The sequence below is a fragment of the Actinoplanes sp. NPDC051537 genome, assembly GCF_055586105.1.
Genome location: NZ_JBVJIU010000008.1, coordinates 280,881 through 334,939, shown reverse-complemented (window position 1 = coordinate 334,939; position 54,059 = coordinate 280,881). Strand labels below are relative to the sequence as shown.

General features: G+C 71.5%; 57 protein-coding genes, 1 tRNA gene and 1 pseudogene (1 of these 59 only partly in view). 21 read left to right on the top strand and 38 right to left on the bottom strand.

From position 1 onward, the window contains the following. Nucleotides 1-710 carry the 5' portion of an ATP-binding protein gene (locus tag ACZ6TB_RS21805; RefSeq protein ID WP_465556367.1) on the bottom strand. It extends 2,311 nt beyond the left edge of the window, so only the first 710 of its 3,021 coding nucleotides appear in the window; its start codon is at nt 708-710; its stop codon lies off the left edge, out of view. Nucleotides 711-798: 88 nt separating this feature from the next. On the opposite strand from ACZ6TB_RS21805, the gene ACZ6TB_RS21800 reads away from it, so the two are divergent. Further along, nucleotides 799-1,797 (top strand): glycosyltransferase, encoded by a 999-nt coding sequence (locus ACZ6TB_RS21800; protein WP_465556366.1) that lies wholly within the window; start codon nt 799-801, stop codon nt 1,795-1,797. A 32-nt stretch (nt 1,798-1,829) separates the two neighbouring features. Here the strand turns inward: ACZ6TB_RS21800 and ACZ6TB_RS21795 are convergent, their stop codons facing one another. Continuing rightward, nucleotides 1,830-2,645, bottom strand: coding sequence for an MBL fold metallo-hydrolase (locus ACZ6TB_RS21795; RefSeq protein WP_465556365.1), 816 nt, complete (start codon nt 2,643-2,645; stop codon nt 1,830-1,832). Between the two features lie 252 nt (nt 2,646-2,897). On the opposite strand from ACZ6TB_RS21795, the gene ACZ6TB_RS21790 reads away from it, so the two are divergent. Next, complete coding sequence (locus ACZ6TB_RS21790; RefSeq protein WP_465556364.1) at nt 2,898-3,320, top strand: glycoside hydrolase family 88 protein; 423 nt, start codon at nt 2,898-2,900, stop codon at nt 3,318-3,320. Here the strand turns inward: ACZ6TB_RS21790 and ACZ6TB_RS21785 are convergent. Genes ACZ6TB_RS21785 through ACZ6TB_RS21770 form a run of 4 tightly spaced genes read right to left on the bottom strand, consistent with a single transcriptional unit; the run spans nt 3,241 to nt 5,892 of the window. Next, nucleotides 3,241-4,086, bottom strand: coding sequence for an ABC transporter permease (locus ACZ6TB_RS21785; RefSeq protein WP_465556363.1), 846 nt, complete (start codon nt 4,084-4,086; stop codon nt 3,241-3,243). The two genes, ACZ6TB_RS21790 and ACZ6TB_RS21785, sit on opposite strands and share 80 nt — an antisense overlap. Further along, nucleotides 4,083-5,063 (bottom strand): ATP-binding cassette domain-containing protein, encoded by a 981-nt coding sequence (locus tag ACZ6TB_RS21780; RefSeq protein ID WP_465556362.1) that lies wholly within the window; start codon nt 5,061-5,063, stop codon nt 4,083-4,085. Before ACZ6TB_RS21780 ends, ACZ6TB_RS21785 begins: the two co-directional genes overlap by 4 nt. 30 nt (nt 5,064-5,093) lie before the next feature. Further along, entirely contained in the window at nt 5,094-5,450 is a 357-nt protein-coding gene (locus ACZ6TB_RS21775; protein ID WP_465556361.1) for a hypothetical protein, read from the bottom strand. A 10-nt stretch (nt 5,451-5,460) separates the two neighbouring features. Further along, on the bottom strand, nt 5,461-5,892 hold the full coding sequence (locus ACZ6TB_RS21770) for a TetR/AcrR family transcriptional regulator (protein ID WP_465556360.1): 432 nt from the start codon (nt 5,890-5,892) through the stop codon (nt 5,461-5,463). A 434-nt stretch (nt 5,893-6,326) separates the two neighbouring features. On the opposite strand from ACZ6TB_RS21770, the gene ACZ6TB_RS21765 reads away from it, so the two are divergent. Both ACZ6TB_RS21765 and ACZ6TB_RS21760 read left to right on the top strand, forming a co-directional pair. Next, entirely contained in the window at nt 6,327-6,722 is a 396-nt protein-coding gene (locus tag ACZ6TB_RS21765; protein ID WP_465556359.1) for a helix-turn-helix domain-containing protein, read from the top strand. Nucleotides 6,723-6,796: 74 nt separating this feature from the next. After that, nucleotides 6,797-7,354, top strand: coding sequence for a hypothetical protein (locus ACZ6TB_RS21760; RefSeq protein WP_465556358.1), 558 nt, complete (start codon nt 6,797-6,799; stop codon nt 7,352-7,354). Here the strand turns inward: ACZ6TB_RS21760 and ACZ6TB_RS21755 are convergent. The 4 genes from ACZ6TB_RS21755 to ACZ6TB_RS21740 are packed head-to-tail and all read right to left on the bottom strand — an operon-like array spanning nt 7,351 to nt 11,817. After that, nucleotides 7,351-8,388: an LCP family protein gene (locus ACZ6TB_RS21755; RefSeq protein WP_465556357.1), complete on the bottom strand. Its 1,038-nt coding sequence runs from the start codon at nt 8,386-8,388 to the stop codon at nt 7,351-7,353. The genes ACZ6TB_RS21760 and ACZ6TB_RS21755 overlap by 4 nt on opposite strands. Before the next feature lie 35 nt (nt 8,389-8,423). Then, the gene (locus ACZ6TB_RS21750; protein WP_465556356.1) at nt 8,424-9,605 is read right to left on the bottom strand and encodes a glycosyltransferase 87 family protein; all 1,182 of its coding nucleotides are present in this window, start codon (nt 9,603-9,605) and stop codon (nt 8,424-8,426) included. After that, on the bottom strand, nt 9,602-10,966 hold the full coding sequence (gene mptB, locus ACZ6TB_RS21745; protein ID WP_465556355.1) for a polyprenol phosphomannose-dependent alpha 1,6 mannosyltransferase MptB: 1,365 nt from the start codon (nt 10,964-10,966) through the stop codon (nt 9,602-9,604). The genes ACZ6TB_RS21750 and mptB overlap by 4 nt, the downstream gene beginning before the upstream one ends. Before the next feature lie 59 nt (nt 10,967-11,025). Then, complete coding sequence (locus ACZ6TB_RS21740) at nt 11,026-11,817, bottom strand: S-methyl-5'-thioadenosine phosphorylase (protein WP_465556354.1); 792 nt, start codon at nt 11,815-11,817, stop codon at nt 11,026-11,028. A 125-nt stretch (nt 11,818-11,942) separates the two neighbouring features. On the opposite strand from ACZ6TB_RS21740, the gene ACZ6TB_RS21735 reads away from it, so the two are divergent. Then, nucleotides 11,943-12,500 (top strand): YqgE/AlgH family protein, encoded by a 558-nt coding sequence (locus ACZ6TB_RS21735; RefSeq protein ID WP_465556353.1) that lies wholly within the window; start codon nt 11,943-11,945, stop codon nt 12,498-12,500. 54 nt (nt 12,501-12,554) lie between these two features. Continuing rightward, nucleotides 12,555-12,627: transfer RNA gene (locus ACZ6TB_RS21730), tRNA-Ala, on the top strand. Between the two features lie 224 nt (nt 12,628-12,851). Here the strand turns inward: ACZ6TB_RS21730 and ACZ6TB_RS21725 are convergent. Next, complete coding sequence (locus tag ACZ6TB_RS21725) at nt 12,852-13,391, bottom strand: DUF8189 domain-containing protein (RefSeq protein ID WP_465556352.1); 540 nt, start codon at nt 13,389-13,391, stop codon at nt 12,852-12,854. Nucleotides 13,392-13,572: 181 nt separating this feature from the next. Here ACZ6TB_RS21725 and ACZ6TB_RS21720 point away from each other — a divergent pair, with 181 nt between their 5' ends. Together ACZ6TB_RS21720 and ACZ6TB_RS21715 are read left to right on the top strand one after the other, a co-directional pair. Next, on the top strand, nt 13,573-14,466 hold the full coding sequence (locus ACZ6TB_RS21720; protein WP_465556556.1) for a phosphotransferase family protein: 894 nt from the start codon (nt 13,573-13,575) through the stop codon (nt 14,464-14,466). Between the two features lie 84 nt (nt 14,467-14,550). Next, nucleotides 14,551-15,657: a hypothetical protein gene (locus tag ACZ6TB_RS21715; protein ID WP_465556351.1), complete on the top strand. Its 1,107-nt coding sequence runs from the start codon at nt 14,551-14,553 to the stop codon at nt 15,655-15,657. 13 nt (nt 15,658-15,670) lie between these two features. Here the strand turns inward: ACZ6TB_RS21715 and ACZ6TB_RS21710 are convergent, their stop codons facing one another. The 7 genes and pseudogenes from ACZ6TB_RS21710 to ACZ6TB_RS21680 all read right to left on the bottom strand — a co-directional run bounded on the left by ACZ6TB_RS21710 (nt 15,671) and on the right by ACZ6TB_RS21680 (nt 20,940). Beyond that, entirely contained in the window at nt 15,671-16,036 is a 366-nt protein-coding gene (locus tag ACZ6TB_RS21710) for a YciI family protein (protein WP_465556350.1), read from the bottom strand. Nucleotides 16,037-16,239: 203 nt separating this feature from the next. After that, on the bottom strand, nt 16,240-16,770 hold the full coding sequence (locus ACZ6TB_RS21705; RefSeq protein ID WP_465556349.1) for a GNAT family N-acetyltransferase: 531 nt from the start codon (nt 16,768-16,770) through the stop codon (nt 16,240-16,242). A gap of 2 nt (nt 16,771-16,772) precedes the next feature. Continuing rightward, a complete protein-coding gene (locus ACZ6TB_RS21700; RefSeq protein WP_465556348.1) occupies nt 16,773-17,747 on the bottom strand; it encodes a B12-binding domain-containing radical SAM protein in 975 nt (324 codons plus the stop codon). A 113-nt stretch (nt 17,748-17,860) separates the two neighbouring features. Beyond that, nucleotides 17,861-18,133, bottom strand: a pseudogene (locus tag ACZ6TB_RS21695) (cobalamin-dependent protein); the annotation flags it as partial. Between the two features lie 22 nt (nt 18,134-18,155). Further along, the gene (locus tag ACZ6TB_RS21690; RefSeq protein ID WP_465556347.1) at nt 18,156-20,102 is read right to left on the bottom strand and encodes an ATP-binding protein; all 1,947 of its coding nucleotides are present in this window, start codon (nt 20,100-20,102) and stop codon (nt 18,156-18,158) included. Continuing rightward, nucleotides 20,102-20,539, bottom strand: coding sequence for a response regulator (locus ACZ6TB_RS21685; protein ID WP_465556346.1), 438 nt, complete (start codon nt 20,537-20,539; stop codon nt 20,102-20,104). The genes ACZ6TB_RS21690 and ACZ6TB_RS21685 overlap by 1 nt, the downstream gene beginning before the upstream one ends. Beyond that, complete coding sequence (locus ACZ6TB_RS21680; RefSeq protein ID WP_465556345.1) at nt 20,536-20,940, bottom strand: response regulator transcription factor; 405 nt, start codon at nt 20,938-20,940, stop codon at nt 20,536-20,538. The genes ACZ6TB_RS21685 and ACZ6TB_RS21680 overlap by 4 nt, the downstream gene beginning before the upstream one ends. A gap of 143 nt (nt 20,941-21,083) precedes the next feature. On the opposite strand from ACZ6TB_RS21680, the gene ACZ6TB_RS21675 reads away from it, so the two are divergent. Next, nucleotides 21,084-21,926, top strand: coding sequence for an LLM class flavin-dependent oxidoreductase (locus ACZ6TB_RS21675; RefSeq protein ID WP_465556344.1), 843 nt, complete (start codon nt 21,084-21,086; stop codon nt 21,924-21,926). Here the strand turns inward: ACZ6TB_RS21675 and ACZ6TB_RS21670 are convergent. Next, nucleotides 21,920-22,573, bottom strand: coding sequence for a GntR family transcriptional regulator (locus tag ACZ6TB_RS21670; RefSeq protein ID WP_465556343.1), 654 nt, complete (start codon nt 22,571-22,573; stop codon nt 21,920-21,922). The genes ACZ6TB_RS21675 and ACZ6TB_RS21670 overlap by 7 nt on opposite strands. 62 nt (nt 22,574-22,635) lie before the next feature. On the opposite strand from ACZ6TB_RS21670, the gene ACZ6TB_RS21665 reads away from it, so the two are divergent. After that, complete coding sequence (locus ACZ6TB_RS21665) at nt 22,636-23,889, top strand: outer membrane protein assembly factor BamB family protein (protein ID WP_465556342.1); 1,254 nt, start codon at nt 22,636-22,638, stop codon at nt 23,887-23,889. On the opposite strand, the gene pilO is transcribed toward ACZ6TB_RS21665, so the two are convergent. The 9 genes from pilO to ACZ6TB_RS21620 all read right to left on the bottom strand — a co-directional run bounded on the left by pilO (nt 23,890) and on the right by ACZ6TB_RS21620 (nt 32,943). Next, on the bottom strand, nt 23,890-24,465 hold the full coding sequence (gene pilO / locus ACZ6TB_RS21660) for a type 4a pilus biogenesis protein PilO (RefSeq protein ID WP_465556341.1): 576 nt from the start codon (nt 24,463-24,465) through the stop codon (nt 23,890-23,892). After that, on the bottom strand, nt 24,465-25,211 hold the full coding sequence (locus tag ACZ6TB_RS21655; protein WP_465556340.1) for a hypothetical protein: 747 nt from the start codon (nt 25,209-25,211) through the stop codon (nt 24,465-24,467). Before ACZ6TB_RS21655 ends, pilO begins: the two co-directional genes overlap by 1 nt. Next, nucleotides 25,211-26,236: a type IV pilus assembly protein PilM gene (pilM, locus tag ACZ6TB_RS21650; RefSeq protein ID WP_465556339.1), complete on the bottom strand. Its 1,026-nt coding sequence runs from the start codon at nt 26,234-26,236 to the stop codon at nt 25,211-25,213. The genes ACZ6TB_RS21655 and pilM overlap by 1 nt, the downstream gene beginning before the upstream one ends. Nucleotides 26,237-26,254: 18 nt before the next feature. Then, nucleotides 26,255-27,046 carry a prepilin peptidase gene (locus tag ACZ6TB_RS21645; protein ID WP_465556338.1) on the bottom strand — a complete coding sequence of 264 codons (792 nt, stop codon included), beginning with the start codon at nt 27,044-27,046 and terminating at the stop codon, nt 26,255-26,257. A gap of 67 nt (nt 27,047-27,113) precedes the next feature. Next, nucleotides 27,114-27,584, bottom strand: a complete 471-nt coding sequence (locus ACZ6TB_RS21640) for a prepilin-type N-terminal cleavage/methylation domain-containing protein (RefSeq protein WP_465556337.1) — start codon at nt 27,582-27,584, stop codon at nt 27,114-27,116. Between the two features lie 136 nt (nt 27,585-27,720). Continuing rightward, a complete protein-coding gene (locus ACZ6TB_RS21635; RefSeq protein ID WP_465556336.1) occupies nt 27,721-28,953 on the bottom strand; it encodes a type II secretion system F family protein in 1,233 nt (410 codons plus the stop codon). 4 nt (nt 28,954-28,957) lie between these two features. Next, the gene (locus ACZ6TB_RS21630; protein WP_465556335.1) at nt 28,958-30,094 is read right to left on the bottom strand and encodes a type IV pilus twitching motility protein PilT; all 1,137 of its coding nucleotides are present in this window, start codon (nt 30,092-30,094) and stop codon (nt 28,958-28,960) included. A 124-nt stretch (nt 30,095-30,218) separates the two neighbouring features. After that, the gene (locus ACZ6TB_RS21625; protein ID WP_465556334.1) at nt 30,219-31,883 is read right to left on the bottom strand and encodes a GspE/PulE family protein; all 1,665 of its coding nucleotides are present in this window, start codon (nt 31,881-31,883) and stop codon (nt 30,219-30,221) included. Nucleotides 31,884-31,953: 70 nt separating this feature from the next. Then, nucleotides 31,954-32,943: a GlxA family transcriptional regulator gene (locus tag ACZ6TB_RS21620; protein WP_465556333.1), complete on the bottom strand. Its 990-nt coding sequence runs from the start codon at nt 32,941-32,943 to the stop codon at nt 31,954-31,956. 1 nt (nt 32,944) lies between these two features. Here ACZ6TB_RS21620 and ACZ6TB_RS21615 point away from each other — a divergent pair, with 1 nt between their 5' ends. Further along, a complete protein-coding gene (locus ACZ6TB_RS21615; RefSeq protein ID WP_465556554.1) occupies nt 32,945-34,282 on the top strand; it encodes an MFS transporter in 1,338 nt (445 codons plus the stop codon). On the opposite strand, the gene ACZ6TB_RS21610 is transcribed toward ACZ6TB_RS21615, so the two are convergent. Continuing rightward, complete coding sequence (locus ACZ6TB_RS21610) at nt 34,272-34,589, bottom strand: STAS domain-containing protein (protein ID WP_465556332.1); 318 nt, start codon at nt 34,587-34,589, stop codon at nt 34,272-34,274. The genes ACZ6TB_RS21615 and ACZ6TB_RS21610 overlap by 11 nt on opposite strands. A gap of 51 nt (nt 34,590-34,640) precedes the next feature. Between ACZ6TB_RS21610 and fxsT the strand changes: the two genes are divergently transcribed. Beyond that, nucleotides 34,641-37,070, top strand: coding sequence for an FxSxx-COOH system tetratricopeptide repeat protein (fxsT, locus tag ACZ6TB_RS21605; protein ID WP_465556331.1), 2,430 nt, complete (start codon nt 34,641-34,643; stop codon nt 37,068-37,070). A 688-nt stretch (nt 37,071-37,758) separates the two neighbouring features. Here the strand turns inward: fxsT and ACZ6TB_RS21600 are convergent. From ACZ6TB_RS21600 to fxsA, 3 genes are read right to left on the bottom strand one after another with little or no spacing between them, the layout of a single operon-like run. Beyond that, nucleotides 37,759-39,447 carry a putative bifunctional diguanylate cyclase/phosphodiesterase gene (locus ACZ6TB_RS21600; RefSeq protein ID WP_465556330.1) on the bottom strand — a complete coding sequence of 563 codons (1,689 nt, stop codon included), beginning with the start codon at nt 39,445-39,447 and terminating at the stop codon, nt 37,759-37,761. Between the two features lie 25 nt (nt 39,448-39,472). Continuing rightward, entirely contained in the window at nt 39,473-40,792 is a 1,320-nt protein-coding gene (locus tag ACZ6TB_RS21595; protein ID WP_465556329.1) for an aKG-HExxH-type peptide beta-hydroxylase, read from the bottom strand. Nucleotides 40,793-40,796: 4 nt separating this feature from the next. Then, nucleotides 40,797-40,982, bottom strand: coding sequence for an FxSxx-COOH cyclophane-containing RiPP peptide (gene fxsA, locus ACZ6TB_RS21590; protein WP_465556328.1), 186 nt, complete (start codon nt 40,980-40,982; stop codon nt 40,797-40,799). 170 nt (nt 40,983-41,152) lie between these two features. On the opposite strand from fxsA, the gene ACZ6TB_RS21585 reads away from it, so the two are divergent. Together ACZ6TB_RS21585 and ACZ6TB_RS21580 are read left to right on the top strand one after the other, a co-directional pair. After that, a complete protein-coding gene (locus ACZ6TB_RS21585) occupies nt 41,153-41,566 on the top strand; it encodes a YbaB/EbfC family nucleoid-associated protein (protein WP_465556327.1) in 414 nt (137 codons plus the stop codon). A gap of 46 nt (nt 41,567-41,612) precedes the next feature. Then, nucleotides 41,613-41,945: a hypothetical protein gene (locus ACZ6TB_RS21580; protein WP_465556326.1), complete on the top strand. Its 333-nt coding sequence runs from the start codon at nt 41,613-41,615 to the stop codon at nt 41,943-41,945. Nucleotides 41,946-41,973: 28 nt separating this feature from the next. On the opposite strand, the gene ACZ6TB_RS21575 is transcribed toward ACZ6TB_RS21580, so the two are convergent. Next, nucleotides 41,974-42,258 (bottom strand): DUF427 domain-containing protein, encoded by a 285-nt coding sequence (locus tag ACZ6TB_RS21575; RefSeq protein ID WP_465556325.1) that lies wholly within the window; start codon nt 42,256-42,258, stop codon nt 41,974-41,976. Nucleotides 42,259-42,413: 155 nt separating this feature from the next. On the opposite strand from ACZ6TB_RS21575, the gene ACZ6TB_RS21570 reads away from it, so the two are divergent. Genes ACZ6TB_RS21570 through ACZ6TB_RS21560 form a run of 3 tightly spaced genes read left to right on the top strand, consistent with a single transcriptional unit; the run spans nt 42,414 to nt 45,480 of the window. After that, nucleotides 42,414-42,980 carry a hypothetical protein gene (locus ACZ6TB_RS21570; protein WP_465556324.1) on the top strand — a complete coding sequence of 189 codons (567 nt, stop codon included), beginning with the start codon at nt 42,414-42,416 and terminating at the stop codon, nt 42,978-42,980. Beyond that, a complete protein-coding gene (locus tag ACZ6TB_RS21565; RefSeq protein WP_465556323.1) occupies nt 42,977-44,005 on the top strand; it encodes a hypothetical protein in 1,029 nt (342 codons plus the stop codon). The genes ACZ6TB_RS21570 and ACZ6TB_RS21565 overlap by 4 nt, the downstream gene beginning before the upstream one ends. Beyond that, nucleotides 44,002-45,480, top strand: a complete 1,479-nt coding sequence (locus ACZ6TB_RS21560; RefSeq protein WP_465556322.1) for a hypothetical protein — start codon at nt 44,002-44,004, stop codon at nt 45,478-45,480. The genes ACZ6TB_RS21565 and ACZ6TB_RS21560 overlap by 4 nt, the downstream gene beginning before the upstream one ends. Here the strand turns inward: ACZ6TB_RS21560 and ACZ6TB_RS21555 are convergent. From ACZ6TB_RS21555 to ACZ6TB_RS21535, 5 genes are all read right to left on the bottom strand, one after another. Further along, the gene (locus ACZ6TB_RS21555) at nt 45,391-47,196 is read right to left on the bottom strand and encodes a GAF domain-containing SpoIIE family protein phosphatase (protein WP_465556321.1); all 1,806 of its coding nucleotides are present in this window, start codon (nt 47,194-47,196) and stop codon (nt 45,391-45,393) included. The two genes, ACZ6TB_RS21560 and ACZ6TB_RS21555, sit on opposite strands and share 90 nt — an antisense overlap. Nucleotides 47,197-47,260: 64 nt before the next feature. Further along, complete coding sequence (locus ACZ6TB_RS21550; RefSeq protein WP_465556320.1) at nt 47,261-47,728, bottom strand: hypothetical protein; 468 nt, start codon at nt 47,726-47,728, stop codon at nt 47,261-47,263. Further along, on the bottom strand, nt 47,715-49,013 hold the full coding sequence (locus ACZ6TB_RS21545) for a WXG100 family type VII secretion target (RefSeq protein WP_465556319.1): 1,299 nt from the start codon (nt 49,011-49,013) through the stop codon (nt 47,715-47,717). Before ACZ6TB_RS21545 ends, ACZ6TB_RS21550 begins: the two co-directional genes overlap by 14 nt. Then, nucleotides 49,010-49,321: a type VII secretion target gene (locus ACZ6TB_RS21540; protein ID WP_465556318.1), complete on the bottom strand. Its 312-nt coding sequence runs from the start codon at nt 49,319-49,321 to the stop codon at nt 49,010-49,012. The genes ACZ6TB_RS21545 and ACZ6TB_RS21540 overlap by 4 nt, the downstream gene beginning before the upstream one ends. Then, a complete protein-coding gene (locus tag ACZ6TB_RS21535; RefSeq protein ID WP_465556317.1) occupies nt 49,314-49,697 on the bottom strand; it encodes a YbaB/EbfC family nucleoid-associated protein in 384 nt (127 codons plus the stop codon). The genes ACZ6TB_RS21540 and ACZ6TB_RS21535 overlap by 8 nt, the downstream gene beginning before the upstream one ends. A gap of 251 nt (nt 49,698-49,948) precedes the next feature. On the opposite strand from ACZ6TB_RS21535, the gene ACZ6TB_RS21530 reads away from it, so the two are divergent. Genes ACZ6TB_RS21530 through ACZ6TB_RS21515 form a run of 4 tightly spaced genes read left to right on the top strand, consistent with a single transcriptional unit; the run spans nt 49,949 to nt 53,905 of the window. Next, entirely contained in the window at nt 49,949-51,250 is a 1,302-nt protein-coding gene (locus ACZ6TB_RS21530; RefSeq protein WP_465556316.1) for an AAA family ATPase, read from the top strand. 37 nt (nt 51,251-51,287) lie between these two features. After that, a complete protein-coding gene (locus tag ACZ6TB_RS21525) occupies nt 51,288-52,325 on the top strand; it encodes a beta family protein (RefSeq protein ID WP_465556315.1) in 1,038 nt (345 codons plus the stop codon). Between the two features lie 20 nt (nt 52,326-52,345). Next, entirely contained in the window at nt 52,346-53,203 is an 858-nt protein-coding gene (locus ACZ6TB_RS21520) for a bifunctional DNA primase/polymerase (RefSeq protein WP_465556314.1), read from the top strand. A gap of 27 nt (nt 53,204-53,230) precedes the next feature. Next, nucleotides 53,231-53,905: an activator of HSP90 ATPase gene (locus ACZ6TB_RS21515; protein ID WP_465556313.1), complete on the top strand. Its 675-nt coding sequence runs from the start codon at nt 53,231-53,233 to the stop codon at nt 53,903-53,905. Nucleotides 53,906-54,059: the final 154 nt, after the last annotated feature.

The window sequence follows — 54,059 nt, the reverse complement described above, 5'->3', positions numbered from 1 at the left end:
GAATCGCTCAGCAGAAGGTCGCGATGCAGCCGTTGCAGCTCCGGCCCCGGATCGCGTCCGAGATCCTCGCGCAAGGCGCGCCGGTAGGTCTCGTATCGGCCCAGCGCCGCCGTCGGCGTCTCGATGCGCAACAGGGCGAGCAGCAGTTCCTCGTCGTGCGGCGCCGCCTCGACCAGCGGGAGCAGCGCCCCGGCCGCCTCGGCCGGCCGTCCCAGCCGGGCGAGGGCCAGCGCCCGCACCCGTTCCAGCCGCCGGCGGACGGGCTCGCGCGCTCGCCGCAGCGCAGCGACCGGGTCGTCGTCGCTTTCGTCTCCCGTCGCTCCCGCCTCTTTCGGCGCGAAGAGCGCCAGTCCCGCGTCGGCGTGGGCAAGCGCCTTCCCAGGCTCCGGCGACCGCTCGGCCGCGGTGGCCGCCAGCAGCACCGCGGAGGCGTCCACCTCGGACTCGGCGAGGGCCAGCCGATATCCCGCCGGCGTGCTCACGATGACGTCGGCGCCCAGCCTGGCGCGCGCCCGCGAGACAACGGTCTGCAGCGCCTTGGCCGGATGTTCGGGCAGCTCATCGGGCCACAGCGACTCGACTAGGCGCGTTGTGCCGCAACCGGTGCGGAGATCGTCGGCGAGCAGCGCCAGCAGCCCGCGCAGCCGGGATCCACCGATCTCGACACCGCCATAGGCGACGGGCCCGAGCAGCGTCAGCCGAATCTCCACGGTGCCACGCTATCGACTTTCGGCGAGCGCTTCGGGCCCGCTCCGCGCGGCAGCTCAGCGCGGCGGGATATATGCCGAACTGACCGTTGTGAGCACATATCTGGCCGCCGCGTTGATCGTCCGAGACGAGGCCGCGGCGCTGCCCGGCTGCCTGGCGTCGCTGGCGGGCGTAGTCGACGAGATTCACGTCCATGACACGGGCTCGACCGATGGCACCCCGTCGCTGGCCGCCCAGCTCGGCGCCCGGGTCACCGAGGGCGCCTGGCCGGAGGATTTCGCCGCCGCGCGGAACGCAGCGCAGGCCGGCTGGACCGCCGACTGGGTGCTGGCCATCGACGCAGACCAGCTTTTCACCGGCGACCCCACCCGCTTGCGCGACTTCCTGGCCGCTCGGGATGCCGACGTGGTCCGGGTGGAGATCGACAACGCTCACGACGAGACGCCGTACACCCACGGCGAGTTCCGCCTGTACCGCCCGGACCGGACACGCTGGCGGGGCCGGGTCCACGAGCAGCCCGTCACGCGAGAAGGCAACCCGCCGGTGTGGGCCGCGGCGCCACGCGACGCGATCACGTTGCGGCACGACGGCTACGCCGACCCCGTGACCCGCGCCGCCAAGGCCCGCCGCAACGTAACCCTGTGCCAGCGCGACCTCGACGACCTGGCCGCAGCGCCGTCCCCCGACCCCGCCGCGGTCGCCCGGACCCTGCTCGACCTGGGCCGCAGTTTCGCCGCCGCCAACCGCCGCCAGAACGCCGTCGACACGTTCGAGACACTGCGCGACCTGTTCCCCGGCACCCCGCAGTGGCTGCAGGCGACCGACTTCCTGACCCGCCAGCTGCTGGCCGCCGGCCTGGACGAGGTGGCCCTGCATTTGACGACCCAGCTGCGCGAGGCCGGCGCGCCGCCCAGCTATTGCGACTACCTGGCCGCCCAGGCCGTGGCCCAGCTCGGCGACTTCGCCCGGGCCGCCGCCCTGCTGGCCGGCGTCACCGAGGTGGTCGACACGGCCGGCCGCCGCTACGACCCGTCCCGCCTGACCGAGCTGCGCGCCCTCGTCGCCCGCCTGCCCAGCCACGCCCGCTAGCGACACGCATTCGGTGGCGTACTGAGAACACCTCAGCCCGGCGTCTGAGCTCGTTGGGCGAGACCCTGGAGCTGCCGTTCGTGGACGCCCGGCGACCAGTCGTTGCCGTTCGGGCCGAGCCGCGGATCGCTGAAAGGACCGCCGTCGCGCAGCGCGTGGACATATGCCCGATCGCGTTCGAGCCGCGCCTTCAGCTGATCGGCTCCGCCGACCGAGCCGTGGCCGGGAACGAGGACCTCGACGTCGCCCGCGGCGCTTTCGAGCAGCTCCAGCGCGGCGAGGTAGTCGGCGACCGGATCGCCGGCGGTGCTCGGGTCGAGCATCGGAACCAAGAGGTCGGACAGCATGTCGCCGGCGACGAGAACCCCGCGTTCCTCGATCACCAGCGCCGCGTGGCCCGCGGCATGGGCCCGGTGCTCGACGATTCGAACCTCGGGACCGTCCCAGGGAATCAGCGTCGTCCCGGCGGGCAGGCCGGTGATGAGCCCGAGCAGATCGAGCGGCACCTGCTCGACGATGTCGGCCGGGATCATCGGGCGAACGCGCGCCCTCGCCGCCGCGTCCGGCAGCCGTTCGCGGACGGTCGCCGCGCATCGGTCCGTCCCGTACCGGGGCGCCGCCCCGAGGTCGGCGTGCCAGAGCAGATGATCCCAGTGCGGGTGGGTGGAGAAGCCGGCCACCACCGTCGCGCCCATGCCGGCCAGGTCGCGGCCGAGGCACGCCATTTCCTCGCCGAGCACCCCGGGGTCGATGACCAGCACCCCGGCCCGTCCCTGCACGACAACGGCGTTGCTCTGGCAGAACACGCTCTCGTGAACCAGCACACCTTCCGCGACCTGCTTGAGCACGGCGCCCCCTTCTGCTTGCGGTTTGCAACCACTTGCCGAGACGGTAACGCCTAGCGGTTGCAAATCGCAAGCACTACACGGCCGCCGTCAGCTGCCGGCCGGCGTTGCCGGTGCGACGATCCTGCCCGCGCGGGGTGCGCTCGCCGCCGCCGCGCCGGCCTCGGTCCTGCCGTCCCGGGCCGACGTGATCGCGGTCGCGCGGAGGGTCAACGACCAGTCGATCGGCGCGCACGGCGACCCGGGGAACAACCAGTGGGCGCGGGCGACCTACTTCATGGCCCTCCACCGGACCACCGGCGTGGCGCGACCAGGCCGCCAAGGCCGCCCGGTCGCCTCGCCCTCGACCCGGGCCTCGGCACGCGGTGGCCCGAGTTCCGCTACAACATCCAGGGGCTGGCCCGCTCGCTCACCAAGGCCCCGCGCGCGGACGGCCTCTTCAACGTGAACCTGGTCGACCCGGCCCACTTCGGCGGGCCGGAGACGAGCGGGACCGCGTTCTTCGCGTTCGGGCTCGCCAGCGGCATCCGCGCCGGGATCACGGCGGCTTCCGGCTGGCCGCCGCCGAGATCGCCCGGCTCGCCACCTGACGCGTTGCCTACCGTCGGTTGTAGAGGCGCATGGTCAGGGTGCCGAAGACGAGCACGAAGCCGGCGCTCGCCACCAGGGTCCAGGTGAGGGACGGCATGTGGACCGCGCCCGCCATCAGGTGGCGGATCGCCGTGACCAGGTGCGTGATCGGGTTGACGTTCACGAACGCCTGCAGCCAGCCGGGCATCGTGCTGGGAGCCACGAAGACGTTGCTCAGGAAGGTCAGCGGGAACAGGACCAGCATGCTGACCCCCATCACCGATTTCTCGGAGCGCAGCAGCAGGCCGAACATGGTCCAGACCCAGGAGAAGGCGAACGAGAAGACGACCAGCAGGGCCATGCCGGCCAGCACGCCGGGCACGCCGCCGGCGGGCCGGAAGCCGAGGATCAGGCCGACCACCATGATCGTCGTGGCGGCCAGGATGTAGCGCAGGACGTCGCCGAAGATCATGCCGACCAGGGCGGCGGGGCGCCACACCGGCAGGGTGCGGAAGCGGTCGAAGACGCCCTTCTCGATGTCGGTGTTGAGGCCGACGCCGGTGTACATCGTGATCATGACGACGCTGGTCACCATGATGCCGGGCAGGAAGAACTGAAGGTACTCACGGGTCGAGCCGGCCAGGGCGCCGCCGAACAGGTACGTGAACATCAGCGTCATGATGATCGGGAACGCGGTCACGTCGAACAGCTGCTCGGGGACGTGCTTGATCTTCAGGGCGGCGCGCCAGCCGAACGACAGCGACGCCGACCACGCGCTCGGGCGGCGCGGCTGGTCGCCGCGGGCGAGGACGGCGCCGAGCGTCTCGGACGACGGCGTGTAGGCGGCGATTTCCGGGGTCTGCGTGGTGCTCATGCCGCGGCCTCCTCGTCGGCGAGCGGACGGTCGGTGAGGGCCAGGAACACCTCGTCGAGGCTGGGCTGGCCGAGTGCGAAGTCGTCGACGACGATGCTGGCCTCGGCCAGCCGGGCCAGCGCGCGGGCCGCCTGCTCGGCGGCGCCGCGGTCGGAGCCGGACGCGTCGGCCCGGGCGGTCAGCGCCACCGGGTCGGACTCGAGCTGGACCGTGGTGCCCAGTTCCTCGGCCAGCACCCGCTCGGCCTCGGGCCGCTGCCCGGCGTCGCGCAGCCGGACGTGCACGGTGCCGGCCCCGATCGACGACTTGAGCTCGCCGGATGTGCCCTCGGCGATCACCCGGCCGCGGTCGATCACCGCGATGCGGTCGGCGAGCTGGTCGGCCTCGTCGAGGTATTGCGTGGTCAGCAGGACCGTCGTGCCGTTGGCGACCACCACCCGCACGATGTCCCACACCTGGTTGCGGCTGCGCGGGTCGAGCCCGGTCGTCGGCTCGTCGAGGAAGAGCAGGTCGGGTGTGTTGAGGATGCTGGCGCCGATGTCGATGCGCCGGCGCATGCCGCCCGAGTACTTCTTCACCTGGCGGTCGGCCGCCTCAGTGAGGCCGAACGCCGCCAGCAGCCGGGCCGCCCGCTCGCGGGCCTTCGGTTTCGGGTAGCCGAGCAGGCGGGCCAGCAGGATCAGGTTTTCCGCGCCGGTCAGGTCTTCGTCGACCGACGCGTACTGCCCGGTGAGGCTGACCCGGCCGCGAACCGCGTCGGCCTCGCGGACCAGGTCGTGCCCGAAGACCCGGGCCGCCCCGCCGTCGGGTCGCAGGAGGGTGGCCAGCATGCGGACCACTGTGGTCTTGCCCGCGCCGTTGGGGCCGAGCAAGCCGTAAACCGTGCCCGCCGGCACGGAGAGGTCGACGCCGTCGACCGCGCGATGGTCGCCGAATGTCTTGACTAATCCGGATGTCTCGATGGCCGGTGTGGTCATCGCCACATGGTTCCGGACGGGTATGACAATTTACTGAGTGCGAAGGGCCTGCTCGATGCGGCCGACGACCTCGTGCGGGTCGTCCACTTCGATGATCAGCCGCGAGTAGCGCTCGTCGGCCAGCTCGATGACCACGGCCTTGGCCGGGTTGTGCACGTCCCAGAAGACTTGCTCGCCGTCGACGCGGAAGCTGCCGGCGGTGACGACGCCGGGGAAGTGGGTGCCGGCCGTGCGGATGCCCTTGGGTTCGCGGCCGACGCCCGGGTCGCCGGTGGCGCCCCGGACGTTCGCCAGCGGGATCTCCAGGCGGCTGCGCAGCGACCAGAGCTTGTCGAGGCCCTGCATCTCCACGATCAACCGGTCGTCGTCGATGCTCACTTGTGCCATGGCGGAACTCCTAACTGATGCGGGCGCGGAGGTGCCGGCCCAGGATGGTGGCGGTGGCGATGCCGTGCGGCTCGAGCGCCGCGTCGAGGCCGGCCAGGATCGAGGTGACCTCGGCCGCCACCTCGGGGTCGGTCGGGGCGCGCTCGACCGTGGCCAGCAGGAACAGGCGCAGGTCGGCGGTGAGGGCGCGGTGCAGGGCCTGGTCCGGATCGCCGGCCGCGGCGATCTCGGCCAGCAGCGGCCGTACCTCGTCCCGGTGACGGCGCAGGGCGGCCAGGTAGAGGCCGCGCTTGCTGCCGAAGGTCTTGTAGAGGCTGTTGCGGTGCACGCCCAGGTGGGTCACCAGGTCGTCGACGGACACACCGTCGAACGCCCGGCCGGCGAACAGGTCGACCGCCTGCCGGACCACCTCGGCCTCGTCGAACGCTCTCGGTCGTCCCATGGGTACGACCGTAGAGGGTTTAGGAACGGTCAGTCAAGAACGAGCGTTCCTAAATGCGCGAGGTGTGGCGCGGCTCATTGGTGCCGGTGCCGGCGAAGTGGCCGAAGCGGCGATTGTCGTGGTGGGGGCGCCGGGGCGGGGCGGGCGCCGCACCGGGTGCTCCCGCCGCCACAGGAGCACCCGGAGTCATCGGCGCCGGCTCGGGAGCGGGCGCGGCCGCGGGGCGAACCGGCCGTCGCCGGCGCGGTCCGAGAAGCGCGACAAGACGGCGAAGCAGGTTCCTCACGGTGCACCACCTCTCGGCGAGCCAGCCGTTGGTTATCGAGACAATGACGGTAGCAGCGCGGGACGCCGTAGCCAATCGGTCACCGGTCCGAGCGGGGCTGTCCTTACCGCGTACGGGCAAATGGCCGTGCTCGTCCTATGCTTTGCGGATGGCTGGGACCGGGTTCGGGGTCTACCTCAAGGAGGCGATCCTGGCTGCCCGTTTCCCGACGCCGACGCACTTCGCGAGGGCTGTCGGCACCGATCCCTCGGTGGTGCTGCGGTGGCTCAGCGAGGAGCAGCGTCCCACGATCAAATCGATCGAACGGATTGCCCCGGTCCTGGGCAAAAGCATCAACGAGTTGGTCCTGGCGGCCTACCCGGATCGGTTGAACGGCCCGCCACCGGCCGCCGTCCCCGCCGCCCACCCGCTGGTGCACGAGCTGGCCCGCATGCTCGCCGACGACTCGCCGATCCCGCGCGCCGACCGCGAGGCGCTGGAAACGGTGCTCGATCGTATGCTCGAGCCGTACCGGCGGGTGCTCCGCCGTCGCAAATCCGGGTGACAGATTGCCGTCTCAAGCGGACGTTGCCGCTGGTCGATGTCGCGCGAAACGTCCCGGCGCACTAGCCTCGGACCGTGACCGAGCAGAGGGCCGAGCAGGGGGCTGACCAACACTCCGGAGGGTGGCACCTCCAGACCAGCAAGCTGCTCGTGATCCTGTTCATCGTGGCGGTGGCCGCGACCGGCGCCCTGATCGTCACCGTGCTGACCCAGATGCCGTCTGGGACGACGCCACCGCCGGGTCCCGGCGGCATGCCTCCGCCGCCGCCCAACATGCGCCCGCTGGCCGTCTTCTCGATCGTGACCGGCTTCTTCGTGCTGTCCTGGCTCGCGGTGCTGGTGGTCTTCGCCCGCGACCAGATCCTGCGGCAGCTGCGCCGGTCGGGCCCGGGTCCGGCGCCGGGGATCTCGGCCGACGAGCTGGCGGCCCGGCTCGACGATCTCCGGGCGGAGCTCGCCGACGATCGCGAGGACGAACTGCGCGTGCTCAGCGAGCGGATGGCCGAGCTGACCACCGAGTACGGCGAGCGCCGCGAGACGGACGGCTACCTGAGCGGCATGCGCACCGCCACGACGAACGAGCCGCCGCAGGCCAACGTGCGCGCCATCCGGCGTACGCCGCCACAGCGCTAGGCGCCGGTCATCGCCTGGTAGCCGCGGTGGGTGCGGAAGTAGTCCGTCATCCGGTCGGTGCTCAGCGCCAGGAACAGCGCCCGGCAGCCCGCCGTGTCCAGGCGGTTCGCGGTTCCGGCGGCCGAGCGGACGAAGCCGGTCGACGGGATCGTGGTGAACGACAGGTCCTCGCTGCGCAGGCCGGAGAGCTCGCGGGCGGTCGCGGTCAGGTCCAGGTTCGCGTCCACGACCAGGGACTTCGCCACCTCGGAGAGAAGTGAGCTCATCCGCATCGGGTTGGTCAGCACGCCCATCGACAGCACCTTGTCGCTGAGCGCGTGCAGGTACTGCTGCTGGCGCTTGACCCGGTCGAAGTCGCCCTGGGCCAGGCCGTAGCGCTGGCGGACGTAGATCTCGGCGCGCTTGCCGTCGAGGTGGTTGACCCCGGCGTGGAAGCGGTAGCCGGTGCGGCCGTCGGTGACCGCCTTGTTGACCTTCACGTCGACGCCGCCGACGGTGTCGGTGATCTTCCGGATGGCGGCGAAGTCGACCCGCATCACGTGATCGATCGACAGGCCGGTGAGATGGCTGATCACCTGCACCACCAGGGGGGCGCCGCCCCACGCGTACGCCGCGTTGATTTTTGTCTTGCCCCCGGCCCAGCGCCCGGCCACCGGGGGGATGTAGACGAAGGAGTCACGCGGGAACGAGACCACACTGGCATGCCGCCGATCGGCGTCGACGTGCACCAGCATGATGGTGTCGCTGCGGGACTGGTTCTGCGTCCAGTTGGCCCGGGTGTCGACGCCGAGGATAAGGACGTTCTCGCCGGTGGTGCCCGGTGTCGGCGTCGGCCGCCCGCCGGTGACCACGACGTACTCGGGCGCCTCGGTGATCTTCGGGAGGGCCGAGGCCTGGCCGAGCACGTCCTCCCGGCCCACCTCGCCCTCGTAGTGGCGCGCGAACAGAACGGCCGCGCCGAAGCCCGCGCCGGCCAGGCCGGCCAGGACCGAGAGGGTCACCACGACGAACTTCGCCCAGCGAGGCAACCGCACATCCTTCGTCCCGTGGGCCCGCCGGCTGCGGACGCCTACGAGGGACTTATCGGTCCCCGTCGCGATCCCGTGAGCCGGACTTCGCGCACGGGGGCGGCCGGCGCCCACACCGGACGCGTGAGCACCAGCAGCAACGCGAGGCTGAGCCACACGTACGCGTTGCTCCCGGGAAACGCCGCCCAGCCGATCGGATGCGCCCACCAGATCCAGACGATGCTGCTGCTCATGACGGCGAAGCCGGCGAAGAGCACGGCCAGGCGGCGTCGCCGCGTCTCCCTGACCGGCGTGCTCAGCACCCGGTCGAGCAGCAGGAACACGCCCGGGATCAGCCACACCAGGTGATGCACCCAGGTGATCGGGCTGATCAGGCAGGCGACCACGCCGGTCACCGCGAAACCGGTCACCTGGTCGGGCCGGCGGACCCGGACCCACCAGCACCAATAGGCCACCACCAGCGCGACGCCGGCCAGCCACCACGTCGCCGGCGCGTCCAGCCGGGCCACGACGCCGCGCAGCGACTGGTTGGAGACGTGGTACATCTCGCCGATGCGCCCGGTGTCCCAGAACGCGTCGGTCCAGAACTCGCGGGACGCGTCCGGGGCGGCCAGCAGCGCCAGCAGCGTCGCGACGGCCGCGGTCACCGAGGCCGTGATCGCCTGCCGGTACCGCCGGGTGAGCAGCAGGTAGCCGATGAAGATCACCGGCGTCAGCTTGATCGCCGCGGCCAGGCCGATGCCGATCCCGCCGAAGCGCTTGTTGCGCAGGTCGCCGCAGACCAGCACGAGCAGCAGCAGGTTGACCTGCCCGTAGCTGAACGTGTCGCGGGACGGCTCGAAGATCAGGAAGCCCAGGAACATCAGCGCGCACGGCGTCCACACCGGCCACCCGCGCCGCCGCAGGATCGGCACGAAGTACCAGCGGAGGAGCAGCGCCACCGCGCCCGCGTTGATCACCACCGAGGCCGCGACCGCGACCGGCCAGGAGGTGATCGCGAGCGGGCTTAGGACCAGCGCCGCGAACGGGGGATAGGTGAAGCCGTACTGCGTGTCCTGGTAGCGGAACTCGTAGAGCTCGCCCCCGTCGACCAGCCAGTACCGGACCGCGCCGCGGTAGACGCCGAGATCGAAGAAGTGCCGGAAGGTCGGGATGGTGGTCAGGAAGACCGCAACGATCGCGGCGGCGCCGATGACCAGCGCGACCTGTTTCGCTCGTGTCATCGGGCGATTCGCAGGGCAACCGGGGCCGCGACGGCCACGCGCACGACCAGGAACGCGGCGATGCCGATCAGGACGCCCAGCACGGCGAGGAGCACGCGCTCGGCGTCGGCGGCGAAGCCGTCGGGCAGCACCACGAGCACCAGCGCCGCGCAGAAGCCGGCCAGCAGGGCGCGGACCCGCGGGTGCCCGGCCACGGCGGCGAGCGGAGCCAGGCCCCAGACGACGTACCAGGGCCGGATCGCCGGGCCGAAGACGACCAGGGCGACCAGGACGATCCCGAGGGCGTAGACCGGGCCGATCCGATGCCGGTACGTCCAGACGACGCCGGCCACGACCACGACGGCCAGCGTGCCGGCCCACCGCCAGACGTCGGCGGCGGCCGCGGTGCCGAAAAAGCCGGCGGTCCAGCGGCCCAGCAGCCCGGTGATCGACCAGTTCTGGGCCGAGATGGGGGTGCTCAGCGCGCCGATCCAGCCGTACCCGGTGCCGGCCACCGCGGTGATCACGACGGTGGCCGAGACGGCGGTGGCGGTCACCCCGGCGGCGGCGCGCGCCCACGGGCGGCGGCCGGGCAGCTGCGTGGCCCAGATCGCGGCGACGGCGATCAGGCCGAGCGCGGCCGGCACCTTGACCAGGGCGGCCGTGACGACCAGCAGCGTGGCGACGATCGGGCGATGGCGTACGGCGGCGGCCAGGCCCGCCGCCAGCAGGCCGACCATCAGGGCGTCGTTGTGCGCGCCCCCGATCAGGTGAATCAGCACCAGCGGGTTGAGCACGGCCAGCCAGGTCGCCGCCGACGGGTTGATGCCGGCGCTGTCGGCCAGCACCCGGACGGCGCCCGCCAGCAGCACCAGGCCGGCCAGCGCCACCAGGCGCATCGCGACGATCCCGAGCAGGAGGTGCGGGCCGGCGATCAGCTTGGCAACGATCAAGAAGACTGGCCCGTACGGGCTGGGAGTGTGCTGCCAGATGGCCGGAACCTGGTCGGCGACCATCCCGCCGAGCAGGGCCGGCCCGTGGCGGTAGACGTCCAGCCCCTGGTCGATCATCAGGCCCTGGGCGAGGTAGCTGTAGACGTCGCGGCTGAACATCGGCGGGGCGAGCAGCAGGGGCGACACCCAGAGGGCGAGCGTGACCCAGTCGCTGTCCCGGTGGTGCCGCGGCGTCCGGCCGTACCACCACCAGGCGAGCAGGAGCAGGGCCAGTCCGCAGTAGACGCAGACCAGGCCGAGCCGGGCATGATGGCCGCCGGCGAAGAACGGGACACCTACCGGTAACGCGCCGGCGCCCAGCCCGCCCACGGCGACGAGCGCTGATCCGGCAAAGCCGACGGCGCGCGACAAGGCGTGATCTTTCCGCACGGCAGCACGATTTCAATGAACGGTGACGTGCCGACGACCTCTTGCTTAAGCTCGCCCCACTAAGGGAGGTCGATGGGAAGCTTGATCCCGTCGAGAGCGGTTGCGCACGGACAGTCACGCTCGGCGGGGAGCCTGGTGACGGCCTGCAGCAGTACGCCGCGGAGCCGTTCCGTGTTCTCCCCGAACACCCGGAAGACCTCCTCCTGGGTGACGCCGTGGTCGCCCTCGACGCCGGCGTCGAGATCGGTGACGAGCGCGATCGTCGTGTAGCAGAGCGCGAGCTCGCGGGCGAGGACCGCCTCCGGATGGCCGGTCATGTTCACGACAGAGCCGCCGATCGCGGTGAACCAGCGGGACTCGGCCCGGGTCGAGAAGCGCGGCCCCTCGACGACCACCATCGCGCCGCCGTCGACCGGGTGGACGTCGCTCTCGAGCAGGACGCGCCGGCCGTTCGGGCAGTAGGGGTCGGCGAACGACACGTGCACGGCGCCCTCGTCGTAGAAGGTCTGCACCCGCCCGCTCGTCCGGTCGATCAGCTGGTCGGGAACCACGAACGTGCCCGGGCCGAGCTCCGGACGCAGGCCACCGACGGCGCAGGGGGCGAGAATCTGCCGTACGCCCAACGACCGCAGCGCCCACAGGTTGGCCCGATATGGGATCTTGTGCGGCGGGAACCGATGATCGCGACCGTGCCGCGGAAGGAACGCGACACGCCGATCTCTCACCCGCGCCACCGTGATCGGGTCGGACGGCGAACCGTAGGGGGTGGACACCTCGATTTCCTCGGCATCCTCGAGGAGCGCGTACAGCCCCGACCCGCCGATGACGCCGATCTCCGCCGTTGGGTTCATGCGCAGACCTTATCCGGCCCCGGAATCACGGGCTAATGTGCTGAGCATGGCGTTGGTGGAACACGACCTGCGAGCGCTGTGGGCAGCCCGTGCATAGCGAGGGACAGCGGATCGGAGGCCGGTCGATGGAGTCGATGACCGGCCGATTGCTGGTGGCCACACCGACTCTCAAAGATCCGAACTTCGACCGTACGGTCGTGCTGCTCGTGGCGCACGAGGCGGGCGGGGCGCTCGGCGTGGTGCTCAATCGCGCCACCGAGGTCCCGGTGGCCGACGTCCTCGGCGGCTGGGGCGAGCTGGCCGGCGAGCCCGCGGTGCTCTTCGAGGGCGGCCCCGTGCAGCCCGAGTCGGCGATATGCCTGGCGCGCACCCGCCCCGAGGTGAAAAAGCGGGTGACCGGCTTCCACCAGGTGGCGGGTTCGCTCGGCACGGTCGACCTGTCGGCCGATCCGGAGCGCATCCGCGACAGCGTGGCGGGCATCCGGGTCTTCGCGGGCTATTCCGGGTGGTCCTCGGGCCAGCTGGAGGAGGAAATAGCCTCCGGCTCGTGGTTCCTGCTGGACGCCCTCCCCGGCGACCCGTTCATCAACCGCCCCGACGACCTGTGGGCCATGGTGCTGCGCAGGCAGGGCGACATCCTGGCGGCGGTGGCCCACTTCCCACCGGACCCCCTCCTGAACTGACCCCGGTGGGTTGTGTAGTATTTCTTCCGTGCCCGGGGTGACCGGGGACGGCAAGGGGCTGTGGCGCAGCTGGTAGCGCACCACACTGGCAGTGTGGGGGTCAGGGGTTCGAGTCCCCTCAGCTCCACGAGACGGCAGGCGGTCTATGCTCGCGGGAAGCGCGAGCCTAGGCCGTCTCGTCATGTCTGCTCAGGGGGCCGAGCCCCCTGAAACCCCGCGGTGCTGTGGTTGCGCTGGGTGCTGTGGTTGCGCTGGGTGCGGTTGGTGCGGTGGGTGGCGGCGGTCGCTTCGCTCCGCCTGGCGGGGCGCTTCGCGATCGAGCGGCGGTCGTACGGCTTGGTCTGCGATTGGCTACTCCCAGACGGTGTTCCAGCAGCAGTCGTGTGCGAGCTGGCGTAACACGTGGGTGTAGCCGTCTACGCCCTGTACCTGTACGTGGATGGTTCGGGTGGAACCGTCCAGCCATGCCTCGAGGGGGGTCCACGGGCTGATGCGGCCGCTGATCGGCTGCCAGTTGCTCCAGCTACCGCCCGGCGTCAGCTGGTACGTGTGCCAGAGCTTCTCGTCGTAGCCGCGGGCGAAGACCTCCAGGCGGCCGTCGTTGTTGCTGGTGGCGCCCAGCCCGCTGCTGGGGAGGAAGGCTTGGTTGGCGCTGCCCACCAGTCGGTACTCCCCGCTGGACGGAATCCCGCCTCGGATAGGTGCCCATTTGTGGTACACGTAGCCGCTGTCATTGCCGTTGCCCCAGAACCACTCCTCGCGGCCGTCGAGGTTGTAGGCCGCGACGAGCTGGTTGAAGAAGCCGGCCTGGGCCGGGGCGGTCGGCGCCACCGCGAAGGCGGCCGCGGCGATCGCCAGGATGGGCACGATTCTGCGGATCAGTCTGCTCATTCCCTTGTCCCCCGTATCGTGTCGACGTCTGTCCACGCGCGACAGTCTCGGTGCGAGCGTCGGCGATTGACAAGGATCACTCGACGGGTTGCGGACTTCCGCAAAGCGGATGCATCGATGAACTGCCGCCTCTAAATTGCGTGGGGTGGATCTCTCGCATCTCGGCGCGCCGGTTCGGCCGATGGTTCGTGTGCACGGCGGGTTCGCCAATCGGATGTATCGGCTCGACACCGAGCAAGGGTCGTTCGCGGTCAAGGAGCTGAATCTCCTCGATCGCCGGGCGGTCTACCGCGCCGAGGACGTGTTTCGATTTGAGCGGGCGGCCTTTGCCGCCGGTGTTCCGATGCCGGAGCCGATCTCGGTGGGGCGCGACATGCTTGTCCACCGGTGGGTCGAAGGCGAGAAAGTGCCCGAAGAACCAGTGTCGCCGGCGTTTGCGTTCGAGGTCGGGGAGATTCTCGCGCGCATTCACGCGCTCGACGTCGCATGGACGTACGGCGAGAGCGAGGAGCCGGTGTCACGGGACTGGGCCGAACTCGCCGAGCGGGCGACGGCCACCGGGCAGCCGTGGGCGGGCGAGCTCACCGCCCAGGTCGGGATGTTCCTCGAAATTTCCGACTTTGTCGATACTTGCGAGCGACCCGGGCCCGTCGTGCTGACCCACCGGGACATCCAACCGTGGAACCTGCTCGCCCGAGAGGGGCGGCCGGTGGTGCTCGACTGGGAGCTCTCGGGGATGCTCGACCTCTCCGGCGAACTCGGCTCGACGGCGCTGAGCCTCGCGAAAGGGCCCGGCTTCGACGACATCGAGCCCGCCGTCTTCCGTTCGGTGCTCGACGGCTACCGCGCCGGCAACGGGGGCGGAGCGCTGCCGAAGTGGGGCCCGAGCTGGTTCGTCTTCCTGATCGGCGGCTGGCTGGGGCACACCAGGTGGAACATCATGCGCTGCGTGGCCGGTGTCGAGGCCGGCACCGGCCCCGAACTCGCGCTGTCGCAAGAATCCGCGGGCAACGGGGTGCGCGGCCTCCCGGACCTGTTCCGCCGGCTTCCCGACCTCGAGGCGCTGCTCGGCTGACAGGTTTTCAGCGGCGTTTCAGGGCCGCGTCAGGACCGCTCGGCAGGCTGACAGCAAGAGACTGCCGGTGGGAGGAACACGACCATGGCCCGAGCGATCAAACGGAGCGGTCTGGTGCTGTCCGCGGTGGGCGCCACCCTGGTTCTGGCCGCCGGCAACGCCCTCGCCGCGGCGGGGGCCTGGAGCTCGGTGCCGGTGCCCAACGCCGACGTTCAGTTCACCAGCCTTCAGGCGGTCGACGGGCGCACCGACGCCGACGCGTGGGCCGTCGGCTACGTGCAGCCGCCCACCGCCACGCCCACCTATCCGATCTCGCTGCACTGGAACGGCACGGCCTGGACCGACGTGCCGGTGCCGCTGCAGGGCATCGGCACCACCCTGTGGGGGGTCAGCGGCAGCGCCGCCGGTGACGCGTGGGCGGTCGGCTCGGTGAGCACCCACCCGCCGGGCTACCACATCGTCGTGTCGCCGATCGCCATGCACTGGAACGGCAGCGCCTGGGCCCCGGTGCCGGTGCCGGGCGGGGGCACGCTCAAGGGCGTCGCCGATCTCGGGCCGGCCGACGCCTGGGCGGTGGGGGACACCGTCAAGCACTGGGACGGCACGGCCTGGAGCAGCGTGACCACGCCGTCGCCGAGCGCGAGCTCGTTCACGGCCATCGCGGCCCGGTCGGCGAACGACGTCTGGGCGGTCGGCAGCTTCTCCCCGCGCCGGCATGTCACCGCGGCCTTCTCGGTGCACTTCGACGGCGCCGCGTGGTCGCTCGTGCCGATGCCGGCCGGGCTGCGGGTGTGGTCGGTGACCTCGGTCAGCGCCACCGACGCGTGGGCCGTGGGGCAGCTCGACCCGGCCACCGTCCAGGACACGATCCAACCGGCCCTGGTGCACTGGAACGGCACCGCCTGGTCGGTCGTGCCCGGTCCGGCGATCCCGGGCAACGGCGGGTACCTGCGGAGCGTGAGCGCCCGCGCGGCCGGCGACGTCTGGGCGGTCGGCCCGCAACTGCTGGCAGACACGCCGTACGTCGCCCCGCTGACCGAGCACTGGGACGGTACGCAGTGGACCCGGGTGGCCGCGCCGAGCACCGGTGCGCCGGACCTCTGGGCGGTCTCGGCCCGGGCCGGCACCACGCACGCCTGGGCGGCCGGCAACCAAGCCTCCGGCGCACCGCTGATCCTCGAGCGGCACTGATCCCGGAAGGCGCTCAGCCGGCCGCGCGGAGCATCGCGTCGTACTCGGGGTCGTCCATGATCTCCCGGACCTCCTGCGCGCAGCGGCACCCGGAGGCGAACTTGGCCGCCCACACCAGGGCCTCCTCGCGGGTGGCCACGTCGACGACGACGAATCCGCCGATGACCTCCTTCGTCTCCGGGTACGGCCCGTCGGTGACCAGCCCGTCGGTGGCCACGATGCTCGCCCGCTGCCGTCGCAGTCCGCCGCCGAACACCCACACGCCGGCGTCGATGGCCTCCTGGACCACCGCGTGCGCGGCCTTGCCCACGTCGGCGAAGTCCTCGTCGGGGATGTGGTCCATGGCGCCGTCGTTGAACGAGATCAAGTACCGCGTCATTCGTGACTCCCTCGTCGCGGCGACCTCCGGCGGCCGCCTCTCACCTGTTCTACGAACGGCCGGCCCCGGATCCGACGCCAAGCCGGAACAATTTTCCCCGGGACCTCATGGTCGGCGAGGCGGGTGATCGGGGTGGACCTGACCGCCGGCGCCGACGGGGACGAGGTCGACGAGCTGCTACCGGCCGCGGCGAGTCGCCGCGCTCAAAGATGGTCGCGGATGACCTCGACGCCGGTCTCGCCCGGCGCCTCGGGAGTCACCTCGGCCCGGGCCACCTCGGCGAAGCCGGCCTTGGCCGCCACCGCGGCCGAGGCCCCGTTGGCGGCGTCGTGGCGGATGACGACCCGGTCGACGCCGGGCAGGGCCCGGGCAACCTCGGTGACGGCGATCACGGCGGCGGTCATGTGCCCCCGGCCGGCGTGCGACGTGCGCAGCCAGTAGCCGATCTCGAGAACGCCGGGACCAAGCCGCGTCATCAGACCGATGCTGCCGATCAGGACGCCGGGACGAGTGAAGATGGCGTAGTTGAACTCGGAGCCCTTGGCCCAGTTCGCCGTCGCTCGCTCGATGTAACTCTCGGCATCGGCCGCGTCGTACTCGTCGCTCGCCCACGGGAGGAACGGCTTCAGCTGCGGGAGCGACTCCCTGACCGCGTCGGTGGCGGCCGCGGCCCACTCCGGCTGCCAGCGTCGCAGCACCAGGTCGCCGGCCTCGATCGTCTCGGGTGGTTCCATGGTCACGAGCCTTCCGGGTCCGGCACGGCCCGGCAACCCGCCAGCGTCCGTTCCAACAGCGGGAGCGCGCGCAGCACCTGGTGCGAACGGATCAGGGCGTTCCAGACCGGTTCGAACTTCTTCCACCCGCCCGCGTACGCCAAATGCCGCACCCGCGCGGGGAGCGGTTTCGGCGCGGCGCCCCGCCAGATGGCCGGCCAGCGGTAGAAACGCCGATAGGCGCGCCAATAGCCCCGTTCCAGCTCGGCCGGCGTCATGAGCGCGGGGCGGTAGACAACGTGGCGGGTGTCGTACCGATCCCAGTCCCGATGTGTCATGCGGCCGGCGGCTTCCATGCGGCGGAAGAGGGCCGTCCCCGGATACGGCGTCATGATGTGGAAGGTCGCCGTCTCCAGGCCGGTGGCGACGGCCCAGTCGACGGTGCGGTCGAAGACGTCGGGGGTGTCGTCGTCCATCCCGAAGACGAAGCTGGCGTTGACCATCGCGCCGGCGGCGTGCACCCGGCGGGCCACCTGCGCATAGTCGCGGCCCACGTTCTGCCGTTTGCGCTGGGTCGGCAGATTGGTGGCGTTGATGGTCTCGAAGCCCACGAACACGCTGCGCATCCCGGCGCCGACCGCCTTTTCCAGCAGGCCGGGCGCCAGCAGCGCGTCGACCGTGCTGGCCGCCTGCCAGACCCGGTTCATCCCGGCCATGCCGGCGAACAGCGCCTCGGCGAAGCGGCGGTTGCCCAGCAGGTGGTCGTCCAGGAAATAGACGTGCCGGCCGGGGAGACGGTCGATCTCGGCGAGGGCGTCGTCCACCAGCTGCATGTAGAAGCTCTTGCCACCCTCGAAGAAGGCGTCCTTGTAGCAGAAGTCGCAATGGTGCGGGCAACCCCGGGAAACCACGATCGAATTGGGTACGAGATAACGCTCGCGCCGGATGAGGTCCCGTCGCACCGGCGGCAGCCCGTGCAGCGTGCGCGTCGTCGACACGTACCGCGACGCCGGCGCGCCCCGGCGGAAGTCCGCGAGGAAGCGTGGCCAGGTGTCCTCGCCGGGCCCAGGAAGATGGCGTCGGCATGGGCCGCGGCCTCGTCGGGCAGGGACGTGACGTGCAGGCCGCCCATCGCCACGAAGACGCCGCGCTCGCGGTAGCTGTCGGCCAGCGCGTAGGCGCGCCGCGCCGACGTGATGTAGACCTGGATCACCACGAGGTCGGGGCGATCGTCGGCGACCGGGATCTTCTCGACGTGCTCGTCGAGGATCCGCACCTCGTCGTCGTCGCGCAGGTAGGCCGCGAGGGTGGCGAGGCCCAGCGGTGGGAAGAGCGAGTACTTGATCGGCCGGGTCCGGGCTTCGGTCAACGCCGGGAGGATCATCGTGACGCGCATGCGCCGAACGCTAGGTACCCGATGTGGAGAAGTGGTGGGCGCGCCGGGCGGGCAGGGTGAAGGTCATCCGTGAGCCGCCGGCGCCGTTCTCCGCGGCGGTGATGGTGCCGCCGTGGCGTTCGACGATGCGCTTGCAGATGGCCAGGCCCAGGCCCGTTCCGGCGTAGCCGGCGCCGGCGTGGGCGCGGTGGAAGTTCTGGAAGATGGCCTCGTGCTGGCCGGCCGGGATGCCGATGCCGTTGTCGTCGACCGCCACCTGCACGAAGCCGTCCGACGCCCGCGAGCAGGAGACGGCGATCCGCGGCACCACGCCGTCGGCGGTGTACTTGATGGCGTTGCCGATCAGGTTCTCCAGCAGTTGGCGGGCGAGCACCGGGTCGGCGTCGACCACGGGGAGGTCACCCAGGTCGAAGCGCGGCGCCGGGGCCCCGGTGCTGGCGGCGTGGTCGAGCCGGCCGGTGGCGATGTCGCGTACCACCTCGTCGAGATCCACCGCGGTGGGGGAGAGGGACGCGTCGCGGGCCGTGGTGTAGGCCAGCAGGCCGTTGATCAGGCTCCGCATCCGCACCGCGGCGCGCTGGATGCGGGCCACGCTGCCGCCCGCGACCACGTCGTCCTCGAGCTCCGAGGCGAGCGCCTCGGACCAGCCCTCGATGGTGGTCAGCGGGTTGAGCAGGTCGTGCGCCACCACGCCGGCGAACGAGGCGAGCTCGTCGCGGTGCCGGCGGTCGGCCGTCACGTCGTGGAAGACCACCAGTGCCTGCCGCTTGCCGTCCGCCGCGGGCGCCAGCTCGACGCCGCTGACCTGGACGATGCGGCCGTCGGGCGTGGCCGGATTGCGGATCAGCACGTCGAGAGGCTGCTCGTAGCGGCCGGTGAAGAGGCGCCGGTAGACCATGTCCTCCTCGGCCAGCGGCGAGCCGTCCGGGTGGAACAGGCCGTACGAGCGGCTGATCTCGCCGGACGACGAAGGCACGCCGGCCCCGATGAAGCGGGCGGCGGCGGGGTTGCGTACGCGAAAACGCCCGTCCTCGTCGATGACGCAGAGCCCTTCGGACATCGCGTCGACGACGGTGACCGCTTCCTTCTCCGACGCACGCAGCCGGGCCATCAGCGCCTCCCGCTCGTCGCGGCCGAGCGCCAGCGCGAGGCCGACCACCGCGACCGTGCCCACGAAGAGCTGGGCGACCAGGGCGCGCAGCGGGTTCGAGTGGATCGCGGCGAACGGGCCGGTGCCGTGCAGCGTGAACAGGATCGTGACCACGCCGAACACGAGGTCGTGCAGGATCACGGCGGCGGTGGGCAGGCGCAGCGCCGCCCACACCGTCATGGCGATCAGCGCGAAGGCCAGCGGCGCGCCGTTCACGTAACCGAAGACCAGGCCGTAGGCGAACGCCGAGGCGACGAAGACGGCCGCCAGCTCCCCGCCGCGCCAGGACACGGGCGGGCGGCGGCCGGCCAGCACGCCGATCAGCAGGATGCTGACGGTGTTGCGGGCCAGCCAGACCACGGCGGACTCCCCGGCGTAGTGGCCGGTGATCAGCCACATCCCGGCCGAGCCGACACCGGCGCCGCCGACCGTGCTGATCGAGGCGGCGGCGATGAAGCGCCACAGCTCGGCCGGCCGGGTCAGCGGCGATCCACCCCGGGTCCACAGGCCGGGCAGCCACCGCTCGAAGAGGGTGGCGAAGGCGAGGCCCTGCACCAGGTTGGCGAGGACGAAGACGACCGTCTCGCGGGCGGTCGCCCCGGTCGCGAGGTTGACCCCGAGCGTGATCAGTGCGAGCAGGAGGACGTCCACCCCGAACCATCGGGATCGCCGCCGGCTCACGAACCACACGGCCAGGACGCCGGCCGCGGGCCAGACCAGGCTGAGGTTCGTGGAGTCCATGACGGTCTGCCTCCCGGCCGCGGTGGCCAGGAGGTAGAGCAGCGCGAATCCGATGGTCCGGAGCATCAGCGTGCCAGCAGCCCGTTCACCCGGCGCAGCATCTCGCGCTGGCTGAACGGCTTGGTCAGGTAGTCGTCGGCGCCGTTGGCGTAGCCGAGGTCGATGTCGTCCGGCCGGCTGTTCCCGCTGATCATGAGCACCGGGATCCGCGCCGTCGCCGGCAGCGAGTGCAGCTCGGAGCAGACCGTGAGGCCGCTCATCTGGGGCATCGTGACGTCGAGAATGATCATGCGGGGGCGGCGCTCGATCGCCAGGTTCAGCGCCGAGCGGCCGTTGTCGGCGCTGAGCGTGGTGAAGCCGGCCACCTGGAGTTTGAACGCGATGACGTCCCGGATGTCGGCGTCGTCGTCGGCGATGAGGACGGTCGGCGTGGCGGGCGCGGCGATCGGCGCGGAGGTCAGCGCCTTGACGAACTCGTCGGCGCGCGGCTCGGTCAGCATCATCGGATACCCCCGGTAACGACGGACGGGTGACGGTTGGTGATCAGTTCCTGGAGCTCGGAGACGAGCCGGCGCGGCGACAGCGGCTTCTGGAGGTAGCGGTCGGCGCCCGCCTCGAGCCCGGCGTCGACGTCGTAGGCGTGCGCGTTGCCCGAGATCATCAGGATCGCGGTGTCCCGGATGTTCGGGGTGCGGCGCGCGAGCCGGCACAGCTCCATGCCGTTGAGCGCCGGCATCCGGACGTCGGTGATCAGGCCGACCGGCTTGGCGACGGTCAGGATGCGGGCGGCGGTGTTGCCGTCCTTGGCCGCCACGGCGCGGTACCCGGCCGACTCGAGGGCGAAGGTGAGCATGTCGCGGATGTCGGCGTCGTCCTCGGCAATGAGGATCAAGTTCTGGTTCATCGGGTGCTCCCTTTGTGCGGCTGTCCGGCTGATCGACCGCGGCAGGTTCCCCATCAACGAGATCTTGGTTGCATCCGGGGTGCGGCCTCTGCTCTCGGCAGAACGGCTTGGGCCCGCGCGACGGGAGCGGCGAGGATCGGCCGATGGTGACCTTCTCGCTCCAGGCGCAACCGACCGCCGCCGCCGACTGGCTCGATCTCGGCCGCCGGGCCGAGAAGATCGGCTTCGACTCGCTCTACGTCGCCGACCATCCGGGCGCGTGCGCCTCACCCTTCGTGGCGCTGGCGGCGGCGGCCGCGGTGACCAGCAAGATCAAATTAGGCTCGTACGTGTCGAACGCCGGCGTCCGGGAGCCGATCCTGCTCGCCTCCGACGTCGCCACGCTCGACGTCGTCTCCGGCGGCCGGGCGGTGCTCGGCCTCGGCGCCGGGCACACCCCGGCCGAGTGGGCGGCGGTCGGCAAGTCGAGGCCCGACGTGCGCGGCCGGGTCGACCACTGCATCGCGGTCGGGGAGCGGACCCGGGCCCTGCTCGACGGGGAGCTGGAAAAACCGCGCCCGGTGCAGGAGCGCGTCCCCCTGCTGTTCGGCGGCGGCAACGCCCGGCTGCTGCGCTGGGCCGCCGCCAACGCCGACCTCATCGGCCTCTCCGGTCTCGGCCGCACACTCCCCGACGGGCACATGCACGAGACGCGCTGGACCCGCGACCAGGTCGACGCCCAGGTCGAGATCTGCGGGGGCAAGCCGACGGAGGCGCTGGTGCAGCGCTTCGAGGTCACCGACGACGCCGGCGCGACGTACGCGAAATGGGCGAAGGAGTGGGAAGAGGACGAAGCGGATGTCGTCGCCGTGCCCTACGTCTTCGCCGGCACCCTCGACGAGATCGTCGCCAAGCTCGGCGAGGTCGAGCGCCGCTGGGGGATCACCCGGTTCGCGGTGCGCCTGCCCGCCGTCGAAGCGGTCGAGCAGATCAAAAAGACCTACTGATCCTCGAAGAGCTCGCGCTCGACCCGGGACCGGTAGTCGACGTAGATCTGGCGGTACCGGGCCAGCGCGCCCTTGGCGTCGCCCGCCTCGAGCCGCTCGATGATCGCGTCGTGCCCTTCGATCCACACGTCCCACAGGCCGCTCTCGGCGGTCATCGCGAGGATCCGCATGGTCCGCGCGACCACGAGATCCACCATGGACTGCAGCTCGCGATTGCCGCTGGCCAGGATCACGATCGTGCTGAAATCGGCGCCCGCCGCGCTGGCGGCGAGCACGTTGCCGGCCCGCAGCGCCTCGACGAACTCCTTCTGCCGCTGGCGCATCAGGTCGACATGCGTCTCGGTGAGGTTGTCGACGCCCCACTCGAAGCCGGCGCAGGCCAGCACGCTCATCACGTCGATCAGCTCGAGCGCGTTCTTCTGCGTCACGCGGGTGACGTGGCGGGTGCGGTTGGGGGCGATGTCGATCAGGCCCTCGACGGAGAGCTGCGCGATCGCCTCCCGCACCGGGGTGATGCTGACGCCGAGGCGCCCGGCCAGCTCGGCATCCTTGATCAACGTGCCCGGCCGAAGCTCCCCGGTCACTATCTCGTTGCGTAACTGCCGGACAACGGCGGCGGTGCGGGTCGGTGGGACCGCATAAGACATACGGGCAGAGTACTCACCGTGACCAGGTGTCGCTCCCGGCACTCGCCGGGCATGCTGAACCCATGGTCGCCGGGGTTCCCCTGATCGATCTCGACCGGGCGCCGCCCGCGCCGGTCGAGGTCGCGCCGGTGAGCCGCCGTCCGTGGCTGCTGCTGGCGGTGGTGGCCGCCGTGCTGTTCACGCTGAGCGCCGCGGTGCCGGCGCGGCCCGGGCTGACCCCGGTGCTGTCGGTGGCCGACCCGGTCACCTCGGTCCGGCTGGGTGCCGGGTCGTTCTTCCTGTCGACCACCACGGAGGTACGCCGGTACGCCCTGCCCGCCGGGAGCAGGATCTGGGCCCGGCCGTTCGACCGGGACGTGGAGAACCTGTGGGCGGACGACGACGCCGGGACGGTGCTCGTGCTCTCCGGCGGCGCCGACCAGCGGCTGACCGCCCTGGACGCGGCGTCGGGCCGGCCGCTGTGGTCGGCGGAGTCCCAGGACACGGTCGTGATCGCCACCGGGCGTGGCGGGGTGCTGAGCCAGGACGGCGTGGGCGGGCAGTCCCGGCTGCGGCTGGCCGACGCCCGGTCGGGCCGGACCATCTGGACCCGGGCCGTCGACCCCGGCGGCTTCCTCGGGCCGGACGACCTCTTCGCCGGACGCTCGCCCTGGATCGTCGCGGTCGGGTCGACCGGGCAGGTCGTGGTGCTCTCCTACGCCGACGGCTCGGTGCTGGCCGAGGGCGACCTCGGGCTGAGCTTCGAGCCGCAGACCGACCGGCAGGCGCTGACCAACTTCGTGTCGGTGAGCGTGGTCGGCGACCGGCTCTATCTGTCCCGCCGGCTGCGCGGGCAGACGTCGCTGACCGCCTACTCGGTGCGACCGCTGAGCCCGTTGTGGCGGGCCGTCGGCGGCCCGACCGGCACGGTCTCCGACTGCGGGCCGGTGCTCTGCGTGGCCGACACCCGGTGGGTGAGCGCCGTCGACCCGGCCGGCGGGGCGGTGCGGTGGCAGCAGCCGGCCTGGGGGATCGCGTACCGATATGACGCGGGACGGCTCTTCGCATACGACAACCAGGAGGATGCCGAGGCCGCCCTGCTGGACGCCGGCACCGGCCGCGTGGTTCACCCGCTCGGGCACAGCCGGCAGCTCGGCCGGCTGATCCTGCGCACCGAGGGCGCCCGCTCGTGGGTGCTGATCCCCGACCCGGCCACCGGCGACCTGCGTACGCTCGGGTCGATGGAGCAGGTGGCCTGGTTCCGCTGCGAGGCCGCCGGCGACTACCTGGTGTGCCCGTCGATCACCGGCGAGATACGGGTCTGGCGGATCCGCTGATCAGGTTCCGGTGACGCAGGTCTTCGTGGTCTTCGTGCAGTACGCGTTGATGATCGTCGTGGCCGCCATCTCGGTGGCCGAGGTGCCGGTGCCGAGGTTGATCGAGTTGATCAGCACGGCCCGGGTCTGCGTCTGCTGGAGCCGGCGGAAGAACCGGCTGATGTCGTCGGCGCTGCCGGAGGCGGTCAGCGTGATCGGCACCGCGATGACGGTCTCCGAGTCGAGCACCTTCTCGGGCGCGCCGACGCTGATGCCGCTGACCCGCACGTTGACGGCGATGCCGGAGATCTGCACGGCCCGGACGAAGTCGGGCACGCTGTAGCTCTGCGGCAGGTGGCCGCGCACGACGCTCAGGGCCGCCGTGTACTTGGCCCGCTCGTTGTACTTCTTCTCGAGGTCGGCGAGGTCGCGCTTGAGGCTCAGCAGGGTGACCGCCGAGTCCTCGACCATGCCCTGGTACTCGGCCTTCTTGGCGTTCACCGGCTTGATCGCCAGGAGGTACGCGGCCGCCACGATCACGATGATCGCGAACAGGCCGCCGATCAGCCACAGCCGGTCGGTGCGCCGGGCGCCCATCAGTAGCCTCCGTTCTGGCACTGGCCCGTGAACCGGCCGCACTCGGCCTTCGCGGTGATGCTGGCGGTCATCGTGAAGATCCAGGTCTTGGTCGGGTCCTCGGAGCTGTCGCCCTGCTCGGTCGCCGAGGTCAGGTAGGCGTTGGTCACCGCGGGCCCGCCGGGCGCCGTCATCGTGGCGATCGCGTCGACGAAGTCGGCGACGGTCTTCTTGTCCTTGGCCCGGCCGGAGATCTGCAGGGTGCCGATGACGCCGGAGACCGCGCTGCCCGCCGTGCCGCCGGTGGACTTCTCCTGCTGGGCGAGCGTGCCGACGATCGCGCTGATCGTCACGCTCTTCTTGGTGGCGGTGCCGCGGATCTGGTTCAGCAGCGTGTCCCAGGGCAGGTCGCGGGCGAGCGTGGACTTGAGGTCGTCGTTCAGCGTCTTCGCGGTGTCGATGTCCTTCTGCACGTCCGAGTACTTCTTCTGGTTGATCAGGCCCTGGACGTGGTTCACCTGCTTGTCGGTGGACGTCGAGTCGGCAAGGGCGATGTTGCGCTGCTTGACCGCGTAGACGTACCAGCCGCCCATCACGGCGACGGCCAGGACGACCGCGACGATGAGGAAGAACCGGATGCGCCGGGCGTTGCGGCCCGCCGTGATCTCGTCGGGCAGCAGGTTGGTGCGGATGGTCAGGATCCGGGTGGCCTGCTCCGGGGAGACGGCCGGGTCGAGCGGCATCAGGGCCGTGGTGCCGGTGCTCATCAGGCTGCCGCTCCCAGGGTCAGGCCGATCGACACGGCGGCCGACGGGACGAAGCTGTCGAAGCCGCGCTCGCGGCCCCGGCGGGTGTCGCGCAGCCGGCTGGCGCCGTCCGCGTACATGACGGTGATGCCGAGCTGCTGCTGGAGGTGCTCGGCGAGACCGGGCATGAGCGCGCTGCCGCCGCAGAGCGCGAGGCGGGTGACCTGCTTCTGCCGCTCGCCCGACGCGAGGTAGGTGAACGAGCTGCGCAGCTCGCTGGCGAGCGGGCGGACGGCCTCGCCGGCCGCCTCGGCGGTGACCGGGTCGCCGTCGCCGTGCAGGCCGTAGTGGCACTTGATCGCCTCGGCCTCCTGCTCGGGAACGCCGAGCCGGGTGGCGATGGACGCGGTGATCTCGGTGCCGCCGCGCGGGACGGTCCGGACGATGAGCGGCTCGCCGTCGGCGTGCACGACCACGCTGGTCACGTCGGAGCCGATGTCGACGATCGCCTCGACCTGGGTGTCCAGCCGGGAGGCGGCACGCAGCAGGGCGAACGAGGCGAGGTCGACGTTGCCGACGTGCAGGCCGGCCTTCTGCGCGGCGTCGACGGCGGTGAGCACGGCGTCGCGGGGCATGGCGATGAGCAGGCCGCGGACGGTCGGGTTGCTGCCCGGCTCCTCGAGCGGGTGGAAGTCGAGCACGGCCTTCTCGACCGCGAGCGGCAGCGCGTCCTTGACCTGGAACGGCAGCGCCTGGTGCAGCTCCTTGGCCGGGAGGTTGGCCACCGACATCTCGCGCACCACCAGCTGGGGGTGGGTGACGCCGATGCTGACGTGCTTGGTGCCGAACTTGCAGGCGGCCCAGAGCTGCTTGAGCGCGGCGGTGACGGCGACCGGGTCCTGCACGACGCCGCCGGTCACGGTGCCGGGGGCGAGCGGGATCTGGCCGAAGTTGTTCAGCGCGTAGCCGTCCTTGTTGCGGCGGACCTCGACGGCACGTATCGAGGACGAGCCGATGTCCAGCCCGATCGGGATGACGCCAGCCATCGCAATCCCTTCGCTTTCTCAGACGGTCGGTGGCAGGAGGAAGCTGACGTACCAGTCCGCGATCGGCGCCGCGGCGAAGACCGCGAGGAAGGCGCCGGCGAGCATGTACGGGCCGAACGGGACGCGGGTCTTGCCGGTGGCCGCGCGGGCGACCATGAGCACGACGCCGGCGACGCCGCCGAGCAGGAAACCGGCGAACGCGCCGATGAGGACCGAGCCCCAGCCGAGCCAGCCGAGGTAGAAGCCGAGCAGCGGGGCGAGCTTGACGTCGCCGAAGCCCATGCCCTTGGGCAGGACCGCGAGGACGAAGTAACCGGCGAAGAGCAGGGCGGCGGCGGCCAGGCCCCGGAGGGCGGCGTCCCAGCTGTGCTCGGCGATCACCGCCGGCAGCAGCAGGAGCGGCGCCACCGCGTACGAGGGGAGGACGATCTTGTCGGGCAGGCGCATCAGGTCGATGTCGATGGCCGCGAGCGCGACCGCGACGGCGGCCAGGTAGAGGTAGGCCGGCAGTTCCCAGGAGTAGCCGAACTTGGCGGCCACGGCCACGAAGAGCGCCGCGGTGCCGGCCTCGACCAGCGGGTAACGGACGCTGATCGGGGCGGCGCAGTCGGCGCACCGGCCGCGCAGCATCAGCCACCCCAGGACCGGCACGTTGTGCCGGTTGCGGACCGCGGCGCCGCAGTGGGGGCAGTGCGAACCGGGCTGGATCAGCGACTCGTCGCGGGGAACCCGGTAGATCACGACGTTCAGGAACGAACCGACCGCGAGGCCGAGAAGGCCGGCGACGCAGAGCAGGAACGCCTGCGGCATGTCCGGACCTCCTCGGCCTCGTCGTCGGTGAGTGGTGGCGCCGCGGGACCGGCGCCACCGTCGTTCGTCAGGAGCAGGTGGTGAGGCTGATGGCCGCGCTGGTCGCCTTCACCGAGCCGCCGTTCAGGCTGTTGTAGACGTAGTACTTGTTGCTGCCTCCGCTGTTGGTGCCGCACAGCAGGTAGCTGAGGCCGTTGGCCGCCAGGACGTAGCTGACCTGGGTCTTGTCCGACACCGTGATGGTCTGGGTGTTGGTGTCACCGGTGATCGCCAGCGTGACGGCCGCGCCGTCGGACGCGCTCTTGGCGGTCGCCGGGTAGGTGTTGCCGTGGTCGGTGTAGAACTGCTCGACCGCGCTGACGCCACCGCGGACGTCCGACTGGGCCGACTTGTCGGCCGCGCCCTTGCGGTAGTTCAGGTACACCGGGACGGCGATCGCGACCAGGACGCCGATGATGACGACGACGACGAGGAGCTCGATGAGCGTGAAGCCCTCGTCGCCCTTCTTGGCGCGGAGCCGGTTGATCGTTTCCTGCATTGGGGGTGCCTCTCGGTGGGTGTGGAGCGGGGAAGGGGCGGTGCTGGTGGTTCACCGGGTTCGGGCACCCGGGTCTCGACCGGCTGTGCGGTCGTCGCGGCGATTCATTTCGGTCGCCGGCGGCGGTACTTGAGGCTCAGTTGCTCTGAATGTTCTGGTAAATGGTGAACATCGGTAGGTACAGACAAATCACCATGCCGCCGACCACGGCGCCCATCACGAGCACCATGATCGGTTCGATCGACGCGGTCAGGGATTCGGCAGCGCTGTCGACTTCCCTGTCATAGAAATCGGCAACCTTGTCGAGCATCTGACTGATCTGACCGCTTTCTTCCCCGACCTCGACCATCTGGGTGACCATCTCGGGGAAAATCTTGTGGTGTCGCATGGCGGACGACATGGGCTGGCCGTCCCGTACGGCCGCCTGCACGTCCTTCATGGCCACGTTGATGACTTCGTTGCCGGTCGTCTCGCCGACCACGGCCAGCGCCTGCATCACCGGCACGCCGACGTTCAGCAGCAGGCCGAGGTTGCGGGAGAAGCGGCTCATCGCGAGCTTCTGGAACAGCGAGCCGAAGACGGGCGCGCGCACCTTGAGGCGGTCCACCCGCAGCCGGAAATCGGCGCTCGACCGGCTCTTCTGCTTGTAGCCGACCGAGCTGCCGATCAGCACGATCAGCACCAGCGGGCCGATCCACCACATGTTGTGGCTGGCGTCGACCAGGAACTGGGTGATCGCCGGCAGCTGGCCGCCGAGGCTCTTGAACATGCCCTCGAAGATCGGGACGATGAAGATCAGCACGGCCGCGATCAGGACGAACGTGAAGCACAGCACGATCGCCGGGTAGGTCAGCGCGCTCTTGATCTTGCCGCGGAGCGCGGTGTCCTTCTCCAGGCTGTCCGCGATCTGCTCGAGAGCGCGGTCGATCATGCCGCCGGTCTCACCGGCCCGGACCATGGCGATCATCAGGCGCGGGAAGATCTTGTCGTGCTTGGCCATGGCGCCGGACAGCGAGACGCCGCCGGCCACGTCGGTGCGCGTCTCGCCGATCGCCTTCTTCAGCGACGCCGCCGAGGTCTGCTCCTCGAGGATCGAGAGCGACCGCAGCAGCGACATGCCGGACGAGGTCATCGTGGCGAACTGCCGCGCGAAGATCGCGAGATCCTTGAGCTTGGTCCGCCCGCCGAGTCCCGGGATCTTCAGGTCCTTGTTGAGGCCCTGGCCGGCGAGGGTCACCTCGAGCGGCACCTCGCCGCGCTGCCGCAGCATGTGGGTGGCCGCGGCCTCGTTGGGCGCCTCTACGGTGCCCTTCGACTTGCGCCCGTTGGCGTCGATGCTGTTGTAGTGAAACGTCTTGGTTGCGGGCATGGCATCACATCCGGCCGATGAGTCGCTTCAGTTCTTCCTGCGAGTGGCAGAGCTCGAGGGCGACCTGGAGGGTCACCCTGCCCTCACGGACCTTCTCGGCCAGGTTCTGGTCGAAGGCGAGCATCCCCTCCGAGCCGCCGGCCTGCATGAACGAGGGGATCTGGTGCGACTTGCCCTCGCGGATGAGGCTGCGGATGGCCGGGGTGGCGGTCAGGATCTCGGCCACCACCACCCGGCCCTTGCCGTCCGCCGTCGGGGCCAGCGCCTGGGTGACCACGCCCTGGAGGGACGCGGCCAGCTGAGCGCGGATCTGCAGCTGCTGGTGCGGCGGGAAGATGTCGATGACGCGGTCGATGGTCTGCGTGGCGCTCTGCGTGTGCAGGGTCGCCAGCACCAGGTGGCCGGTCTCGGCGGCGGTCAGCGCCGTCGCCGTCGTCTCGAGGTCACGCAGCTCGCCGACCAGGATGATGTCCGGGTCCTGCCGCAGCGCGTGCTTGAGCGCGGCCGCGAAGTCCTCGGTGTCCGAGCCGACCTCGCGCTGGTTGACCACGCTGCGCTTGTGCGGGTGGAGGAACTCGATCGGGTCCTCGATGGTGATGATGTGCGCGGCCCGGCTGCGGTTCGCGAGGTCGAGGATCGACGCCAGCGTCGTGGTCTTGCCGGAACCGGTCGGGCCGGTGACCAGCACCAGGCCGCGGGGGAGGTGCGCGAAGCGGGACACCGAGTCGGGCATGCCCAGCTCGTCGAGCGGCTTGATCTCGTGCGGGATGGCCCGGAAGACCGCGCCGCAGGAGTTGCGCTGGACGTAGAGGTTGCCGCGGAACCGGGAGACGCCCACGATGCTGTGCGCGAAGTCGAGCTCCTGGCTCTCCTGGAAGGTGTGCCACTGGTCGGCCGAGACCGCGGCCCGGGCCAGCAGCGCGGTGTCGGACGAGTTGAGCGAGCCGTAGCCGGGCAGCGGCTGCAGCGAGCCGTGCACCCGGATCATCGGCGGGGTGCCGACGGTCAGGTGCAGGTCGGAGCCGCGCGACTCGACCAGCGTCACGAGCATCTGGTTGAGCACGGCGAGATCGCCCGGCGCGCTCGCGGGCGACTCGGTCGGTGCGGCCTGGTGCGGGACATGCTGGTCGGTCGTGTACATCGGCAACCTCTCACGGTTCGTGGCGCCACCTGTATTCGGCACCGGGGCATGCCGCCTTAGCAGCCATTTGCCGGAAATAGAGCAAAATTCATAATCAGTGGGTACGATGGGCCGGTCGCGTCGCTCAGATGGCCACGCGGGAGACCTCGCGCAACGACGTCAAGCCGCCGGCCGCCTTGGCCAGCCCGTCCGACCGCAGGTCGTACATGCCCTGGTCGAGCGCCACCTCGCGGATCTCGTTGGACGAGGCCCGGCGGATGGTCAGCGACTCGATCTCGGGCGAGATCGGCATGACCTCGTGGATCGCGATCCGGCCGCGGTAGCCGGTGTTCGCACAGTTGCGGCAGCCGATCGGACGGTAGATCGCCTCGGGCAGGGCCAGGTCCTCGAACGGCCAGTTCGAGCCGACGAGCTCCTCCTCGGTCGGCACGTACGCCTCCTTGCACCAGTCGCAGAGGCGCCGCGCGAGACGCTGGGCCAGCACGCAGTCCAGCGACGACCCGACCAGGAACGGCTCGATGCCCATCTCGGTGAGACGGGTGACCGCGCCCGGCGCGTCGTTGGTGTGCAGCGTGGAGAGCACGAGGTGACCGGTCAGCGAGGCCTCGACCGCGATCTGCGCGGTGTTGCCGTCCCGGATCTCGCCGATCAGCACCACATCCGGGTCGGACCGCAGGATGGCCGGGAGCACGGCCGCGAAGGTCAGGCCGGCCTTGGCGTTGACCTGCACCTGGTTGACCCCGCGCAGCCGGTATTCGACCGGGTCCTCGACCGTGATCACGTTGATCTCCGGCTTGCTGATCCGGCCCAGCGTCGCGTACAGAGTCGTGGATTTGCCGGAGCCGGTGGGGCCGGTGACCAGGACCATGCCGTGCGGTTTGGTGAACGAGGCGGCGAAGCGGTCGAGGTTGTGCTGGGTGAAGCCCAGCTTGTTCATGTCGAGGTCGATGCCGCCGGTGTCGAGCACCCGGAGGACGATCTTCTCGCCCCAGACCGTGGGCAGCGTGGCGGTACGCAGGTCGACCGTGCGGTCGCGGATCATCGCGGTGATCCGGCCGTTCTGCGGCACGCGCTTCTCGGTGATGTCGACGCCCGACATGATCTTGATGCGCGAGGTGAGCGCCGCCATGACGCCCTTGGGCACGAGATCGACCTCGTGCAGCACGCCGTCGATCCGGTAGCGGACGCGCATGTCGTCCTCGGTCGGCTCGAGGTGCAGGTCGGAGGCGCGGTTCATGACCGCCTGCTCGATCAGGCTGTTCACGTAGCGGACGATCGGGGCATCGTCGACGCTGGTCGCCTGGGCGGTCATCGCCGAGTCGTCCTGCTCGTCCTCGACGAGGTCGCCGAGGTCGCTGGACTCGCGCTGGAGCCGCTCGATGATCCGGCGAACCTCGGAGCGGGCGACGACGACCGGGCGTACGGTCATGCCGGTGGCCGCGCGCACGTCGTCGAGCGCCACCACGTCGCCCGGGTCGGTCACGCCGACCACGAGCTCGCCGTCGGCCATCGACAGGCCCAGCACGCGGTGGCGCAGCACGACGGTCAGCGGGATGCGCTTGAGCGCCGCCGGGTCGGGGGTGAAGCTGACCAGGTCGAGGGTGTTGATGCCGAAGGCCTGGGCGGCCGCGGCGGTCAGCTGCTCCTCGGTGACGACCTGATCGTTGATCAGGACGGCTCGCACCGAGCGGCCACTGCGCTGGGCCTCTTCCGCGGCCGCGTCCACGGCAAGCGGATCGACGCCGATCTGCTTGAGCGCGTCGAGCAGCGGGCGGAAGGTCTGGTCCATTTCATCCTTCGTCGGAGACAAGGTGCTACTTGCCCCTGACGATCGGACGTCCAATGGCCGAGCTGAGGCACTATGAGGCAGATTGCGCGGGTTGCCGGAAAGTCTTCCGGTACGCGCTCGGCGCCACCCCGATCGAGGCCTGGAGGTGCTGCCGTAGCGCCGTCGCGCTGCCCAGACCCGAACGGCGTGCCACCGTGTCAACCCCTAAATCGGTCGATTCGAGCAGAAGCTGAGCGTGAGCCACCCGGCGGCGCAGCAGCCACTGGCGTGGGCTGAGCCCCGTTTCCTCGCGAAACCGGCGGGTGAAGGTGCGCACGCTCATCCGGGCGTGGGCGGCCATGTCCTCGAGCGAGACCGGGTCGGCCAGCCGGTCGAGGGCCCAGGCCCGGGTCGGCTCGGTGCCGGCGCCGGCGCTGTGCGGGACCGGCCGCTCGATGTACTGCGCCTGGCCGCCCTCGCGGAACGCCGGCACCACGCAGCGGCGGGCGGCCCGGTTGGCCACCTCGGCGCCCTGGTCGTTGCGCACGATGTGCAGGCAGAGGTCGACGCCGGCGCCCACCCCGGCCGAGGTGAGGATGTCGCCGTCGTCCACGAACAGGACGTCGAAGTTCCAGTTGACCTGCGGATACAGGCCGGCGATGCGGTTGCCCCAGGCCCAGTGGGTGGCGGCCGGGCGGCCGTCGAGCAGGCCCGCCGCCGCCAGCACCGAGGCGCCGGTGCAGATCGAGACGATGCGCGCCCCCTGGTCGGCGGCCGCCCGCAACGCCGTCCTGATCTCGCCCGGAAGTGTGCCGTCCGTCACCGGGCCGCCGCCACCGATCCCGGGCACGATGATCGTGTCGGCCGTGGCGAGCTCGTCGAGGCCGAAATCGGGCACGACGGTGAAGCCGGCCGTGCTGCGGACCGGGCCGGCGGCGCAGACCTTGACCTCGTAGAGCCGCTGCCGGTCGGCCCGGCGGGCGGCGTTGAAGACCTGCGGCGCGGTGCCGAGGTCGAAGGCGACGACGTTGTCCAGGGCCAGGACGGCGATCGAGTGAAGCATGGCTCGATTCTTGCGCATGATGGCCTTCCGGCCACTCGTCCGGCCGGGCCGGATTGCGCAGTATGGGTGCGTGCAGAAGACGTACAGGATCCATCCCGCCTGGTTTGTTGCTTTGATTGCCTTTGTCGCCCTGGTGGGCGCGGCGGGCTTCCGGGCCACGCCGTCCGTCATGATCCGGCCGCTGCACGACGAGTTCGGCTGGTCGCTCGGCACGATCTCGGCCGCCGTCTCGGTGAACCTGCTGCTCTACGGGCTCACCGCCCCGTTCGCGGCGGCACTGATGGAACGGTTCGGCATCCGGCGCGTGATCCTGGGCGCGCTGCTGCTGGTCTCGGCCGGCTCCGGGCTGACCGTCTTCATGCGCTCGAGCTGGCAGCTCATCCTGTGCTGGGGTGTGCTGGTCGGGCTCGGCACCGGCTCGATGGCGCTCGGCTTCGTCGCGGTGATCGCCAACCGGTGGTTCGTGAAGCACCGCGGCCTGGTCACCGGCGTGCTGACCGCGGGCGGGGCGGCCGGCAACCTGGTCTTCCTGCCGGTGCTGGCCCGGCTCACCGAGAGCCAGGGCTGGCGGGTCGCCGCGCTGACCGTGTCCGGCGTGGCCCTGCTGGCCGCGCCGCTGGTCTGGTGGAAGCTGCGCGACCATCCGGCGTCGCTCGGCGTCGGACCGTACGGCGGCTCGTTCGAGGAGCCCAAGCCGATCGCCCCGGCCGGCGCCGCCCGCACCGCCCTGCGCGCGCTCGGGCAGGCCGCCCGCACCCGGCCGTTCTGGCTGCTCGCCGGCGGCTTCGCGATCTGCGGCGCGACGACGAACGGGCTGGTCGGCACCCACTTCATTCCGGCCGCGCACGACCACGGCATGGCCGAGACGACGGCCGCGAGCCTGCTCGCGCTGGTCGGCCTGTTCGACATCGCCGGCACCATCGTCTCCGGCTGGCTGACCGACCGGGTCGACTCCCGGGTGCTGCTCGGCGTCTACTACTTCGGCCGCGGGCTGTCGCTGCTGGTGCTGCCGTCGCTGTTCGCGGCGAGCGCGCACCCGAGCATGGTCGTCTTCATCCTGTTCTACGGGCTCGACTGGGTGGCCACCGTGCCGCCGACGGTGACGCTGTGCCGGGAGTACTTCGGCGCCTCCGGGCCGATCGTCTTCGGCTGGGTCTTCGCCTCGCACCAGTTCGGCGCGGCGATCGCGGCCACGAGCGCCGGCCTGCTGCGCGACCAGCTCGGCACGTACAACGCCGCCTGGTATGGCGCCGGAGCGCTCGCCATCCTCGCCAGCCTGCTCAGTCTCATGCTCTTCGCCGGCAAGCGCCTTGCACCGATCGCGCCGGGCATCGGGCTCGTCACCTCTAAGGCGTGATCTCGACCACCTCGAGCAGTCCACTGAGGACCAGGATCTGCCGGACGATCCGGGTGGGGTGGGCGAGGCGGTACCGGATGCCCGCGTCCCGGGCGCGCTGGAACCCGGAGATCAGCGCGCCCAGACCCGTCGAGTCGACGAACGTGAGCTCGCGGAGATCGACGACGATCTCCCGGGGCCGGGCGGCCAGCGCCTCCTCGAGCGCCACCCGCACCTGGTCGACGGTGAGCACGTCGACCTCGCCGCGCAGGGCCACGGTGGTGACCTCGGGTGAGGTGTCCAGACTGGTCACGATCTCATCAGGCAACAGAGTCGTCCTTCTTCCACAGTCGTCACGTTTCCACGTACGGTAATCGGCATGCCGATCCTGGGTGGTCTGCCGCCGCGTAACCCCGGATTCGTGGGTCGCGAGGATCTTCTCTCCCGCCTGCATGGCCTGCTCTCCTCCGGCCCGGTGGTGCTGCTGCCCGGCGAGGAGCACCCGCTGGGTGGCACCGGACGTACCCAGCTCGCCGTCGAATATGTCTATCGATACGCCGAGACCTACGACCTGGTGTGGTGGATCCCGTCCGAGCAGTCGGCCGGCGCGCGGCAGGCGCTGATCGGCCTCGCCCAGGAGCTGGGCCTGCCGGAGACCGGCGATCTCAACCGAACGCTTGCGGCCGTACGCGACGCGCTGAGCCGCGGCGAGCCCTATCGCAACTGGCTGGTCGTCTTCGAGGACGCGAACCGTCCCGAGGAGATCAAGGCGTACCTGCCGAGCGGCGCCGGGCACGTGCTGGTGACCAGCCGCAACCCGCGCTGGCCGGTCGAGGTGGCGCAGTCCCTGCCGGTCGGCGTCTTCGAGCGGGCCGACAGCGTCGACCTGCTGCGCGGGCGCAATCCGGAGCTCGCCGCCGCCGACGCCGACCGGGTCGCCGTGCGCCTCGGCGACGTGCCGATGGCGCTGTACCTGGCCGCCGCGACCCGGGCGATGACCGGCTGGCCGGTCGAGGAGTACCTGACCCGCTTCGACGCCCGCGCCGACGAGCTGGCCTTCCCCACCCCGGTCCGGGTGGCCTGGGGACTGGCCGCCGACGCGCTGCGGACCGACTCCCCGGCCGCCTACCAGCTGCTCGAGCTGGGCGCGTTCCTGGGCAGCGCCCCGGTCTCGTGGCGGCTGCTCTGGGGCGCCCGCGTGCTGCCGCTCCCGGCCGAACTGGCGCCGGCCGTCCGGGTCGAGCGCCGGCTCAAGGCCACGCTGCGGCTGATCGGCCGGTACGGCCTGGCCGAGCTCGACCCGCCGGGCGAGAGCCTGTTCGTGCACCCGCTCGCCCGCGGCATCCTCGGCCAGGGCCTCAGCTCCGACCGGCACGCCGCGCTGCTGGCCACCGTCCGCGGCATGCTGGCCGCGGCCGACCCCGGCGATCCCGACGACCCGACCGGCCGCCCCCGGTACGCCGAGCTCACCCCGCACCTGGTCCACTCCGACGTGCTCGGCGCCGGCACCGAGGAGATCCGCCAGCTGGTGATCAACTGCGTCCGCTACCTGTACGCGAGCGGCGACTACGACTCCAGCCGGGACCTGGCCGCCGCCGCGGTCGCCCGCTGGCGCGACTCACTCGGCGAAACCGACGAGCAGACCCTGCTGGCCTCGTTCCACCTGGCCAACGCCCTGCGCGCGCTCGGCCGCACGGCCGAGGCCCGGGTGCTGAACGAGCAGACGCTGCGCTCGCAGCGCACGGTGCTCGGCGGCGACGACGAGACGACCCTGGCGACGGCCAACAGCGTCGGGGCCGACCTGCGCATCCGCGGCCACTTCGGGCAGGCCCGCCAGCTCGACGGCGACAACCTGGTGCGCTACCGGCGGCTGTTCGGCGAGGGATTCCCGACAGCCCTGCGCTGCGCCAACAACCTGGCCGCCGACCTGCGCCTGCTCGGCGACTTCCGGGGCGCCCGATCGCTGGACGAGCAGACCCTGCGGCACCGCCAGGCGGTCCTCGCCGACGGTCACCCCGAGATCCTGTCCTCGCGGGCCGGTCTCGCGTACGACCTGTTCGGCCTCGGCGACTACGCGGGCGCGGCCGAGATGCTGGCCGGCGCCCGTTCCGGCGTGCTCGCCCTGGCCGAGGACCACCCGTTCGCGCTCTGGGCGGCCCGGGTCGGCGCGATGGCGGCCCGCCGGCGCTGCCGCCCCGAGGCGGTGGCGTTGGCCGAGACGACGGTCGAGCTGACCCGCCGGCGCTTCGGCGACCTGCACGTCGAGACGCTGGGCGCGATGGTGACGCTGGCCAACGCGGCAACCGCGGCCGGCGACCTGGGCCGGGCCCTGGACCTGCTGGAACGGGCCGTGGTGCGCTACCACTCCCTGCTCGGCGACGACCACCCGTTCACGCTGGCGGCATCGGCCGGCCTGGCCGGCGTGGTGCGCGCGGGCGGCGGCCACGTCGAGGCCCGCCGCATAGACCAGGAGGCCCTGCACGGCCTGCGGCGCAGCGTGGGCGCCGACCACCCGTTCACACTGGCCTGCGCGAACGGCTACGCCACCGACCTGGTCGGCGTGGGCGAGCGCCAGGAGGCCCAGCAAATAGCCGCCGACACATGGCAGCGTTCCCACCTCCTGAGGGGCGCCGAGCACCCGGACACGCTGGCCTGCGCCTGGAACGCCGTCGTGGACGGCGGCGATGAGGAAGCCCGCCACCAGGTGACCGCGGCGTTGGCGAAGGTGTACGGGGAGGGCCATCCGCAGCTGGTGCGGGTGGCGGCGGGGGAGCGCTTGGAGACCGAGGTCGACCTGCCGCCGCTCTGATCTCCCTGTGGAAACCGGGGGAAGTTGTCGGGGGGTGGTGCTTTGCTCGACCCCACCCAGTGAACGGGGTGGGGGAACAGTAGCGGTGGCGGCTTTGCCGATGGCCGATCTGCGCTGCTTCCCGCCGCCGGGTGGTCGTGACGGTGCGGATCCCTGGGCTGGCGCGATGGTGCGGGTGCGGGGCGGTCGCGACGGTGCGGATCCGCGGGCGGGGCGTGACGGTGCGGGTGCTGGGTTGGCGTGACGGTGCGGGTGCTGGGCGGTCGCGACGTGCGGATCCCGGTGGCCGTGGCGGTGCGGATGCTGGGCGGTCCGCGATCGTGGTGCCGAAACTTGGGTCGGCCGGCTCAGTTGTGTGCGATTGCGGCTCGGCGATGTCGTGGGTGGCTGGGCGACTCGGTGCGGCCGGTCTGTGAGCCAGGACTACACGCGAGAGGCGCGCTTCGGCGCTGCCGGCCGCCTGGGTCGCGGGGCGACTTGGCGGGGCTCGGTTTGTGCGGGTGGCCGCTCCGAGAATCCCGTATCTCCGCATGATTCTGATCTTTTGAATGCCTCCCGCCTGTGGACAGCGGGCCGAAAATGTCGGTCGTCGGTGCTTTACTGCACCCCACCCAGTGAACGGGGTGGGGTACAGCAGGGCGACAGGGCGACAGGGCGACAGGGCGACAGGGCAGCGGCGACAGGAGCCCTACGGCTGGAGGGCGGCCTGCGATGTCAGCAGCTCGCTAACTCCCGATGCCGGCATCGGCCTCGCGAAGTGATATCCCTGCGCCTGCGCGCAATCCAAATCACGCAGGCGGGCGGCCTGGGCTTCATCTTCGACGCCTTCGGCCACCGGGGCCAAACCGAACGTGCGGGCGATCTGCAGCACGGCCTCCGCGACCGACGCGCCCGTGGCGCTCTCCGGCATGGCCTGGACGAAGGAGCGGTCGATCTTAACCACGTCGACCGGGAGCGTGCCCAGGTGGCTCAGCGACGAGAAGCCGGTGCCGAAGTCGTCGAGGGCTATGCGTACGCCAAGAGTCTTCAGCGAGCCCAGGACCCGGGCCGACTCGGTCAGGTCGACCAGGGCCACCGACTCGGTCAGTTCCAGGACCAGCAGGCGGGACGGGATGCCGGTTCGCTCGATCACCGCGCGGATGTCGTCGGTCAGGGTGGGGCTGCTCAGCTGGGAGGCCGAGAGGTTGACGTTGAGCTCGAAGTCGGGATTGTCGCGCTGCCACTCGACGGCCTGGGCGCACGCCTGCTCGAGCACCCAGATGCCCAGCTTGGGCATCATGCCCAGGTCCTCGGCCAGGTCCAGGAAGGCGGCCGGCGCGAGCAGGCCGCGCTCGGGGTGACGCCAGCGGACCAGGGCCTCGACGCCCACGGTGTGCTCGCCGGCCAGGTCGACGATCGGCTGGTAGTAGACCTCGAACTGCTGCTGGGCCAGCGCGTGGCGCAGGTCGTCCTCGTCGTGGCGGCGCTGCTCGGCCTGGGCGAAACGGGCCGGGTCGAAGCGGCGGGCCACCCCCTTGCCGTCGTCCTTGGCCTGGTAGAGGGCGGCGTCGGCCTCGCGCAGGATGGCGTCCACGTCGTGCTGGGCGCCGCGGGTGATGGCGATGCCGGCGCTGGCCCGGATGGTCAGCACGATGTCGCCGACCACCAGGGGCTGGAGCAGGTCGCGCAGTATGCGGTTGGCGACCGTGTCGGCGATCTGGTCGTCGGTGAGCCGCGGCAGCAGCACCACGAACTCGTCGCCGCCGAGGCGGGAGACGGTGTCGTTGGCGCGCACGTTCGCATTGAGCCGCTCGGCGGTCACCCGCAGCAGCTCGTCGCCGGCGGCATGGCCGTACGTGTCGTTGACGCCCTTGAACCCGTCGAGGTCGAGCAGGATCACGGCGGTCATCGTGTCGTCGGCGTCGGCCAGGGCGTCGTGGGCGTGGTCCATGAACATGGTCCGGTTGCCGAGGCCCGTGAGCGGGTCGCGGAACGCCTGGCGGGCGAGCTGGGCCCGCTGCCGGGTGAGGTCGCGCATGAGGCCCTCGTTGGTGCGGGCGCCCAGGAACTGCCGGACCAGGATCGCCCCGGCCACGATGATGATCAGCCAGGTGAGCTCGGCCTCGGCGCCGCGCTCACCGGAGTTGAGCAGGGCGGCCATCACGACGCCGGCGCTCACCGGTGCGTACTGCGCGAGCGGCCAGCGGTCGGCCAGCTTCGAGACCACGATGCTGACGACGATGACGATGCCGACCGGCAGCAACCAGTCGAGCAGCCCGGCGTCCTCGGCGTTCAGGGGGCCGAAGACCAACGGCCACGCCAGCACCATCAAGGACGCGAAGATCATGGCCTCGTCGATGCAACGACGAACCCGATCCAGTGCCTTGCTGGAACTCATGACTCACCTCCGCGCCTTCCATCGGTCACCGGGACGGCGAGTTGAGAGATCTGTCCAGCCAGGCGGCGACTGTGTCCTGATCAACATCAGGAAGAGCAAGGCAAGCCGCGCGTACGAGCTCAGGCCGCTCCCTCATCGACCGGGCGCCCTTCGGTCCGAGCATTTCCGGATACGCGTCCGGTGCGGTCTCGGCCTCACCCCGCAGGTACCGCCGGATCGGGTCCAGCCGCGCGCTCGCCTCCAGGGCGCGCCCGGTGGCGGGCCGCAGCGTCGGCTCGGGGATCGGGGCCGGTCGTCCGCCGTGCCACGCCGCGACCAGATCGGCCAGCGCGCCGGGCTCGATGGCCAGGTTGCGCCGGCGCCACCGGACGCGGTGATCGGCGTTGGCCCCGTCCGCGAGCCGCGCGACGACCGGGTCGACCGGCTCGGCCGGCCAGGGAGTGACCTCGTCCCGCATGGCCCGCACGAACCGCGACCCGGCGGCGGTGAGGTGCCCGCCGTCGAGGAGGGCGCCGGTGGCGTCGGCCACGGCCGAGCGCCAGCGCGCGAACTCGAACTCGGCGAGCCGGCCGGTCGGGCCGTCGCCGCGTTCGGTGCGCCAGAAGCGGGTCACGGCCTGGTAGGCGTAGGCGCCGTGCAGGAGGCCGAACTGCGGGCGCGGGTCGTCGCGCCACGGCGAGTAGGTGGCGGGGGCGCCGGGGGTGAACAGGTCGAAGAGGGTTCGGGTGGCGTTCAGGAGGCTGTGCTGGGTCTCGTGCAGCAGGCCGACCGCGAAGGAGAGCGGGTCGGCGGGGGTCGAGAGGGCGGCCGCGCCGTACGCGTCGGCGGACGTGGCGCTCAAGCCGGCGGCGCCGGGGTCGGGCTCGATCGGGACCAGGACCGTGAGGACGGCGGCCAGGACCTCGGCGGCCGGGCGGTGCCGGGTCACCAGCCGGCGCCACGCGGCGGTGAAGAGGCGCTGCCACTCCGCCGCCTCGTCCGCGGTCAAGCGAGGGGACGGGGTCAGGCCCAGCCGGGAGCGGACGGGATCCGTGTCCTCGAGGCGGACGCGCAGGGTCAGGCCCTCGTGGGTCGCGGTCAGGTGGCGGGTGGCGGTCACCCGCTCGAGCGTGACGTCGGCGGGTGCGGCCAGGAGGGTGGCGGTGTGCAGGGCGGCCATCGGGTCGGACCGGGCGCCGCGGTCCGCGTACCACGTCGGGAAGGTGCCGCCCCGGCGGTGCAGCTCGGTGATCAGGAGCAGGTGACGGCTGATCTCGGCCCGGCGGAGGACGGCGAGCGTCCCGGGGGACGGGCGGCCGGCGGCGAGGCTCGCCAGATCGGCGTCCGCGAGGTGGAAGGTCCGCACGACATCAGAGGGCCGAGTTGAAGCCGGCGATCGGCTCGTCCGGCTCGTCGCGCTCGGCGGCCAGGCGGCGGAGGCTGGCCGAAAGCGCGCCGTCAGGGTTGCGAGATGTCAGGTCTTCCAGCGACATGTCCGACAAGTCGACCAGTGGGGAACGCCACTCGCCGGTGTCGTTGTCGGTCGTCCGGTCCACGACACCCACTCTCCCCGTTGGCGGTGACAATCAATGTATTGCGGCAAGGTTACGGTGGTCGCCGGGGTGGGTGATGCCCGGGCGGAGCGGGCGGGTGCGGATGCCGCCGTTGCGCGGCCGTGATCTCATTGGACGCCAACAGCATGAAAGTCGGCAACGGAGGACAAACTGTGCCGGATGGAAATCTCGCGGATCGGCTCGCGGCGCTGTCGGCGTCCGCAACCGGTGACGACGGCGTGGTCACCGTGACCGTCGCCGGCGCGGGGGTCGTGACCGGGCTGCGGCTGGACGACGGCGCGCGCAGACTTAGCGGCGCGACCTTGTCGGACGAGATCTTGCGGACGATGCGGCGGGCTCAGGCGGCGCTGGCCCAGCGGGTCGCGGCGGCGGTCGATGAGACCGTCGGCGCCGAGCGCGAGGCCGGCCGGGTGCTGCTCGCGACGCTGACCCGGCAGGCCGCCGGCGAGCCGGACGGGCCGGCGATGCCGGTCATGCCGTTCCCGACGTTCCAGAGTGTGCCCACCCTGCCGCAGCAACTGCCCGGCAACGGATACGAGAGTGGAAGGGACAGTCGTGCCCGGTGAGGTTCCCCAGCTTCCGCGGCGCGGTCCGGCGCCCGCGGTCGACCGGATGAGCAATGCCGAACTGGCCAGGATGGTCGAGGCCGAGCACCCGTACCGGGGCAAGGCGCTCTTCGAGCTGTCGGACCGGATCGCGCACGACGACGACGCCGCGACCAAGGTGGCGATGCTGAGCCGGCTGACCTCGCTGCGGCGGGCGCGGCTCTTCGACCGGGTCTCGCTGGCCTGGTCGGCGATCATCGCGCTGCTCGCGGCCGAGACCGCTCACTCGCGGGAGTCGGCCTACGAGGCGTTCGGGGCGCTGGATCCCGAGGAGCAGCGGGACATGCTCGACTACCTCGAGGTCTCCGCGATCGAGGAGGCCCACCCGCGCATCGCGTGAACCGGTGCGTGAGCGGGCCTCACGGGTTTCAGGATTCGACTCGGACGTCTTTGCGGAAGGCAACCCGGTCCCGGACGGCCTTGGCGTCGGGCTTGGGCTCGGGGTAGAACCAAACGGCATCGGGCGCGGTGTGCCCGTTGGACGACAGCGTGTAGTAGGACGCCTTGCCCTTCCAGGGGCAGACGGTGTGGGTGTCGGAGGGCAGCAGCAACTCCTCCCGCAGTGACTCGCGCGGGAAGTAGTAGTTGCCCTCGACAACCACGGTGTCGTCGCTCTCGGCGATAACTTCGTCGTTCCAGATGGCCTTCGGCATACCGTCGAACGTAGCGCGGAACCCGGCAGGCGTCCGATATGCGAACGTTAATCGCCATCGCGGGTGAAACGTGGCGACTCGTCCCCACATTGCCCGTCGGTGTAAGAAGATCTAGAGTCGATCCGCCGAGATGCCCCCCGACGAGAAGCGGTCCGGTGAACGGTCTGAGCACGCTACCCACGACCGGAGAGCAGGCGCGCCACGCGTTGCTGCTGCTCGGCGCGCCCGCGGCCGCCCACCTGCTGGTCGAGGTGCACGCGGCGCTGTTCGACGGCGACCTGTCGAAGGCGGCGCTGGCCGAGATCGAGCGCAACCCGGTGCCGGGGGTGTGCGCGGCGCTGCGGCCCGACCTGACGGCGGCGCCGGGCGTGCTCGCGCTGGCGGAGTGGCCACTCGAACGGCGGATCGTGACACCGGCCGTGCGGCGCGCGGACGAGCTGGCGATGGTGGTGCGGGTGGCCGAGTTCGTGGCGATGGCGCCGGGGGCCGGGCGGGCGGCGGCCGGTCTGCTGCGGGCGCTGGCTCAGCGCGTACCGGAGGGGCCGGAATCTTTTGATCTTGCGGACGCGGCGCGTGCGGCGCTGGCGGATCCGCGGCTGATCGCCAAGATCGCGGAAGAGGCGCCCGCGCGGGAGGCGGCCGTGGAGCGAGCCGGGCGTCTCGATGCGCGTCAGCAGCTGTTCGGCCTGCCGATCGTGCCTCACCAGCGGGGAAACGGGTGAGCCGGCTCGATCAGCTCCGCGGGTCGGCGAAGGCCAAGCGGCACAACGCGCGGACCATCGCGGCGCTGACCGGCAACCCGGGCTGCTCGCGGCGCGCGGTGCTGGACGCGGCCGGGATCGACAAGGTCAAGCTGGCCGAGCGGATCGGGTTCCCGGGGAACTTCGGGCAGTCGCGGTTCGCGCTGGCCCGGGGGAACGCGTTCGAGGCGATGCTCAAGGCGGACGACTGCGCGCTGCTGCGGTCGGTGCTCGACGTGGGCGCGATCGGCTATCAAGATCTCGGCGAGGACGCCGACGACACCTTGAATGCACGACATGGGCGTACGCGGGAACTGCTCGCGTCGTCGCGACCGGGCCTGATCGACCACCCGTTGCTGACGCTCTCGATCGCCGGGCAGACCGTGTTCCTCGAACCGGATCTGATCGCGTTCCAGAGCGAGGGGCGGCTGCGGGTCGTCGAGATCAAGTCGTTCGCGATCGTGGACGGGCAGGCCGATGCGGCCAAGGTCTCGGCCGCCGCCGTGCAGGCCGCCGTCTACGTGCTGGCGTTGCGGGCGCTGCTCGGCGAGGACCGGGTCAGCCACGAGGTCGTGCTCGTCTGCCCGGCCAACTTCTCGTTCCAGCCGGTTGCGGTGGCTATCGACGTGCGGAAGCAGCTTTCGACGCTCAAGCGGCAGTTGTCCCGTATGTCCTCGGTAGGCGATTTGATCGCGTCGCTGCCGCCCGATTTGTCCTTCGATCTCGCGTTGTCGCCAGCCGTGTTGATCTCCGCTTTGTCGACGATCTCTGCCCGATATGCACCGGAATGTCTTTCTTCATGTGAAATGTCGGTATATTGCCGGGACGAGGCTCACGGGGAGGCGGCCGGGCTGGGCCGGTCGGTGCGCGAGTCGCTCGGCGGCATCGACCGGATCGCGCACGCCCTGGACCTGTCGTCCGGCGCGGCGACGCCGACCCCCGAGCAGGAGGAGGCGGCGGCTCTCCTGCGCCAGGCGGCTCGCCTACGGTCCGAGGCGCTTTCGTGAGTACGCTCGTCGCGCTCGCGCGGGCACAAGCCTTCGCGGCCGGGCGGGCCCAGCCCATCGCCACCGTGCGGCATCTGCATGTGCACGAGCGGCCGTTCGTGCTCATCCCGCTGGCCATGGCGGGCGAGGCCAACGCGCCGCTCGCGGCCATGGTCGGCACCGATCCGGACAAGCCCCGGCTGCTCGTCGTCGGCCAGCCGCGCAACCGGGACGACCGGTTCGCGTTCGCCGCCGAGCTGGCCGGCGAGCTCGTCCCGTACCTGATGTCGTTCGCCACCGAGACCGAGGCGGTGGCCGTCGACCGGGGGCGCGACGTCCGGCACCGGTTCGTCGACGCGCCGCAGGTCTGGGTGCCGAACACCGGCGGCATCGACTTCCTGCGGCTGTTCGGTCGGTCCACGCGGTTCCGGTCGGTCGACGGGGACTACCCGGTGCCGCCTACCGTGCCGCTGCTCGGGAAGTGGCTGACGTTCCTGGCCGGCGCGTCCGAGATGCCGGGGTCGTCCCTGCTGCTCACCACGGTGCAGGCGCTCGGGCTGCACTGGGCGACCGGGCAGAGCGGCGCCGAGGACGCGCATCTGGGCTCGCTGCTGGCCTGGATCGAGTCGGGCGCGGCGGCCGCCCGGGAGGCCGAGCGCGGGCCGGTGGCGGGACCGGCGACCGACCCCGACTTCGACAACCACGTGCTCGCGCCGCTGATCTCGGCCGGCGATCCGGCGCTGTCCGATGTGCTTCACGAGCTGCTGCTGCCGACCTGGGACGGGATGTGGCGGTCGGTGGAGTTGCTGCGGGGGCTGCCGGCGGGGGACCGGGTCGGGTCGCGATGGGACGGGGATCGGGACACCTATTCGGCGTACGTGCAGCATCTGGCCGAGGATGGCGCGCCGCAGCCCCGCCGCGATGGCGCGGTCGCGGCGGCGGCCCGGTTGCAGCGGCTGGAGAACGCGGCGGCTCGATATGCGACGCAGCGGGCGTTCGACGATCCGCTGGTGATGGCCGAATACCGGCTGGCCGGGGCCGCGTTCGGTGGGGTGGTGACGCTGGCCAACCCCGATCGCGTCGACGACAGCGGCAAGCGGCCGGTGCTGCGCCCGCGGATCATGGTGGCGACGACCGAGACGGTCCGGGTCGAGGCGGGTGCGTCGCTGACCTCGCCGGCGCGGCCGTCGCAGAAGGCGCGCGTGGTGTCCGTGACGCCGACCGCCACCGGATACGACGTGTTGCTGGAGCTCTCCGGCGGCATGGGGCGCAAGCTGGTCGCCGAGCCCGGGAGCGTGCCGGCGGTGGGTGAGGCGCTGCTGCTCACGACGCTGAGCGAGGCCTGTCGGCCGGGGGCGGCGTTTCCCGATCCGGCCGCGACGCCGTGGACGCACGGCGGACCGCCGTCAGTCGAACCTGATCACCAGGAGCGCGATGTCGTCGTCCCGGCGGACCGCGGTGCCGAGCAGGCGGGTGCAGACCTCCTCGGCGGGTAGTGCCTCGCAACCCTTGATCGCCGCCTTGATGCGGCGGATGCCCTCGTCGATGAGCTGCGCCGGGTTCTCGACCAGGCCGTCGGTGTAGAGCAGCAGGGTGTCGCCCGGATTCATGCGCCGGCGGTGGGTGCTGCGGATGTCGCGCGGGACCAGGCCGAGGAGCGGCTCGGGCGACTCCCACCAGACCTCGACCTCGCCGTCCGGGCGCAGCAGGATCGGCGGCGGGTGGCCGGCGTTGGCGAAGGTCAGCTCATACCCGCTCGGGGCGCGGCGCAGGCGGGCCAGCACGGCGGTGGCGGCGGCCGGCATCTTGAGTCCATGCAGCGCCCGATCCAGTTGCGCCAGCAGCGGGCCGGGCTCGTCGTCCCGGCCGTACGCGTCGCCGCGCACCAGATTCCGGACCTGGCCCATCGTCGCCGCCGCCTCGATGTCATGGCCGGAGACGTCGCCGACCGCGAGCATCACGCTGCCGTCGGGCTGGACGAAGGCGTCGTACCAGTCGCCGCCGACGGCCGCGCCGACCTGGGCCGGGAGATAGCGGGCGTGCAGCTCGACGCCGGGAATCTCGGGCAGCTCGGGAAGCATGCTGTGCTGGAGGACCTCGGCGACGTGGCGCTGCCGCCCGTAGAGCCGGCTGTTGTCGACGGCGAGCCCCGCGCGACGGCCGATCTCGGCGGCGGTGCGCTCCTCGGCCTCGCCGAACGCCCCCGTCCGCGACCCGTTGACCAGAATGATCACGCCGATGATGCGGCGGCCGACGGGCGCGGTGATCGGCGCGACCAGATAGGACGCGAGGCCGATCCGCTCGGCGATCTCCACAATCTCGCCCGGCGTGATCCGGGCACGCAGCGAGCCGGGGTCGGCGGCATCCTCCCGGATCGGCAGCGCGGTGCGTTGCACGGACGCGACCAGCGATTTCATCTCTCTGGGGGCGGCGGCGGCGAGCTGGGCGAGGCGGTCGGCGAGGTCGGCGTACGCCGGGTCGTGGTGCGCGGCCGACACATGGCGCACGGAGCCGGACGGCTCGGCCAGCGCGACGACACACCAATCGGCGAGCCGGCCGGCGACCGTCCGGCCGAGCCGGCTCAGCGCGTCGTCGATGTCCATGGTCGCGGTGAGCGTCTCGGTCAGCTCCCCGAGCAGGCTGAGCTGGTCGTGCGCCGACTCGGCGGCCCGGCGCGCCTCGTCCGCGATCTCCCGGGCGATCCGCAGCCGCAACTCCGAGGAGCAGACCTCGCCGAGCTCGATGAGCAGCGCGATCTCGCTCTTGGTCCAGGCCCGCGGCTCGCGATCCATGACCGCGAGGGTGCCGAGCACATGCCCGTCAGAATCGGTGAGCGGCACGCCCGCGAAGGCGATGGCCTGAAGGTTCTGCACCGCGAGGTTGTCCTTCATGCGGGGATCGTCCCGGGTGTCCGGAACGACCAGCATGCGCCCGTCCTCGACGACGTGCCGGCTCAGCGAGTGGGTGAGCGGCATCTCCCGCGTCTCGGCCAGCGGCTCGGGCAGCCCGACCTGCCCCGGCAGATATTGCCGCTCACCGGTGAGCACGGTGACCAGCGCGACGGGCGCGTCCACGAGCCGCTCGACGAGCACCGCGATCCGATCGAACGCGGCGTCGGCGTGCGCGCCCAGCCCGAGCCGCCGGACCGCCCGCAGGCGTTCCGGATCCCCGAGAACGCCACCAGCCGTCTCGACCAAGTCTCCCCGCAGCACGTCGCCCCCCGGCCGCCCAGGCTTGCCAGGTTACCGGCGCAACCGGGCGCTGCCGACCCTCCGTTCAGACCGCGGACGGTCGGTAGGGCAGCCACAGCTCACGGTCGTCGAACTCCGGCGTCGTTCCGGCCGGCAGCCAGATGGGTCCGCCGCCCGCGGCGGCCACGCCGATCAGAAGATCGAGGCCGGACAGCAGCGCTGTCGGCGACTGGGCCTTGGCGCTGATGGCCGCGAAGAGCCGCTTCGCCTCGTCGAGACGAATCCGCTCGTCACGGCCGGTGTAATCGAGCTCGAGCATCGTCGTGAAGGTGTCGGTGAGGGACTCCTCGCCCGGTTCGGGCGCCGGATCGGCGATGACGTTGTCCCGCACGAGGACGACGATCTCGCCGTCATGGGCGTAGGCGGGCCGCACGACGTAGGTGTTGCCGCGGTCGTCGTGCCGGACGGTCATGGTCAGCTCGGCGGCCAGCCACGACGCCACATCGCCGGGTGTGGCGCCGGCCGAGAGGAAGATGTGCTCACGAGTCGCCATAGCCTGCTTCTGTTCGTTCCGGAATGTCGGCGATGGTCCCGTTGGCAAGGATGACACGAACCCGTTCCGGAAGGTCGCCGCCGTGCGCCCGGACCTGGCCTACCGCCCGCGCGTAGCCGCGCTGCGCCTCGTCCATCGTGAGACCGGCGCCGCGGCCGTCGATGACGAGGGTGCCTCCGCCGTGCTGGATCAGCTGGTGGCCGGCCTCGATGAGGTTCTTTTTGACCGAACTGCTCGTGCCACTGTTCAGCGTCTTGAACTCGGTCACCGTCCCAGGGTCGTCGGGGCCGGCGCGAACCATCGAATCGGGGCTGGACAGGTACTCGATGTGTTCGTTGACGCGGGCATGCACCATCGATCCCTCCTCGGCGAGACGATCGGCGATGGCGGCCTCCTTGCCGCGAAAGGTGCCGGCCGGGTCGACGACGCCCGGGTGGAACGCCGGGCCGAGGGCGCCCTTGTGCTTTCCCGGGTCGAACCCCGGATCGCCCGGGCCAGTCGGCCTCTCCCCGCCCTCGTTGGAGTGCGATTCGGAGAGCCATCGCTTCAGGCCGTCAACCGCCTTGCCGAGGCGGTCGCTCTCAGTGAGAAGCCGGCGGATGCTGGCGATCAGGTCGCGCAACCACCGGGCGATCTTCGCTCCCCACAATGCGCACAACGAGGTCACCTGCTCGACCACCCAGCCGGTGGCCGCGCCGACCGTGGCGACCAGCTCGGCGGCGTAGGAGATCAGCCGCGCGACGACCGTGGCCACCGCGTCGCGGACCATCAGGCGCACCGTGCCGATCAGGAGGCCGGCGCCCTCGGTCATCAGGGCCATCGTGTCGGCCGCGCGAGACAGGGCGCGCAGTGCCTGCTCCCGGTCGGCGGCCCACCGGCGGTACGCATCGGCGGCCGTGCCCGTCCACTCGACGGTGTCCGCGCGTACGGCGTAGGAGAGGGCCTCCGCGTTCGCGGTCAGCGCGCCCGCCGTGTTTCGCCAGGTCTGGGCGTGCGCGGTGATCTGGGCGGGGTCGCCGGCCAGCCAGTCGAGGGCCTCGGAGAGCGGCTTCACGTGCTCGATCAGCCAGGCGATGCCGTACTGCAGCAGCGCGCCCACCGGATCGGACACCATGGCCAGGGCGTCGAGGCCCGCGCCGGCCACGCCCAGGGTGCCGGTGACCCAGTTGTTGTCGCGGACGCCGGTGGCGATCTGCTCGATGTCCTCGGCGATCCAGACGCCCGACCACGCCCCCGGCGAATCCTCGGCGGCCGTCGCCACCAGCGGATTCGCCGCCGCGGTCATGGGCTGCGAATGCTGTCGAACACGGCCGCCCGCAACTGGTCGGTCGCCTCGTAGCTCTGCGCCGTCGTGCGCAGCCGCACCGCCGTGTCCTCCAGCGAGCCGGCCGCCGACTCGATGCCCGAAACCAGGACATCCTGCAGCGCCGCGAGCATGACGGGAACCATCACGCACAATTTCCCGTACGCGTCGACGCCCGGCCTGACCGCGCTGCCGGCCGCCGCCGCCGTCGTGACCTGATCGCCGATGCCCGCGACCGTGGTCGCGTGCGTCAGCAGATCGGGATGCCGCACCGACACCTGCTCAAACATCGCGCTCACCACCCAGCCGGCCGGCGTAGGAGGCGATGACGGCCCGTCCCGTCTCCGACTCGGCGCCCACCGTCTGCTCCGTCACCTCGGTGGCCGCCGCAGTCAGCCGGGCCCGCGCCTGCCCCAGGGTCGCCAGGATCGCCCGCGCCGTCTCGGCGGCCGGCCGCTGACGAGTGCGTTCGTCCAGAGTGAGCCCGGTCAGGTCACCGGAGGCGCCCACGGTGACGGTGACCAGCCGATCGTCGCTGCGGGCGGTCGCGGACAGCCGGGCGAGCCGCGCCGACAGCTCACGCGCCTGCGCCGCGCGTGCCTCGATGCCGGCCTGCCAGTCGTCGACCATGCGCTCGGCCGCATCGAGATTCTTAGCGTCGAACATTGATCAACCTCCATCTCGCAACCTCAGCCTCAAGGTAGACCCGCCCGCCAACATCCCGCCGGGGCCTGTGGATAACGCCGGGTGGAGTTGAGCTGAGCCGGCCCACCCACGGTTACGTGGGTGGGTTGGTACGGACGGCCAAGGTGAACGGCCCAGGTGAGCAGGCCCACCCACGTAACCGTGGGTGGGCTGGTAGGCGGCGGCCTGTGGATAACCGCAGAACTGTCGGTGGGCCGCGCTACGGTGCCCGGGTGAATGCGAACCAGCCGGTCAGCCCGGCGGCCGAGGCGGCCCGTGTCATCGACGCGGTGCTGCGTGACCTGCGCGTCGGCGACCATCGCGGCGTCGTGGTCGACTCGCCGCCGGGGGCCGGGAAGTCGACTCTGGTGGTGCGGGCGGCAGGCGAGCTCGCGGCCTCGGGGGCGCCGCTGATGATTGTCGCGCAGACCAACGAGCAGGTTGACGATCTCATCGAGCGGCTGGGGGCGCGGTCGCCGCGGGTCGGCGTCGGGCGGCTGTCGGCGGTCGATTACGAGCCATCCGCACGCGTACGGGATCATCCGGCCTGCCGGGTCGGTGCGAAGGTGGCCGATCTCGGGTCGCCGGCGGTCACGATCGGCACGGCGGCCAAGTGGGCGACCGTCTCCGAGGGCACCTGGCCGTGGGCGATCGTCGACGAGGCGTACCAGATGCGCTCCGATGCGTTGCTGCGGGTCGCGCCGCGGTTCGAGCGGGCGCTGTTCGTGGGCGATCCGGGGCAGCTCGACCCGTTCTCGACCGTCGAGGTCGATCGGTGGACGGGGCTGTCGTGGGATCCGATGCAGAGCGCGGTGGCGGTGCTGCTGCGGCACAACCCGGAGCTGCCGGTGCATCGCCTGCCGGTGTCGTGGCGGTTGCCGCACTCGGCCGCGTCGGTGGTGGCGGAGGCCTTTTACCCGTTCACCGGGTTCCGGTCGGGCACCGGGCCGGGCGATCGCGCGCTGCGGTTCGGCGGGGCGGCGACCGGGCCGCTCGACGAGGTTCTCGACGCGGCGGCGGCGACCGGGTGGGGACTGCATCAACTTCAAGAGCGATTCACCATTCGTACGGATGGGGAGGCCGCGGCCGCGTGTGCGCAGCTGGCCGGGCGGGCGCTGTCCCGGGGGGCGGTCGCGTCGTCGGAGCAGGGCGAGCAGCCCCTGACGCCGGCGCGCGTCGCGATCGGGGCCGCGCACCGTGACCAGGCCGCGGCGATCCGCGCGCTGCTTCCGCCCGAGGCGGCCGGCGTCACGGTCGACACCGCAAACCGGCTGCAGGGGCGGGAGTACGACCTGACCATCGTGCTGCATCCGCTCTCGGGGCGGCGCGATGCCACCGCGTTCCACCTGGAGTCGGGGCGACTCTGCGTGCTCACCTCGCGCCATCGGCACGCCTGCGTGGTGGTGGCCCGGGCCGGCATCGCGGAGCTGCTCGACGCGCATCCGTCGACCGAGCCCGTGCACCTGAACGTGCCGGTCAAGTTCCCCGACGGTTGGGAGGCAAATCAGGCAATACTCGCACATCTATATACATGAGTGTCGCGGATCCGACACGACTCGCTACCGTGAGTGAATGGCGGTATTCACGACGGCGGGCTCGTTGCGGGAGGACGTCTATCGTCCGATCCTGCGCCCGCGCCGGGGTGAGCTGGCGGCGCTGAGTCATCTGGCGCCGGGGGACGAGGCGCGGGTCATGCCGATCCTCGAGGTCGAGCCGGGGCCGGACGTGCTGGCGTTGATCCGGGAGCTGCCGCCGCGTGCGGGGGCGATCGGGATCGACTTCGGTGGGCTGCCCGAGCCGCGGGACCGGTTCGCTCGGCCGGCGCTCGACCTGGCGGAGGCTTTGGCGGGCCTGGGCGTGACCATGTTGCCGGTGCTCCGGGCGTACGAAAGCAATCGTCGCCTGGCCGCCCACGGACTTGCTGCCCGGATGCACCTGCGTCGTGCGGTGTTGCGGCTTCAGCCGCATGTCGACGCCGGGAACGCGGCCGAGGCGAACGAGGTCACCGGGCGGATGCTGCGCGGCTCGGGGCTGGAGATCGAGGAGGTCGACCTGCTGATCGACCTGGCCGAGACGGCCTGCGCGACGCACGCGGACGCCGTCGAGGAGCAGTGCCGCCGCGTGCTGCGCTGGGCGCGGGGGCTGCCGTGGCGGTCGGTGAGCGTGGCATCCGGGGCGATGCCGGCCAATCTCGACGATCTGCCCACCGATCGGGCGGTCACGGTGGGGCGGCTCGACGCGCGGGTGTGGGCGCGGCTGGGCGAGCCCGGCGTGGGGTACGCGGATTATGGCGTGACCTCGCCGGTGCGGCGGTTCGGGGTGCAGCGGCATCGGCAGCTTCCGACGTTGCGGTACACCGCCGACAACGACTGGTGGATCTATCGGTGGGCGCGCCGGGGCGGTCGTGACGACGACCGTTGCCACGATCTTTGCCGCACGCTGGTGGCTTCGCCGCAATGGCCGGCGGCGGGGGCGCGCTACTCGTGGGGTGACGCGGAGATCGCCCGGCGGGCGCGGACGGCGCGTGGCGGGGGCAGTTCGGCGAGCTGGATCTCGTGGAGCACTTCACACCATATCGCCCATGTCCTGGAATCTCTGACGGGGCGATAAACTGTCGTACGCTTGTTCTAATGTTGCTCACAGCCGCATTGGCGTACGCCCGGCACGGGATCCCGGTCCTGCCGGTGCACACGCCTGACCCGGGCGGCGGCTGTTCCTGCGACAAGGGAGTCCGATGCGACAGTCCTGGCAAGCACCCGCGACTGCGACACGGTCTGAACGAGGCCAGCACCGACCCGCGCCTGATCGAGCTCTGGTGGAGCCGCTGGCCGGAGGCGAATGTCGGGCTGCGCACGGGCATCACGATGGATGTGGCCGACATCGACTCGGCCGAGGGCTGGCACGGTCTGACCCACCTGCTCGGCGGGGAGCTGCCGCCGGGGCCGCGCGTGCGTACGGGCGGGGGCGGCTGGCATCTGTGGTTCGAGCCGCTGGGGTACGGCAATCGCGTGCGCCTGCTGCCGGGGCTCGACTGGCGCGGGGTCGGTGGCTATGTGGTGGCCCCGCCGTCGCGGCACGCCCGCGGCGCCGACTATCGATGGGTGCGCCGTCCGGGTGACGGGCTGCCCGCCGGGCCGGCCTCGCTCCGCGATCTGATCGTGGGGCCGGTGGCGTCGGTGGCGCGGCGCTCGATCCGGCCGATCGCGCATCCGGACCGCTATGGGCGGGCCGCCCTCCTGGCCGAGGCCGACCGGGTGGCGACCGCTCCCGTGGGCACGCGCAACGACACGCTCAACCGGGCCGCGTTCGCGCTCGGGCGGCTTGTCGGCGGCGGTCTGCTCGACGCGAGCGACGCCGTGCGCGAGCTCGAGGCGGCCGCGCGGAATGCCGGTCTGGGGCGGGCCGAGGCGCGGCGGACGGTCCGGTCCGGGCTCAACGCGGGTCGACGGTCACCGATCGATCCCGAAGCGGGCCGACACGTGGCGTGATCATCCGTTTGCCCCAATGATGGGGGCATGACCGATCAACGCGGGCTGAAGCCGTACGACGTGGACGTCGCCGTTAACGCGGGCCGGGACGAGGTGTGGGAGGCCGTGACGCAGACGGCCGTGCTGCGTCAGTGGTTCGGTTGGGATTACGACGGGCTCGACGGCGAGATTCGGCAGATCTTCGTTGACGAGGCGACCTTGTGGGCGCCGGAGCGGATGGGCTGGGCCGACGGGTCCTCTTTGGAGGTGTCCGGAGGGGACGATCAGGCCCGGGTGCGGGTGTTTCGGGAGGGCGGCGGTCCGGGCGGCCCGGAGCGGTACGACGCGATCGAGGAGGGGTGGCGGGCGTTTCTGGTCCAGCTGCGATACCTGCTGGAGGCGCGGCCGGCCGGACGGCGGCGGACGCTCTACCTGACCGGGGAGACGACCGGGCGGCAGGCGCTGACGCTGGCCGAGAGCGGGTGGGAGCGATTCGGCTCGCGGGTGGCGTGGACGGTCGACGCGGAGGACGCGCTGGTCGTGGTCGCCGGCCGGGTGCCGCTGGACCGCCACGAGGCGGCGCGGGTGGAGGTGACGGTGTCGACGTTCGGGCTGGACGACGCGACTTTCGAGACGCGGCGGGAGGAGTGGACCAAGAGGTGGGCGCCGTTGGCGGCCTACGCGGTGGTCACTACGGCCGCGGATCCGTCGCCGGACAACTGAGGTCGCGCCCTCGGGGAAGCTGGGCGCGGTGGGCGCGGTGGGCGCGGTGGGCGCGGTGAGCGCGGTGAGCGCGGTGAGCGCGGTGAGCGCGGTGAGCGCGGTGAGCGCGGTGAGCGCGGTGAGCGCGGTGAGCGCGGTGAGCGCGGTGAGCGCG

What these genes read in the sequence shown, in the direction of transcription:
- ACZ6TB_RS21600 (WP_465556330.1), bottom strand. Translation starts at nt 39,447, where the DNA reads ATGAGTTCCAGCAAGGCACTGGATCGGGTTCGTCGTTGCATCGACGAG.
- ACZ6TB_RS21675 (WP_465556344.1), top strand. Translation starts at nt 21,084, where the DNA reads ATGGTGACCTTCTCGCTCCAGGCGCAACCGACCGCCGCCGCCGACTGG.
- ACZ6TB_RS21765 (WP_465556359.1), top strand. Translation starts at nt 6,327, where the DNA reads ATGGCTGGGACCGGGTTCGGGGTCTACCTCAAGGAGGCGATCCTGGCT.
- ACZ6TB_RS21770 (WP_465556360.1), bottom strand. Translation starts at nt 5,892, where the DNA reads ATGGGACGACCGAGAGCGTTCGACGAGGCCGAGGTGGTCCGGCAGGCG.
- ACZ6TB_RS21655 (WP_465556340.1), bottom strand. Translation starts at nt 25,211, where the DNA reads ATGAGCACCGGCACCACGGCCCTGATGCCGCTCGACCCGGCCGTCTCC.
- ACZ6TB_RS21705 (WP_465556349.1), bottom strand. Translation starts at nt 16,770, where the DNA reads ATGGAACCACCCGAGACGATCGAGGCCGGCGACCTGGTGCTGCGACGC.
- ACZ6TB_RS21525 (WP_465556315.1), top strand. Translation starts at nt 51,288, where the DNA reads ATGGCGGTATTCACGACGGCGGGCTCGTTGCGGGAGGACGTCTATCGT.
- ACZ6TB_RS21690 (WP_465556347.1), bottom strand. Translation starts at nt 20,102, where the DNA reads ATGCTCCGGACCATCGGATTCGCGCTGCTCTACCTCCTGGCCACCGCG.
- ACZ6TB_RS21780 (WP_465556362.1), bottom strand. Translation starts at nt 5,063, where the DNA reads ATGACCACACCGGCCATCGAGACATCCGGATTAGTCAAGACATTCGGC.
- fxsT (WP_465556331.1), top strand. Translation starts at nt 34,641, where the DNA reads ATGCCGATCCTGGGTGGTCTGCCGCCGCGTAACCCCGGATTCGTGGGT.
- ACZ6TB_RS21750 (WP_465556356.1), bottom strand. Translation starts at nt 9,605, where the DNA reads ATGACACGAGCGAAACAGGTCGCGCTGGTCATCGGCGCCGCCGCGATC.
- ACZ6TB_RS21615 (WP_465556554.1), top strand. Translation starts at nt 32,945, where the DNA reads ATGGCCTTCCGGCCACTCGTCCGGCCGGGCCGGATTGCGCAGTATGGG.
- ACZ6TB_RS21580 (WP_465556326.1), top strand. Translation starts at nt 41,613, where the DNA reads ATGAGCAATGCCGAACTGGCCAGGATGGTCGAGGCCGAGCACCCGTAC.
- ACZ6TB_RS21640 (WP_465556337.1), bottom strand. Translation starts at nt 27,584, where the DNA reads ATGCAGGAAACGATCAACCGGCTCCGCGCCAAGAAGGGCGACGAGGGC.
- ACZ6TB_RS21635 (WP_465556336.1), bottom strand. Translation starts at nt 28,953, where the DNA reads ATGCCCGCAACCAAGACGTTTCACTACAACAGCATCGACGCCAACGGG.
- ACZ6TB_RS21630 (WP_465556335.1), bottom strand. Translation starts at nt 30,094, where the DNA reads ATGTACACGACCGACCAGCATGTCCCGCACCAGGCCGCACCGACCGAG.
- ACZ6TB_RS21625 (WP_465556334.1), bottom strand. Translation starts at nt 31,883, where the DNA reads ATGGACCAGACCTTCCGCCCGCTGCTCGACGCGCTCAAGCAGATCGGC.
- ACZ6TB_RS21550 (WP_465556320.1), bottom strand. Translation starts at nt 47,728, where the DNA reads ATGGCGACTCGTGAGCACATCTTCCTCTCGGCCGGCGCCACACCCGGC.
- ACZ6TB_RS21515 (WP_465556313.1), top strand. Translation starts at nt 53,231, where the DNA reads ATGACCGATCAACGCGGGCTGAAGCCGTACGACGTGGACGTCGCCGTT.
- ACZ6TB_RS21710 (WP_465556350.1), bottom strand. Translation starts at nt 16,036, where the DNA reads ATGACGCGGTACTTGATCTCGTTCAACGACGGCGCCATGGACCACATC.
- ACZ6TB_RS21680 (WP_465556345.1), bottom strand. Translation starts at nt 20,940, where the DNA reads ATGAACCAGAACTTGATCCTCATTGCCGAGGACGACGCCGACATCCGC.
- ACZ6TB_RS21685 (WP_465556346.1), bottom strand. Translation starts at nt 20,539, where the DNA reads ATGATGCTGACCGAGCCGCGCGCCGACGAGTTCGTCAAGGCGCTGACC.
- ACZ6TB_RS21785 (WP_465556363.1), bottom strand. Translation starts at nt 4,086, where the DNA reads ATGAGCACCACGCAGACCCCGGAAATCGCCGCCTACACGCCGTCGTCC.
- ACZ6TB_RS21725 (WP_465556352.1), bottom strand. Translation starts at nt 13,391, where the DNA reads ATGAGCAGACTGATCCGCAGAATCGTGCCCATCCTGGCGATCGCCGCG.
- ACZ6TB_RS21535 (WP_465556317.1), bottom strand. Translation starts at nt 49,697, where the DNA reads ATGTTCGACGCTAAGAATCTCGATGCGGCCGAGCGCATGGTCGACGAC.
- ACZ6TB_RS21620 (WP_465556333.1), bottom strand. Translation starts at nt 32,943, where the DNA reads ATGCGCAAGAATCGAGCCATGCTTCACTCGATCGCCGTCCTGGCCCTG.
- ACZ6TB_RS21775 (WP_465556361.1), bottom strand. Translation starts at nt 5,450, where the DNA reads ATGGCACAAGTGAGCATCGACGACGACCGGTTGATCGTGGAGATGCAG.
- ACZ6TB_RS21740 (WP_465556354.1), bottom strand. Translation starts at nt 11,817, where the DNA reads ATGAACCCAACGGCGGAGATCGGCGTCATCGGCGGGTCGGGGCTGTAC.
- ACZ6TB_RS21575 (WP_465556325.1), bottom strand. Translation starts at nt 42,258, where the DNA reads ATGCCGAAGGCCATCTGGAACGACGAAGTTATCGCCGAGAGCGACGAC.
- ACZ6TB_RS21720 (WP_465556556.1), top strand. Translation starts at nt 13,573, where the DNA reads ATGGTTCGTGTGCACGGCGGGTTCGCCAATCGGATGTATCGGCTCGAC.
- pilO (WP_465556341.1), bottom strand. Translation starts at nt 24,465, where the DNA reads ATGGGCGCCCGGCGCACCGACCGGCTGTGGCTGATCGGCGGCCTGTTC.
- ACZ6TB_RS21670 (WP_465556343.1), bottom strand. Translation starts at nt 22,573, where the DNA reads ATGTCTTATGCGGTCCCACCGACCCGCACCGCCGCCGTTGTCCGGCAG.
- ACZ6TB_RS21545 (WP_465556319.1), bottom strand. Translation starts at nt 49,013, where the DNA reads ATGACCGCGGCGGCGAATCCGCTGGTGGCGACGGCCGCCGAGGATTCG.
- ACZ6TB_RS21665 (WP_465556342.1), top strand. Translation starts at nt 22,636, where the DNA reads ATGGTCGCCGGGGTTCCCCTGATCGATCTCGACCGGGCGCCGCCCGCG.
- ACZ6TB_RS21735 (WP_465556353.1), top strand. Translation starts at nt 11,943, where the DNA reads ATGGAGTCGATGACCGGCCGATTGCTGGTGGCCACACCGACTCTCAAA.
- pilM (WP_465556339.1), bottom strand. Translation starts at nt 26,236, where the DNA reads ATGGCTGGCGTCATCCCGATCGGGCTGGACATCGGCTCGTCCTCGATA.
- ACZ6TB_RS21715 (WP_465556351.1), top strand. Translation starts at nt 14,551, where the DNA reads ATGGCCCGAGCGATCAAACGGAGCGGTCTGGTGCTGTCCGCGGTGGGC.
- ACZ6TB_RS21540 (WP_465556318.1), bottom strand. Translation starts at nt 49,321, where the DNA reads ATGTTTGAGCAGGTGTCGGTGCGGCATCCCGATCTGCTGACGCACGCG.
- ACZ6TB_RS21520 (WP_465556314.1), top strand. Translation starts at nt 52,346, where the DNA reads ATGTTGCTCACAGCCGCATTGGCGTACGCCCGGCACGGGATCCCGGTC.
- ACZ6TB_RS21645 (WP_465556338.1), bottom strand. Translation starts at nt 27,046, where the DNA reads ATGCCGCAGGCGTTCCTGCTCTGCGTCGCCGGCCTTCTCGGCCTCGCG.